Origin of the sequence: Streptomyces sp. NPDC006487 (assembly GCF_042870555.1) — a bacterium.
Classification (GTDB): Bacteria; Actinomycetota; Actinomycetes; order Streptomycetales; family Streptomycetaceae; genus Streptomyces.
The window spans coordinates 57531-112927 of the sequence record NZ_JBIAHN010000012.1; the positions used below are offsets into that span (position 1 = coordinate 57531).

Here is a 55397-nt window from a genome sequence, read left to right on the forward strand (position 1 = left end):
CGGGTCGGGCTGCGCGGCGGAGATTGGCTGGACCTCGTCTGGCAAGAGCGCTCCTCAGGGGGTCCCCCCGCACGGGGTGTGGGGGAGGATCCGGTGCCCGTGTCCGGTCCGGATAACCCATCGTAGCGAGGGTTGCGCCACCCCGTTCCCCGAGCCTGCGCGAATCAGCCCGTCCGGCGTTGGGGGACCGGGGTCCGGGCCGGAGCCCCGGGGAAAGGTGGAAGGGCGGGGTAGGGGACGGACGACCGCACAGCGGCCCGCACACGCCGAAGCGGGCGTGCTCCGGGATTTCCCGGTGCACGCCCGCTTCGTGGAACAGTGCGGTCAGACCACGATCAGCGCGTCGAGCGGAGCATCGCCCAGCGTCGGCGCCAGCCGCTCACGGCCCGGCAGGAACGAGAGTTCCATCAGGACCGCGACCCCGGCGACCTCCGCCCCGGCCCGCCGGATCAGCTCCAGCGAGGCGGCCGCGGTGCCACCGGTGGCCAGCACGTCGTCGATGACCATGACCCGGTCGTCGGCGCACAGCGCCTCCGCGTGGATCTCGATCTCCGCCGACCCGTACTCCAGGTCGTAGGACTGCAGGAGCGTCGCCCCGGGCAGCTTCCCGGCCTTGCGGACCGGCACGAAGCCGATGCCCGCCTGCACGGCCACCGGAGCCGCCAGGATGAATCCCCGCGCCTCCAGCCCGACGATCTTCGTCGCTCCGTACTGCCCGGCCAGGGCCACCAGCGCGTCCGTGAGGGCGCCGAACGCCTTCGGGTCGGCCAGCAGCGGGGTGATGTCCTTGAACATCACGCCCGGCTTCGGGTAGTCCGCCACGTCCGTGATCCGGCTGAGCAGCAGGTCCCGTACGCCGGAGGGAAGCTCCGCGGTCACCGGCGCCGTCCCGACCGGCCCTGCGCCACGACCTCGGGCGTACCTTCGGTCCCGGCGTCGTCGGGCGACTCGCCCCTGGCCTCCGCCGACGCCCGCTTGGCGAGCACCCGCTTCTTCAGGGCCTTCATCGCCGGCTCGCGCTCCTTCAGGTCCACGACCAGCGGGGTCGCGATGAAGATCGACGAGTAGGCGCCGGCCGCAAGGCCGACGAAGAGCGACAGCGAGATGTCGTTGAGCATGCCCGCGCCCAGGAAGCCGCCGCCGATGAAGAGCAGCGCCCCGACCGGGAGCAGCGCGACGACGGTGGTGTTGATGGAGCGGACCAGCGTGCCGTTGATGCTGCGGTTGGCGACCTCGCTGTACGTCCAGCGGGTCTGCTTGGTGATGTCCTTCGAACCCTCCTTGAGACCGTCGAAGACGACGACGGTGTCGTAGAGGGAGTAACCGAGGATGGTCAGCAGACCGATGACCGTGCCCGGGGTCACCTCGAAGCCGACCAGCGCGTACACGCCGACGGTGATGGTGAGGTCGTGGATCAGCGCGATCAGCGCCGCGATGGCCATCCGCCACTCGAAGGCGATGGCCAGGTAGATCACCACGAGGACCATGAAGACGCCGAGGCCCGTCCAGGCCTTGTTGGCGATCTGCTCGCCCCAGCTGGGGCCGACCAGGTCCGCGTTGATCTGACCCGCGTCAATCTTGAAGCCGTCGGCGAGCTTGGCCTTCACGTCGGCTGCGGCGTTGGTGTCCAGATCCGAGATCTGGATGCGCAGGCCACCGGTGCCGAGCTTCTGGACGACCGCGTCGTGGCCGGAGGCCTTCTCCGCGTCCTCGCGGGCCTGGGTCTCCGAGATGGAGGTCTTCGGGGTGGTGAAGACGGCACCACCCTTGAACTCGATGCCCATGTTGAGGCCCTGAACGGCCAGGGCCACGATCGCCGTGATGGTGATCAGGATGGAAACGCCGTACCAGACGAAGCGCTTGCCGACGAAGTCGTAGCCGACCTCACCTCGGTACAGCTTGGCGCCGAGATCTCCGAGCTTCGACATCTCTCACGCCTCCTTTGCGTCGACGGGAACGGAGACGGTCGCGGCGGCCGCGTCGGAGCCGGTACGACGCGAGCGTCGCAGCGGCGGCTTCGCGCCCAGTCGCTTCGGGTCCAGCCCGGACCACGGGTGACCGCTGGCGAAGAAGTTCGTACGGGCCAGCAGCGTCATGACGGGCTTGGTGAAGAGGAACACCACGACCACGTCGAGCAGGGTGGTCAGACCCAGGGTGAAGGCGAAGCCCTGCACCTTGCCGACGGTGACGATGAACAGCACCGCGGCCGCCAGGAACGACACGAAGTCGGAGACCAGGATGGTGCGACGGGCACGGGGCCAGGCGCGCTCGACGGCCGGACGCAGGGTGCGGCCCTCGCGGATCTCGTCCCGGATGCGTTCGAAGTACACGATGAACGAGTCCGCGGTGATGCCGATCGCGACGATCGCACCACAGACGGCCGGCAGGTTCAGCGCGAAGCCGATGCCCTTGCCCAGCAGCGCCATGATCGTGTACGTGAGGATGCCGGAGACGATGAGGCTGATGATGGCGACGAACGCCAGGCCCCGGTAGTACGCCAGCAGGTAGATCACGACGAGGGCGAGGCCGATGGCGCCGGCGATGAGACCGGCCTTCAGCTGCTCGCCGCCGAGCGCGGCGGAGACGGTGGTGACGCTGTCCTCCTGGAAGGACAGCGGCAGGGCGCCGTACGAGAGCATGTTGCCCAGGTCCTGCGCGGACTGCTGGTTGAAGCCGCCGGAGATCTCGGCGTTGCCGCCGGTCAGCGCCTGGCTGACGGACGGGTCGGAGATGACCTCGCCGTCGAGCACGATGGCGAACTGGTTCTGCGGGGCCTGCTTGGCCGCGAGCTCACCGGTGATCTTGGCGAACTTGTCGGCGCCCTTGTCGGTGAACTGCATCGTGACGATCCACATGCCGCGCTGCGGGTCGATGATGCCCTTGGCGTCCTTCACGTCCTGGCCGTTGACCTGCGCCGGGCCGAGCACCCACTTGTACCAGACGCCGTCGCGCTTGCCACAGGCGAGCGTCGGGTCCTCGGGCTTCACGTTCTTGGTGACCGCGGTGCGCTGTGCCTCGTCGCTGCAGTTCAGCGCGGCGAACTTCGCCTGCAGGTCCGCGGCCGCGGCCTGGTCGGCGCTCGGCGCGGACGGCGACGTGGACGGGGTGGCCTTGTCGTCTGCCTTCTTCGACCCGCTCGCCGAGGGCGAGGGAGAGGGCGCGTTCGGGGCCTTGAGGCCCTCACTGACCGCACGGCCCTGGGAAGTGGCGCTGGACGACGGGGTGGCCGCACTGGCGGACGGGCTGCCGGAGCCGCTCGGGGCGGCGCTCGGGGAGCCGCTCTGGTTGGCCTCGGGGGCTACCGGGGCACCCTCCGCCGTGGCGAGCACGGGGCGGAAGTACAGCTGGGCGGTGGTACCGACCTGGTCGCGCGCCTGCTGCTCGTTCGTCCCCTTGGGGATGTTCACGATGATGTGGTCGCGGCCCTGCTTCTGGACCTCGGCCTCGGAAACGCCGAGACCGTTGACGCGGCGTTCGATGATGCCGATCGCCGTGTTCATGTTGGTCTCGTTGATCGCGTCCGGCTTGCCGGGCTCGCTCTTGGCCTTGAGCGTGATGCTCGTACCGCCGGCGAGGTCGATGCCGAGTCGCGGCGTCGTCTGCTTCGTGAGGAACATCCCCGCGGTGAGCGCCACCATCGCGATCAGGATGATGGCCAGGGAACGCCCCGGCCTCCCCTGAGCCCCCGTGGGCCGCCGGCCCTTCTTCGGTGCTGCCACCTTGTCGTATCTCCCTGTCCAACCGTCCCGCGCCGGGTCAGCGCGTGGACGGCCACCGAAATGTGTGTGGGGACCCCTGCCCCCCGCAGAAGGGTCACTGGCGGGGTCCGCCGGGGCTGCCGGTCAGGCGCCCCGCACGGTCCCCGGCCCAGCGCTACTTCGCGCCGGCCTCGCCGTCGGTCTTGCCGTCCTTGGGCTCGTCGCCCTTGGGCTCCTCCGCCGCGGGCTCGTCGGCCTTGGGCTCGTCCTTCTTGCCCAGGTCGAGCTTGGGGGCCTCGTCCCCGGTCAGGGAGGACGCGTCGTCCGGGACGACCGGCGTGTCGATCGTCAGATCATCGGTGATGCCGTGGACGATGCGGTTGTACTCCTCGTCCTCCAGCACGGCGCCGATGGCGTTCTTCGCGTAGAGCGCGTAGACGCCGGGAGCCACCTCGAGCGTGACGGTGTCCTCGCCGATTTCCTTCACCGTGGCGTACATGCCGCCGATGGTGCGGACGCCGGTGCCGGCGGTCAGCTGGTCGCGCATCTGCACGGCCGCCTGCTGCTTCTTCTTCTGGCTGCGGGTCAGCAGGAACATCGCCCCGATGATCAGCACGAACGGAAGGAGGGACATGATATTCAAGGGACGCAGGTCCTTCGCATCGACCGCACAAGCGCACGGCCTTTGTACGGGGGGTGGGTACGCCGACCGTAAGGGTCGGCATCGGCGGAGTCTAGGCGAGTCCACACCGATGGAACAACGCCCAGCATGTCACCGCAGTTCCTGAGGGGGCGAACCTCCGCGCCGTCAGGTCCCGAAGAGGCCCTGTTGTCCGCTTGATCCGTTCCCGCCCTGCTGTGGCGGAACAAGTCCCAGGTGAGCCCATGCGGCCGGGGTCGCGACCCGCCCCCGCGGGGTCCTGGCCAGCAGCCCCTCCCTGACCAGGAACGGCTCGGCCACCTCTTCCACGGTCTCCCGCTCCTCGCCGACGGCGACGGCCAGCGTCGAGAGGCCGACGGGCCCCCCGCCGAAGAGCTTCAGGAGCGCCTCCAGGACGGCCCGGTCCAGCCGGTCGAGCCCGCGCTCGTCGACCTCGTAGACCTTCAGGGCGGTGCCGGCGACCTCGCGGTTGATCACGCCGTCCGCCCTGACCTGGGCGTAGTCACGGACGCGGCGCAACAGCCGGTTGGCGATGCGGGGGGTGCCGCGCGAGCGGCCGGCGATCTCGGCGGCGCCGGCGGTGTCGATCTCCACGTCGAGGAGCCGGGCGGAGCGGTGGATGACGCGCTCCAGCTCCTCGGGGGCGTAGAACTCCATGTGGCCGGTGAAGCCGAAGCGGTCGCGCAGCGGCGGCGGGAGCAGGCCGGCCCTCGTCGTGGCACCGACGAGGGTGAACGGGGGCAGCTCGAGCGGGATGGCGGTGGCCCCCGGCCCCTTGCCCACGATCACGTCGACGCGGAAGTCCTCCATGGCCATGTAGAGCATTTCCTCGGCCGGCCGGGACATGCGGTGGATCTCGTCGAGGAAGAGGACCTCGCCCTCCTGAAGGGAGGAGAGGATGGCGGCGAGATCGCCCGCGTGCTGGATGGCGGGGCCGGAGGTGATCCGGATGGGCGCGCCCATCTCGGCCGCGATGATCATGGACAGGGTGGTCTTCCCCAGGCCCGGGGCGCCCGACAGCAGCACGTGATCGGCAGTGGCGCCGCGCTGGCGGGCCGCCTTCAGGACCAGGTCCAGCTGCTGGCGGACCTTCTCCTGCCCGACGAACTCGCCGAGGTCCTTGGGCCTCAGTGCCGCCTCGACGGCGGTGTCCTCGCCGTCCGCCGCGGCTGCGACGATCCGGTCGTCGCTCTCGTCATCCCAGTTCACGGTGTCAGTCTGCCTTCTCGGGGTGGTGCGGTGGTCCGTCGTGTGCGGGCGGCCCTGCGGGGCATTCTCCCCGCCCCGCCCTTTCTCCGTTTCCCGGGCTCCGCCCAGACCCGCGACTCAATCGCCGGCGGGGCCGGATCGCCCTTCGGGGCAATCCCGGCCCTCCGGACTCCGGCCCTATTCAGCCCCTCCGGCGTTTGGGGAGCGGGGGTCCGGGGGCTGGTCCCCGGCAACGGCGCCGCACCTGTGTCAGCGGGCCCGGTTCAAGGACTGCAGGGCGGCGCGCAGCAGCTGCGGAACCGGAGCCGAGCCGCCTGCGGCGATCGCGGCCTCGGCCTGCGGGGTCACCGCGGAGACGGCATCGTCCGCGTCGCGGGGCGCGTAGCCCAGACCGATCAGCGCGGCGGACAGCTGTTCCGACCACGGCGCCGGGCCGGAGGCCACCGCCCGCTGCGCGCCGACCATCCCGCTCGACCCCAGCGGAGCGCCCAGCTTGTCCTTCAGGTCCAGCAGCAGCTTCTGCGCGCCCTTCTTGCCGATGCCGGAGACGGCCATCAGCGCCTTCTCGTCCCCCACAGAGACGGCGACGCGCAGGGCGTCCGGGCTGTGCACCCCGAGCATCGCCTGCGCGAGCTTCGGACCGACCCCGCTCGCGGTCTGCAGGAGCTCGAAGACCTGACGCTCGTCGTCGTCGGCGAAGCCGTACAGCGTCAGCGAGTCCTCCCGTACGACCAGGGACGTCGCCAGTCGCGCCGGCTCGCCGGTCCGCAGGCCCGCGATGGTGTTCGGCGTGCAGTGCACGGCCATGCCCACTCCCCCGACCTCGATGACGGCCAGGGTGGGAGCGAGCGCGGCGACCGTGCCGCTGACGAAGGCGATCATGTGGTGCGGCCTTTCAGGGCGCTGGCATGCCGGTTGACGGCCTGCTGGAGGCGGTTCTGCGCGGGGGCGCGCCAGATGTGACAGATGGCGAGGGCGAGGGCGTCCGCGGCGTCCGCGGGCTTGGGCGGGGCGGACAGCCGCAGCAGCCGGGTGACCATGGCTCCGACCTGCGCCTTGTCGGCGCGACCGCTGCCGGTGACGGCGGCCTTGACCTCGCTCGGGGTGTGCAGCGCGACCGGTATGCCGCGCCGCGCGGCGCACAGCATGGCGACGGCGCTGGCCTGGGCGGTGCCCATCACCGTGCTGACGTTGTGCTGGCTGAACACCCGCTCCACGGCCACGACTTCGGGACGGTACTCGTCGAGCCATTCCTCGATGCCCTGCTCGATCGCCACGAGCCGGTGGCCCAACTCGGCGTCCGCGGGCGTCCGTACGACTCCCACGCCCAGCATCGTCAGGGGGCGGCCCGCCACCCCCTCGACCACACCGACACCGCATCGGGTCAGGCCCGGGTCAACACCGAGTACGCGCACACCCGCCCCCCTTCTTCGATCTCCTGTGCGTGCCGCGAGGCACAGCTACGCAGGCTATCCGCTGGCACTGACAAAGCAGCGGGCCGACGGGGTGTGTCCCCGTCGGCCCGCTGCTCGAAGCCGTGAGCGGTGTGCCCGTCAGGCGTCGACCTTCTCCATGACCTCGTCCGAAACGTCGAAGTTGGCGAAGACGTTCTGCACGTCGTCGCTGTCCTCCAGCGCGTCGATCAGCTTGAAGATCTTGCGCGCGCCCTCCTCGTCCAGCTCGACCTGCATGGTCGGCAGGAAGTTGGAGTCGGCCGAGTCGTAGTCGATGCCGGCCTGCTGGAGCGCGGTACGGACCGCGACCATGTCGGTGGCCTCGCTGATGATCTCGAACTGCTCGCCGAGGTCGTTGACCTCTTCGGCGCCCGCCTCCAGCACCGTCTCCAGCACGTCGTCCTCGGACAGCTCGCCCTTGGGCAGCAGCACGACGCCCTTGCGGTTGAACAGGTACGAGACCGAGCCCGGGTCGGCCATCGAACCGCCGTTGCGGGTCATGGCGACACGCACGTCGGACGCGGCACGGTTGCGGTTGTCGGTGAGGCACTCGATGAGCACCGCGACGCCGTTCGGGCCGTAGCCTTCGTACATGATCGTCTCGTAGTCGGCGCCGCCGGCCTCGAGGCCGCCGCCGCGCTTGACCGCGGAGTCGATGTTCTTGTTCGGGACCGAGCTCTTCTTCGCCTTCTGGATGGCGTCGAAGAGGGTCGGGTTGCCATCGATGTCGGCGCCGCCCATACGGGCCGCGACCTCGATGTTCTTGATCAGCTTCGCGAAGAGCTTGCCGCGCTTGGCGTCAACCACGGCCTTCTTGTGCTTCGTCGTAGCCCATTTAGAGTGGCCGGACATCTGCCTGTCTCCTTCGCGTCACCAACAATGTTCGCCTCAGATCCTACCGGGACGCCGTTACAGCCCCGCGCGCACCATGTCGACGAAGTACGCGTGGACCCGGTCGTCACCCGTGAGCTCCGGGTGGAACGAGGTGGCGAGGACATTGCCCTGGCGCACGGCGACGGTGTGACCGTCGTACGTGGCGAGCACCTCGGCGGCGCCGCCGACGGACTCGACCCAGGGGGCGCGGATGAAGACGCCCTCGACGGGGCCGCCCTCGATGCCGGCGAAGTCGACCTGCGCCTCGAAGGACTCGTTCTGCCGGCCGAAGGCGTTGCGGCGCACGATCATGTCGATGCCGCCCAGGGTCTCCTGGTCCTCACGGCCGTCCAGCAGCTTGTCGGCGAGCATGATCATGCCGGCGCAGGTGCCGTAGACCGGCATCCCGGCCCGCACGCGCTCGCGCAGCGGCTCCAGCATGCCGAACAGCACGGCGAGCTTCGACATGGTCGTGGACTCGCCGCCGGGGATCACCAGGGCGTCGACCTCGGCGAGCTCCTCGGGACGCCGGACCGGCCTGGCCACGGCGTCAGCCGAGGCCAGGGCGATCAGGTGCTCCCGTACGTCGCCCTGGAGTGCCAGGACACCAATCACGGGGGTGGTCATGGTGATGACTACCAGCCGCGGTTGGCGTAGCGCTCGGACTCGGGGAGGGTGTCGCAGTTGATGCCGACCATGGCCTCGCCCAGGTTGCGGGAGGCGTCCGCGATGATCTTCGGGTCGTCGTAGAAGGTGGTGGCCTTCACGATGGCGGCGGCGCGCTTGGCCGGGTCGCCCGACTTGAAGATGCCGGAGCCTACGAAGACGCCCTCGGCACCGAGCTGGCGCATCAGCGCGGCGTCGGCCGGGGTGGCGACGCCACCGGCGGAGAACAGCACGACCGGGAGCTTGCCGAGCTCGGCGACCTCCTTGACCAGCTCGTACGGGGCGCGCAGCTCCTTGGCGGCGGCGAACAGCTCGTTGTTGTCGTAGCCGCGCAGGCGGGCGATCTCGTTCTTGATCTGACGCAGGTGGCGGACGGCCTCGACCACGTTGCCGGTGCCGGCCTCGCCCTTCGAGCGGATCATGGCCGCGCCCTCGGCGATGCGGCGCAGGGCCTCGCCCAGGTTGGTGGCGCCACAGACGAAGGGGGTGGTGAACGCCCACTTGTCGGAGTGGTTGACCTCGTCGGCCGGGGTCAGGACCTCGGACTCGTCGATGTAGTCGACGCCGAGGGACTGGAGGACCTGGGCCTCGACGAAGTGGCCGATGCGGGACTTCGCCATGACCGGGATGGAGACGGCCTCGATGATCTCTTCGATCATGTTCGGGTCGGACATCCGGGCGACGCCGCCGTCCTTGCGGATGTCGGCGGGAACCCGCTCCAGGGCCATGACGGCCACGGCGCCGGCGTCCTCGGCGATCTTCGCCTGCTCGGCGTTGACCACATCCATGATCACGCCGCCCTTGAGCTGCTCGGCCATGCCGCGCTTGACGCGGGAGGTGCCGATCGCCGACTCGGCGGACTGCGGGGTGGAGGGAAGCGTGCTCACGGATTGACCTCACTCGAAAGGAAGATTCAGGCGGTACTGGCGATCGCTCCTGGCGACCTGGTGGTACTCGACCGAGGAAACCTTCTCGACCAGTCCACGGCAAGGGCCAATGTGCAGCCGGTGGCTCCTTGCGATTTGGCCATTGGGTACAAGTTACGGCCGTTCCGCCAGATCCACCGGAGGCTCGTCGTCCATCTCGAAGGCCAGCGGAAAGGGTGCGTGGCCCGCGAGCCGGAACCAGCGGACCTTGCGGTGCCGGCGCAGGGCGCGGGCCGCGCGCACGGAATCGTTGAGGAACCGGCGGGCCATCGGTACCCGGCGGACCGCCGCCGCGAGCTCCTCGGCGGCCTCCGCGCCGCCCGGGGCGGCCTTGAGCGCGTCGACCTGCCCGACGTCGGAGAACACCGCGCGCAGTGCCTGGCTGAGCTCGCTCTCGGCGACCTCGCGGTGCTCCTCCTCCGCCTGGCGGGCGGCGTGCGCGGCCTCGTACAGGACGAGGGAGGAGGCGGGATCCAGCACTCCGGAGGTCGCGACCTCCAGCACCACGGAGGCCCGGCGGACCAGCTGCGCGTCGAGGGCGGCGCGGGCGGCGTCCATCCGGGAGTGCAGCCGGTCGAGGCGGCCCGCGGTCCAACTGAGGTAAACCCCGACGAGGCCGAGGCCGAGGGCAATCCAGACAAGGGTTTCGATCACGGGCCGCGACTCTACCTTTCGACGCGGAGCTCGCACCGCTCAGCGCCGGTGGGCGGGAGCGGGGGCTGCCCTGGTAGGGGACCGCGCCCCCGCGCAGCGGCACACCCGCAGCCGGGGTCCCGCGGGGACGGGCCGCCCCGCCCCGGAGGGGTTACGTGTCGCGGGAGAGGCCCAGGCGGGTGCGGAGCGGGACCCGCTCGTCCTCGGCCACCGCCGCCGCCCCGTCGGTCACCGTCTCGTAGACGGCCAGGATGTCCGCCGCCACCGTCGACCAGTCGAAGCGGCGTACGTGGGCCGAGCCCCGGCTGCTCAGTTCCGCGCGGCGGGCGGGGTCGCGCAGGAGGGCCACGGCCGAGGCGGCCAGCGAGTCGGGGTCCTCGTTCGAGAACAGCTCCCCCGCCGCCCCCTGGTCCAGGACCTGCGCGAAGGCGTCGAGGTCGGCCGCGAGGACGGCCGCCCCGGCCGAGAGGGCCTCGACGAGGATGATGCCGAAGCTCTCGCCGCCCGTGTTCGGGGCCACGTACACGTCGACGCTGCGCAGCAGCCGCGCCTTGTCCTCGTCCGAGACCATGCCGAGGAACTCGACCCGGGAGCGGAGCTCGGGCGGCAGGGAGGCGACCGCCTCCTCCTCGTCGCCGCGGCCCGCCACCAGGAGGCGTACGTCCGGGCACTGCTCCACGATGCGGGGGAAGGCCGCCATGAGGACCGGCAGGCCCTTGCGCGGTTCGTCGATCCGGCCGATGAAGCCGAGGGTCTGGCCCGACCAGGCCGGGTTCGGGTCGGCCTTGGCGAAGAAGTCCACGTCCACGCCGTTGGGGATGACCACCGCGTCCCCGCCGAGGTGCTCGACCAGCGTGCGCCGCGCGTACTCGCTCACCGCGATCCGGGCGCTGATCTTCTCCAGCGCCGGCTGCAGGATCGGGTACGCCGCGAGCATCGCGCGGGAGCGCGGGTTGGAGGTGTGGAAGGTGGCCACGATCGGGCCCTGTGCCGCCCAGCAGGTCAGCAGCCCCAGCGAGGGGGCGGTCGGCTCGTGGATGTGGACCACGTCGAAGACCCCGTCGTGCAGCCAGCGCCGTACGCGGGCCGCCGACAGGAAGCCGAAGTTGAGCCGGGCCACCGAGCCGTTGTACGGCACCGGCACCGCCCGCCCCGCCGACACCACGTAGGGGGGCAGCCCGGTCTCGTCGTCCGACGGGGCCAGGACCGATACCTCGTGACCGAGGCCGATCAGGTGTTCCGCCAGGTCCCGGATGTGGAACTGGACCCCGCCGGGCACGTCCCAGGAGTACGGGCAGACGATGCCGATCTTCACGCGGATCGCTCCTCGGGCGGGCCTGCGGTGCCGGTGGTGCCTGCGGTGCCGGTGGCCTGTCGCAGGTCCTCCAGGTCCTCCAGCCACAGCCGCTGGAGCATGTGCCAGTCCTGCGGGTGTTCGGCGATGCCCTGGGCGAAGGCGTCCGCGACCGCCTGCGTCATGACGGCCGTCTTCTCCTGCCGGGTGCCCTTGCCGGGCACCTCCACCGGGGGGTGGATGCGGCCGTACATCTTCGGCGCGTCCCCGTAGTACAGGGTGGCCGGGAGGAGGACGGCGCCCGTCTGCTGGGCCAGCAGGGCGGGCCCGGCGGGCATCCGTGCGGTCGAGCCGAAGAAGTCCACTTCCACCCCGGAGGCCGACAGGTCCCGGTCCGCGACCAGGCAGACCAGCCCGCCGGAGCGCAGCCGCCGCGCGAGCGTGCCGAAGGCGGCGCCGCCGTTGTGCGGGAGCACCTCCATGCCCAGGCTCTCGCGGTAGGCGACGAAGCGGTCGTAGAGCGTCTCCGGCTTGAGCCGCTCGGCGACGGTGGTGAAGGGGACTCCGATGTGGGTGACGGCCCAGGCACCGGCGAGGTCCCAGTTGGCCAGGTGCGGGAGGGCGACCACCACTCCGCGCCCGGAGGCCAGGGCCTCGCGCAGGATGTGGTCGTCCTTCATCTCCACGTCGGAGCTGAATCGTTCCTTGGCCATGGTCGGCAGACGGAAGGACTCCATCCAGTACCGCATGTAGGAGCGCATGCCCTCGTGCGACAGCTCGCGCAGCCGCTCGGGCGTCGCGTCGGGCACCACCCGGGCCAGGTTCGACTCCAGGCGCAGCACGCTCTTGCCGCGCCGCTTCCAGACGAAGTCCGCGATCCGCCGGCCGAGGGCCGCCGCGGCCGGCTCGGGCAGCTTCTTGACTCCGGCCCAGCCGAGCCCGTAGAGCCCGTCGACCAGCTTGTCCTGTGCCTTGCCCATCAGGGCGTACCGCCTTCGGAGGGGGCAACCGCGGCAGCGGCGGCATCGGCCTCGGCCGATTCGCGCCGTACGGTCACCACGCGCTGGATCAGGGTCACGAGCGAGCCCGCCGCGACCACCCACAGCGCGATCGGCAGGAGCAGGCCGATCCACGAGGGGACACCGAAGGTCTCCAGACCGGACAGACCGGCCGCGACGAGCGTGATCACCAGGCGTTCGGCGCGCTCGATGAGCCCGTTGACGGCCACCGGCAGTCCGATCGACTCGCCCCGGGCCTTGGTGTACGAGACCACCTGGCCGCTGGCCAGGCAGAAGATGGCGACCGCGCAGAGCGCGTTGTTGTTCCCGGTACCCGCGTACCAGAGCGCGAGTCCGCCGAAGATCGCCGCGTCCGCCACCCGGTCGAGGGTGGAGTCGAGGAACGCGCCCCACCGGCTGGAGACGCCGGCCTGGCGGGCCATGTTCCCGTCCACCAGGTCGGAGAAGACGAAGAGCGTGATGGTGATCGTGCCCCAGAAGAACTCGCCCATGGGGAAGAAAACCAGGGCTCCGGCCACCACTCCGGCCGTGCCGATGAGGGTGACCGCGTCGGGACTCACTCCCATCCGGAGCAGAAGAGCGGCGAATGGCGTGAGAACACGCGTGAAGAATGCACGCGCGTACTTGTTCAGCATGGCCTTCCCGGAGGGTCGCTGGGCCGCACGGCCACCACGGCCACCGGCTGGCCCATCGTAGCCAGGGCCCCGGGCCATCGGCGCCGCGCACCCACCGGTTCACACCAGGTGGGCCGTTCTCGGGCCGTTCGCCACGTCCCGGGCGCCCTTCCGTGGACCTTCCCGGGCGCGTTCCGGGGTACCGATCGAGCCATTTTCCCCGAGGTCTTCCCCGGCACCGCCAGGCGCCCGCGCGGGCCCGCTCCCCCGGCGCTTCCGGTACGACGTATGGACGGGGTGTGACGGCAGTGCAAAGCTCGAAGGAGGTCTTTTCCCCTCCATCCCCTCCAATCGGGAGGCACGAGCATCGTGGGAGCCGCATCACACCAATCCGGAGCCGCCGGCAGGGCGCCGACGGCCGACCGCCCGGCCTCCGTACGGAACGTCGTGCTGGTCGGCCACAGCGGATCCGGCAAGACCACTCTGGTCGAGGCCCTGGCCCTGACCGCCGGCGCCGTGAACCGGGCCGGGCGCGTCGAGGACGGTGCCACCGTCTCCGACTACGACGAGATCGAGCACCGCCGCCAGCGCTCCATCCAGCTCTCCCTGGTCCCCGTGGAGTGGGCCGGAATCAAGATCAACATCTTGGACACCCCCGGCTACGCCGACTTCGTCGGAGAACTCCGGGCCGGACTGCGCGCCGCCGACGCGGCCCTCTTCGTGGTCTCGGCCGCGGAGGACGGCGACGGGCTCTCCGGAGCCACCCGGATGGTCTGGGACGAATGCGCCGCCGTCGGCATGCCGCGCGCCATCGTCGTGACCCACCTGGAAGCCGCCCGCGCCGACTACACGCAGATGACCACGGTGTGCGGCGACGCTTTCGGAGCGGACGACCCCGATGCCGTGCGTCCGCTCTACCTGCCCCTGCACGGCCCCGCCGGCCCCGACGGCCACGCCCCGGTGGCCGGGCTGCTGGGGCTGCTCTCCCAGCGCGTCTACGACTACACCTCCGGCGACCGCGTCGAACGCGACCCGGACCCCGGCGAGCTCGCCCTGATCACCGACGCCCGCGCCCGGCTGATCGAGGGGATCATCGCCGAGAGCGAGGACGAGACCCTCATGGACCGCTACCTCGGCGGCGAGGACATCGACCTCAAGACCCTGGTCGACGACCTGGAACGCGCCGTGGCCCGCGGCACCTTCCACCCCGTCCTGATGGCAGCCCCCGCCGCCGACGGAGCCCGCAAGGGCCTGGGCACCGTAGAACTCCTGGAACTGATCACCGGCGGCTTCCCCACCCCGCTGGAGCGCGCGCCCGTCAGCGTCACCACCCCCGGCGGCGCGGCCCGCCCCGCGGTCACCTGCGATCCCGACGGGCCGCTGGTCGCCGAGGTGGTGAAGACCTCCTCCGACCCCTACGTCGGCCGCGTCTCGCTCGTCCGCGTCTTCTCCGGCACCCTGCGCCCCGACGAGACGGTCCACGTGAGCGGGCACGGGCTCACCGACCGCGGGCACGAGGATCACGACCTGGACGAGCGCGTCGGCGCGCTCACCTCCCCCTTCGGCAAACAGCAGCGCACCCTCACCCACTGCATCGCGGGCGATCTGGCCTGCGTGGCCAAACTCACCCGCGCCGAGACCGGCGACACCCTCTCCGCCAAGGACCAGCCCCTCCTGATGGAGGCCTGGTCCATGCCCGACCCGCTGCTCCCCCTCGCCATCGAGGCCCACAGCAAGGCCGACGAGGACAAGCTCTCCCAGGGCCTGGCCCGGCTGGTCGCCGAGGACCCGACCATGCGGCTCGAACAGAACCCGCACACCCGTCAGCTCGTCCTGTGGTGCCTCGGCGAAGCCCATCAGGACCTCGCCCTCGAACGGCTGCGCACCCGGTACGGGGTCCAGGTCGACCCGGTCCCGCACCGGGTCAGTCTCCGCGAGACCTTCGGCGCCAAGGCCGGCGGCCGCGGACGGCACGTCAAACAGTCCGGGGGCCACGGCCAGTTCGCCATCTGCGAGATCGAGGTCGAGCCGCTGCCGCCGGGCACCGGCATCGAGTTCGTCGACAAGGTGGTCGGCGGAGCCGTGCCGCGCCAGTTCATCCCGTCCGTGGAGAAGGGCGTCCGGGCGCAGGCGGCCCGGGGTCTCGCGGCGGGCTATCCGCTGGTCGACGTACGCATCACCCTGCTGGACGGCAAGGCCCACTCGGTGGACTCCTCCGACGCCGCCTTCCAGACCGCGGGCGCCCTGGCCCTGCGCGAAGCCGCCGCCGGGGCCTCGGTCCGGCTCCTCGAACCGGTCGCCGAACTCGCGGTGCTCGTTCCCGACGAGTACGTCGGCCCCGTCATGAGCGACCTGGCCGGCCGCCGGGGCCGCGTCGTCGGCACCGACGCGGCGGGCGCCGGCCGCACCCGGGTCCTCGCCGAGATCCCGGAGATCGAGATCGGCCGCTACGCCGTCGAGCTGCGCTCCGTATCGCACGGCACCGGACTGTTCAGCCGTACGTACGCGCGCCATGAGCCGATGCCTCCACAGATAGCGGACAAGCTGCGCGAACAGGCCGAGAAGGGAAGCCAGCTGACATAGCCTCACTCGAGCCGCCCACCCAACCCGCTTGCGGTGGGCGGTATTTGGCTGTCCCATGACCACGGGGAGGAATCGGCCGATAGGCTCGTCCGCGCGTGAGGCGGGCAGGCCGAAGGGGTAGACCAAGCGGGCAGGCCGAGCACGCAGGGCGGGAACGCCGCACCGGGAGCACCACTCGGGGCGGGCGGCATCGCGGGCAGGCCCGCACACGAGTACGACGCACAGCGATGGGGGCAGCGGTGGCGGACGACGGATTCGACTTCAGGCCCGGGGCACAGATCCCGCTCCAGGGCGGCGGCGGTCAGACCGCCGCGACCAACGCCCTCGCCTCGGCCGCCTACCGGGACGGCGGACGCGACACCAAACTGGAAGAGATACTCAAGGCCAACAACGAGTACCACGAGTCCGTCGTCAAACCCCCCAAGGTGTCCCTGCTGGCCCCCAACCTCGGCGAGGCCTTCTGCCGTGCCGTCGAGGCCCGCACCATCCCGCCGACCCGCAAGCCCCTCATCCAGTCCTTCGGCGCCGACCCGCAGACCGTCGTCGAGCACTGCCTGGCCGCCTCCCGCATCCGCAAGGAGCGCGACCGCAAGCTCCGCCTGATCATGCTCGCGTGCGGGGTCGTCTTCCTCCCCGGTCTGCTGCTGTGGCTCGGCCTGTTCTGGGCCCGCAAGGCCCTGGCGGCCTCCGACGCCAAGCGGGCCAGCTGGATGGGCACGGCGCTCCTCGTCGGCGTGGGCCTGGTGGTCGCCGTGCTCATGTTCCGGCTCCCGGTGACCGGCGTCCTGGGCATCTACGTCCGCGCCATGGTCATCGCCCCGGTCCTCGGCTGGTTCCTCGCCCGCCGGCTCTGCGAGGCCACCGCCGAGGACCTGCGCTCCCGCTGGGACGGGCTGCTCGCGGGCGGCGGCGGGGTGGCCGCCAAGATCCCGGAGGCCGTCCCCGGCAACCCCGACGAGAAGGCCCGTGAGGACCTGCGCCACTCCCTGGCCAAGCTCACCGCCGAGGACCGCAGCAACGCCGTGTTCTACGCCGGCCCCAAGGGCATACTCGGCATGGGCACCCGCTGGGGCAGCTGGCAGATGGCCGAGGAACTCGCCCCCAAGAACGAGGGCTCCGAGATCCACCCGTTCCGCAGCTGGGACGTCATACGCGCGATCGACGCCCAGTTGCGCAAGCTGGAGCGCGGCCCCCTGCACACCGGCGGCCTCCCGCCCGCCTCGATCCAGCACTGGATCGTCAGCCCGGTCGGCGAGGGCGCCAAGGAAGTGGCCCGCCCCGGCGGAGCGGACGTGGACACCTTCCTGGTCAAGCCGCACGAGATCACCCGGATCTGCAACGAGCAGCAGTTCAGCGCCGGCAACCGGCACTACCTCGGCATCCAGTACCCGCTCTGGGACGGCCAGCTCGTGATCACCATGCTGGTCACGGTCACCGTGCTCTACAAGACCCTGCGCGTGGAGGTCACCGGACACGCCCTCGGCCCGGTGCACGGCCTGTTCACCACCAAATCGGCGGCCCCGGTCGACGAGGTCGCCAAATCCGTGCGCTTCTGGGAGACCGTGGAGCTCAAGCGACCCGTGGTCGACACCAGCGAGGTCGTACGCCTCGCCGTGCGGGCCCCCTTCACCTGGTACCCGCCGCTCCTGGACTTCCTGGGCGGCAAGCTCGTCCTCCCCGAGCCCTTCGGCGTCCGCCACGTCTGGGCCGGCCAGCCGTGGCGTCACCGCTTCATGGCGGACGACGCGATGCGCGCCGCGACCCCGGTCCTGCGGGCGGTGCACACCGCCGCGATGCGGGTCCTGGAGGAGAACGGAGTCGACACCGAACGCTTCACCAACCGCTCGATGATCGTCAGCGGCATGGTCCAGGACGCCGCACCGCGCAAGGCGGACGTCTACGACGCGTGAGCCCGTACGGGCATCCGTACGGGCATCCGTACGGCGCCCTAGTCGTTGGGCCAGGCTCCGGCGAGCATCTGGCGGGTGTCCGCGAGGAGTTGGGGCAGCACCTTGGTGTGGCCCACGACCGGCATGAAGTTCGTGTCCCCGCCCCAGCGGGGCACGATGTGCTGGTGCAGGTGCGCGGCGATGCCGGCGCCTGCGGCCTGGCCCTGGTTCATCCCGATGTTGAACCCGTGCGCGCCGGAGGCCTTGCGCAGCGCGATCATCGCCCGCTTCGTGAGGTCGGCGAGCTCGAGGGTCTCGGCGGCGTCCAGGTCCGTGTAATCGGCGACGTGGCGGTACGGCACGACCATCAGGTGGCCACCGTTGTACGGGTAGAGGTTCAGCACGGCGTAGACGTGCTTGCCCCGGGCCACGACCAGTCCGTCCTGGTCCGACATGTCCGGAATCCCGCAGAAGGGACAGCCGTCCCCGGCCTCCGGCCCGGTCGGCTTGTTCTCCCCCTGGATGTAGGCCATCCGGTGGGGCGTCCACAGACGCTGGAACGCGTCCTGCGTGCCCACACCGATCTGCTGCTCCGGCTCAATCGTCATGGGATGCAGCATATGACCTTGGCCCCGAGCGGCGTGTCGCCGGGGCGAACACCGGTGTGCGGGACGCGATGCTGAGCCCATGAACGATGCACCCGAGACCGGTGACCAGGCCTGGGAACGCCGGACCGAGCTGCCGCTGTTCTACGCGTCCCTGCTCTTCCTCGCCGGCTACACGCTCTCCGTCGTGGCCTACCGGGCCCACCCGCTGTGGCGGGACATCGGCCTCGGCCTGGTCGTACTGACCTGGGCCTGCTTCATCGTGGACTACGTGGCCCGGCTGGTCCTGAGCCGCATGCGGCCGCTGCGCTTCGTCCGCGTGCACTGGCTGGACACCCTGATCGTGCTGCTGCCGCTGCTGCGGCCCCTGCGCATGGTCAAGGTCCACGACGCGATCCAGGCCCGCTACAACCGCCCGCGCCGGAACCTTTACGCGCGCGTGATGTCGTACGCGGGCCTGTCGGCCGGGCTGCTCGGCTTCGCGGGCGCCCTCGGCGTCCACCACTTCGAGCGCCAGGCCCCGGGAGCCTCGATCCTCACGCTCGGGGACGCGGTGTGGTGGGTGTGCGAGACGCTGACGACGGTGGGCTACGGGGACATGGCCCCGGTGACCCCGGGGGGCCGGATCATCGCGGCGTTCATGATGGCCGGCGGGCTGGCGCTGCTGGGTGCGGTGACGGGTTCGTTCTCGTCCTGGATGCTGCAGGCCTTCCGGCGGGAGGACGAGGAAGCCCCCGGGAAGTGAGACTTCCCGGGGGCCGACCCCATGGGCGCGGTGGGCGCGGTCACACCTGGACGCGGCGCTCCACGACGTCGACGAGCTTCGCCAGGGCCTGGTCGCGCGGGACGCCGTTCTCCTGCGAACCGTCGCGGTAGCGGAAGGAGACGGTGCCCGCGGCCATGTCCTCGTCACCGACGATGATCATGAAGGGGACCTTCAGCTTCTGCTGGTTGCGGATCTTCTTCTGCATCCGGTCGGACGAGGCGTCCACCTCGACGCGCAGGCCCTTCTTCTTCGCCTCGGCGGCGAACTCCTGCAGGTACTCGATGTGCGAGTCGCCGATCGGGATGCCGACCGCCTGGACCGGGGCGAGCCACGGCGGCATGACGCCCGCGTAGTGCTCCAGCAGGACGGCGAAGAAGCGCTCGATGGAACCGAACAGCGCACGGTGGATCATGACCGGGCGCTGCTTGGTGCCGTCCGGGCCGGTGTACTCCAGGTTGAAGCGCTCCGGCAGGTTGAAGTCGAGCTGCACGGTCGACATCTGCCAGGTGCGGCCGATCGCATCACGGCACTGGACCGAGATCTTCGGGCCGTAGAACGCGGCGCCGCCCGGGTCCGGGACCAGGGGCAGGCCCTGCTTCTCGGCGACCTGCTGGAGGGTGGCGGTGGCCTCCTCCCAGATCTCGTCCGAGCCGACGAACTTCTCCGGGTCCTTGGTCGACAGCTCCAGGTAGAAGTCGGTCAGACCGTAGTCACGGAGCAGGTTCAGCACGAAGGTCAGCGTGCGGTCGAGTTCCTCCGCCATCTGCTCCTTGGTGCAGTAGATGTGCGCGTCGTCCTGGGTGAAGCCGCGCGAGCGGGTCAGGCCGTGCACGACACCGGACTTCTCGTACCGGTACACGGTGCCGAACTCGAAGAGGCGCAGCGGCAGTTCGCGGTAGGAACGGCCGCGGGCATCGAAGATCAGGTTGTGCATCGGGCAGTTCATGGGCTTGAGGTAGTAGTCGGTACCACCGTCGAGCTGCATGGGGGGGTACATGCCCTCCGCGTACCAGTCCAGGTGGCCGCTCTTCTCGAAGAGGGTGCCCTTGGTGGCGTGCGGGGTGTAGACGAACTCGTAGCCCTCTTCCTCGTGCCGCTTGCGCGAGTAGTCCTCCATGGTGCGGCGGATGACGCCGCCGCGCGGGTGGAAGACGGCCAGGCCGGAGCCGATCTCGTCCTGTACGGAGAACAGGTCGAGCTCGGTGCCGAGCTTGCGGTGGTCGCGCTTCTCGGCCTCCACGAGGAAGTCGAGGTGGGCCTTCAGCTCCTCCTTCGACGGCCACGCGGTGCCGTAGATGCGCTGGAGCATCGGGTTCTTCTCGCTGCCGCGCCAGTAGGCGGCGGCGTTGCGCATGAGCTTGAACGCGGGGATGTTGCGGGTGGTCGGCAGGTGGGGACCGCGGCAGAGGTCCTTCCAGCACAGGTCGCCGGTCTTGGCGTCGAAGTTGTCGTAGATGGTCAGCTCGCCGCCGCCCACCTCGACGTTCGCGCCGTCGTCGGTCGAGGCCGAGCCCTTGATGCCGATGAGCTCGAGCTTGTACGGCTCGTTCGCGAGCTCCTCGCGGGCCGCCTCGTCGGTGACGACGCGGCGGGCGAAGCGCTGGCCGCGCTTCTGGATCTCCTGCATCTTCTTCTCGATGGCCTTGAGGTCATCGGGGGTGAAGGGCTTCGCGACGTCGAAGTCGTAGTAGAAGCCGTCCCGGACCGGCGGGCCGATGCCCAGCTTGGCCTCGGGGAACAGCTCCTGCACGGCCTGCGCCATGACGTGCGCGGTGGAGTGGCGCAGGATGTCCAGGCCGTCCGGGGAGGAGATCTCCACGGGCTCGACGGTCTCGCCGTCCTTCACCTCGTACGCGAGGTCCTTCAGCTCACCCGCGATGCGCGCGGCGACGATGGTGCGCTCGCCGGCGAAGAGCTCTGCCGCCGTAGTGCCCGTGGCCACCACGCGCTCGTCCCGCTCGGAATCGCGTTGGATGATCACACGGACGTCTGACACCGGTCTGCTCCTGACTCAGGGGGTGCGCGAGCGGATCACTGCGCGTCTGAATCGTACCGAGCGGATGGGCCGCGCCGCTAAACGGTTACCGCCCGGGCCCGTGGGAACCGCCGCCGGAGGTGGCTGCGTCCCCTGATGCACAAGATCGTTGGTGGGCGCAGAGGAGCATGTGATGACCGGCACGGCTACCCGTTACCTCTATCTCGTGCGGCACGGGGAGGCCGTGTCGGAGGAGGGCGGGCTGACGGAAGACGGCCGTCGGCAAGCCGTGCTCCTCGGCCGGCGCCTGCGCGACGTCCCTCTCGCGGCCGTGCACCACGGCCCGCTGCCCCGGGCGGAGCAGACCGCGCGCCTGATCGGCGAGCAGTTGGAGAACGTCCCCCTGCACGTCTCGGACGCTGCCGGTGACTACGTTCCCCACATGCCGGCGCGGGAGGAGCTTCCGGCGGATTCCGCGGACCTCTTCCTCCGCTTCCTCGCGGACGTCACCGAGGAGGAGCGGGCGCAGGGACCGGTGCTGGCCAGGCGGGCGCTGGAGCTGTTCACCGGGCCGGTGGACGGTGAGGAGGACCGGCACGAGCTGGTCGTGACCCACAACTTCCTGGTCGCCTGGCTCGTCCGGGACGCCATGGACGCGCCGCCGTGGCGCTGGCTCGGCCTCAGCCACGCCAACGCCGCTCTCACGGTCATCCGCTACGCGCCCGGCCGGCCCGCTTCCGTCCTCGTCTCCAACGACCTGCGGCACCTGCCCCCCGAGCTGCGCTGGACCGGCTTTCCCCCCGAGCTGCACGTCTAGGTCGTCTCGTTCGGATCCTGCCGGTCGGGCCCGCGCCGCCCGGCCGTCCTAGTCGTCCGAGGGCAGCACGTCCCCGGCGTCGAGGGACTCGTCCAGGGACTTCATCAGCCGGTCCCGCTCGACCTCGTCCAGGGGGACCGGACGGACGTCCGCCGCATCCGTCAGACGGCGGAACCCGCCCCGGCGCTGCAGGCGTCCGCTGACCCGGATCGGCAGGCCGACCAGGTGGGCGTGGCCCGCCACCCGGTACGACTCCTCGTCGAGCACCACCCGGACGTACGGGATCTCCGCCCCGGCGAGGACCCGCAGCCGGACCGTGCCCCCGCCGCCCGGGTCCGAGCGGCGCATCCGGACCACCGCGCCCGCCACCCGTACCGGGACCGCCGGCTCGTCCCTCGTGTAGCGCGCGGCCGCCTCCCGGAGCACGGGGAGGTCGCCGGGCGAGAACTCCACCGGCTCCGGCCGGGCCGCGCACCCCGCCGGGACCCCCGCCGCCGGTGCCCACGCTAGGGCCACCCGGGCCCCCTCCGAGCCGCGGACCAGCGAGATGAGCGCCTCGGCGAGCTCCCGGCTGACCCCGGCCTCGACCGCCGCGTCGAAGGCTTCCATGCCGCCGGTGGCCCGCCGGTAGTCCACGGCCTCGCGGGCGGCGTGCAGCGCGTGGTGCAGCCGGGTCACGGTGCCCCGGCCCCCGTCGACGGGGACGTACGCGGTCAGCCGCCGCCCGCCCGGCGCCGGCCCGACCAGGACCCCGTCCAGCGCCCGCTCCGCCTGGCCCCGGTGCCGGGCCCCGTAGTACCCGGCCCGCGCCCGGTCGGCCAGGGCCCCGGCGAGGAGCAGCTGGCGGGCGGCCGAGCGGAGCTGTTCCTGGACCGTCCAGTCGGCCTCGCCCTGGAGTCCGTACGCCCCTCGCGGAATCTCGCGGTCCCAGCGGATCTCGTCGCTCGGCACGCTGAGCCCGTACAGCACCTCGCGCGCCGACGGCAGCGCGCTGCGCGAGAGCGCGGTGAGCGCCTCTTCGAGCAGGTCGGCGCAGTCGGGGAAGGCCCGGCTCTCGGGCACGAGGAGGCTGGTGCCGCCGCTGCCCGTGGCGTACGGGGCGGGCGGCGTCCAGCGCCCGTACCGTCCCGCGGCGCCGCCGCGGCGCAGCCAGCCGTGCCGGTGGAGCAGTGCGCCGAGCACGAGCGGATCGATCTGCGCGGGATCGGGGGCGCCCGCGGCGAACTCCTGTGGGGAGAGCGGCTCCAGGTGCGGTGACTGCCAGTTCATCAAGGTGTCCCTCCCGACCCGACCCGGGTCATGATCTCGCAGAGCGCCCGGTCGTCGAAGATCCGCGTGGTCGGGATCCGTACGGTGGTCCGGCGCCGGCCGGTCACGGGGTGTCCGGCGAGATTGGTCCAGTAGCAGCAGTGCCGCAGGTCGAGCCCGTCGTGTCCGGCGCTCAGCCATTGGTCGCGTTCCCGCGGGACGAGCATCACGACGAGGATCTTGTGCACGGCGACCGGAGTGCGGGCCAGCTTCACCAGGTGCTCGTTGTCGAGGGTGAAGCCGAAGGTGGGCCCTGCCGGTCCGGCCGGTATCTGGTAGGTCGCCTTGAGCTGGACCTTGATGGTCACCTCGTCGTCGACGACGTGCTCGGGGGCTCCGTGACTGACGTGCCAGTCGATGCCGTTGTCGGGAAAGGGCTGGGACAGCGAGCAGCCGGCCGCGGCCACGACGGCGTGCAGGTATCCCACCTGGAGGGTCTCCATGCAGGCGGTGGTGGCGAGCGTGCCGCGCAGCGGTCCGCTCCGCGGGTCGGTCCGCGGATCGATCCGTCCCGCGAGCACCCCGCCCGGTTCGGGCTGCGCGAGCGCCATGGCCGGCTCCCCATGCCTTCCGGGCTGTCCCGTTTCAAGCGGCCGCGTCAGGCCGCGTCCGGTCCGATTCAGGTCCGTTTCAGGGTGTCGGGGTTGACGACCGGTCATGTGTGCGGTCCCCCAGTTGAGTTGTCTCCGCAGTCGGCGTGCCGCAAACGGCGTACGGGGCAAAGAGCCCGGGTATCACCGTTTCGGGCAAGGGTGGCGGACCTGGGGCGCGGTGCCCGGTGGGGCCATCTGCCGACGGGTGACGAGGAGTTCGCCATGACACGCTGGTACGAGGGCCCGCTGGCCGCATTCGACACGGAGACGACCGGGGTGGACGTGGAACGGGACCGGATCGTGTCCGCCGCGCTCATCGTGCAGGAGTGCGCGGGCGGCCGGATCCGTTCGACGCGCTGGCTGGTCAATCCCGGCATCCCGGTACCTCCGGGGGCCACGGAAGTGCACGGTCTGACCGACGATCACCTCCAGCGCAACGGGCGGTGGCCCGCGCCGGTGGTGGAGGAGATAGCCCGCGCGCTCGGGGAGCAGCAGGTGGCGGGGAGGCCGGTGGTGGTGATGAACGCGCCGTTCGACCTGACGCTGCTGGACCGGGAGTTGCGCCGGCACCGGGCGTCCTCACTCGCCCGGTACCTGGACAACCGACCGCTGACGGTGCTGGATCCGCGGGTGCTGGACAAGCATCTGGACCGCTACCGCAAGGGCCGCCGGACGCTGACGGATCTGTGCGCGCACTACGGGATAGAGCTGGAGGGGGCCCATGACGCGGGCGCGGACGCGCTGGCGTCACTGGAGCTCGTACGGGCCGTGGGGCGCCGGTTCGCGGGCCGGCTGGAGCGGCTGTCGCCCGCGGAGCTGCACACGCTCCAGCAGGTGTGGCACGCGGCTCAGGCGCGGGGACTGCAGGCGTGGTTCGCGCGGCAGGGCACACCGGAGTCGGTGGATCCGCACTGGCCGCTGCGGCCGGAGCTGCCCGCGGCGGCGTGAGGGACCGGCGCGGAGGGGCCGCGCGTGGGCCGCGCGCAATGCCCCGTACATGCGGAAGGCCGGTCCGTCACAAGACGGACCGGCCTGTCCCGGTGGGCGATACTGGGATCGAACCAGTGACCCCTTCGGTGTGAACGAAGTGCTCTCCCGCTGAGCTAATCGCCCGGGAACGGTGTGAACAATACAGAAGGCTCGGGGCTGGTTCAAACCGCTTCCGGCCGGGCCGCGAGATGTGCCGCGAGCCCGCGCCGCCCGGCCCGCATCATCAGGGTGTGGTTGAGCCGGAACACCGGCCGCCCCGGGAAGGCGAGCACGCGCATCAGGGGGCGGCGCACCTCGACCTCCTGCTCGTACAGGGCCCGCGTCCCGCCGGCCCGCGGTCGTACGGTCCAGCGCGCCCAGCCCTCCAGGTCGCCGAGCAGGGCGACCTCCAGGATCCCGCGCGCGGGGTCCCGCAGGAGTTCGGCCGCGCTCACGCGCAGGGTGTACGGGAGGGCGGAGCGGATCAAGGCGGTGCCGCTGCTCCCGTCACCGGCGGGGGCGACGGAGCGGATCTGGGGCCACCACAGGGGGTAGGACTCGGGGCGTTCCAGGGCGGCGTAGACCCGGGCGGGCGCCGCGTCGAGGTCCCACACGCTGCGGAAGCGGTAACGGGTCCACCGGCCACCGGGGTTGGCGGGGTCCACGCGGCTGCGGCCGGGCCTGCCGCTGCGGCTGCTTCGGTCCATGCCTCCAGTCTTGCGCGCGGCGGGGGCGCACACCGGGTACTCAGCCGGAACTCACCGGGAGATGAGTACGCGCACCCATGTCCTGACGGGGTGACGGGCACCACACTCCGAACCATGGACAACCCCCTGCCGCCGGCCGAGGAGCTCGTGCTCATCGACCGCGAACTGATCCAACTCGACGCCCGGCGCCACTTCCTGCTGAGTCGCCGCGCGTGGCTGCTGGCCGCTCAGACCCCCCACGCGTGGGGTGCGCCCGCCCGGCCGAAGGCGTCAGCCCAGGCCACGGAGGCCTCGGCCCCCAGTGCGCAGAACGTGCTGCTGGTCCTGGGCGCGGTACTGCTGGCGGTCGCGGCGCTGGCGTTCACGCTGGTCAGCTGGGGATCTCTCGGAATCGCCGGGCGCAGCGCGGTGCTCGCCGTGGTGACGGCGGCGGCGCTGGGCGCCCCGGTGGCGCTGCTGCGCCGCGGGCTGCGCTCGACCGCCGAGGCGGTGGCCGCCGTCGGCCTGCTGCTGACGGTGCTGGACGCGTACGCGCTCTACGCCGTCGGCATGCCGGAGGTGGACGGCACGGCCTACGCGGCGGGCGCGACCGCGGTACTGGCCGCGGGCTGGGCCGCGTACGGCCGGACGCCGGCCGTACGGGCCCTGCGGGCCCCCTTGCCCGCGGCGCTGCTGACCGCGCAGCTCCCGCTGCCGCTGGCCGCGCTGGCCGGCGGGGCGACGGGGCCGGAGCTGGGCTGGGCCCTGCTGGCGACGGCTGCCCTGGACGCGGGGCTCGCGCTGCTCCGGCCGGGGCGCTGGTCCTCCTGGGCGGGGGCCGCGGGCTCGGTGGCGGGCGGGGCCGCGCTGCTGACGGGTCTGGCGGATTCGGTGGCGGCGGAGTCGGCGGGCGGGGCCCTGGGCCCGTCGGCGCTGCTGGCTGCGGTCGCCGCACTGGCGGTGGTGGTGGCCTGGCGCAGCGCCCGGATGCCGGTGGCGTTCTCCGTGACGGGCGCCCTCGCGGCGGTGGCCGCCCTGGGCGGTCTCGCGGCGCCCGAGCTGCGCCCGCCCTGGGGTGCGGTCGGGTACCTGGTGGTGGCCCTGCCCCTGCTGGGGGCGCTGCGGGTCTCCGCACTCCCGGAGCCGGTCCGGCGCGGCCTCGCCCTGGCCGGTGCGGGGGTGGCCGTCCTGGAGGCGGCCACCGCCCTGGCCTGGGTGGCGACGGTGCTGATGGGCCGGCTGCAGGTGCTGGAGGAGGTCTGGTCGGTGACGACTCCCGCCCCGGCGGCCGGGAACGGCCCCGGGCTCGCTCCGCTGGTGGCGCTGCTGCTGACGGCCGGAGCCGCGTGGTGGCTGGTCCGGGTGCTCCCGGTGCGCCGGGAGCCGGGAGTCGCCGCGGTGGTCCTGGGCTGGGCGGCGCTGTTCACGGCGCCCGTGGTGTTCGACCCGGCGCCGGGTGCGGTCTTCGCGGCCCAGCTGGCGGTGACGCTGGCGGCGGGAGCGCTCGCACTGCGGTCCACGGCGGTGGCGGTCGCCGGCGGCGGCAGCCCCGCGGGCGCCGGGTCCGCGTCGGACGCCGGTTTCGGGCCGGCCGGGATCGCCGCGGGGGTGTGTGCGCTGGCGGGGGCCGGGAACGTGTCCGTGGCGGCCCTGGACGGCCGACTGGCCACCTTCGGGGTGCTCGGCCTGCTGGGGGCCGCCTGCGCGGCGGGGGCGGCGTACCGGCCCGCTCCGGCGTGGGCCCGCTCGGGGGCGGCGGCGCTCGCCGTCGGGTACGCGACGCTGCTCGTGGTGGCGCTGGGAGCACTGCTGGAGCGGCCGGTGGCCTGGTGGGCCCCGCCGCTGCTGGTGGTCCCGGCGGCGGTGGCGGCGCTCGGGCCCCGGCTGGGCCCCGTGCGGATCCCGGCGGAGGCCGCGGCGGCAGCGGCGGGCTTCCTCGCGGTCGCCCTGGCCACCGGGGACGCTCCGGTGCTCGCACTGGTCCTGGCGCTGGCCGGGGTGGTGTGCGCGGCGGCGGCGGTGCGGCCCGAGCGCCGGTCGGCGGCGGGCTGGCCTGCCGGGGCGCTGTTCCTCGCGGCGACCTGGGTACGGCTCGCGGCTTCGGAGGTGACGGTGCCCGAGGCGTACACCCTGCCGGTGACGGCGGCGGCGCTGGCGGTGGGGTTCCTGCGGCGGCGCCGTGATCCGCTGGCCGGGTCCTGGACGGCGTACGGACCGGGTCTGGCGGCCACCCTGCTGCCGAGCACCCTCGCGGTGTGGGGCGATCCGCACTGGCTGCGGCCGCTGCTGCTGGGGACGGCCGCGCTCGGGGTGACCCTGGCCGGTGCCCGCGGCCGGCTCCGGGCCCCGCTGCTGCTGGGCGGGGCGACGCTGGCGGCGGTGGCCCTGCACGAGCTGACCCCGTACGTCGTCCAGGTGGTGGACGCGCTGCCGCGCTGGATGCCGCCGGCCCTGGCGGGGGTGCTGCTGCTGGTGGTGGGGGCCACCTACGAGAAGCGGCTGCGCGACGCCCGCCGGCTTCGGGAGGCCATCGGCCGGCTGAGGTAGGCCCGGCGCAGCCGGAGCCTGGGCCGGAGCCTGGGCCGGAGCCTGGGCCGGAGCCTGGGCCGGAGCCTGGGCCGGAGCCTGGGCCGGGCCCGGAGCCTGGGCCGGACGGGTGAAAAAGCCAGCGGCCCGGAGACTGTGAAAGTCTCCGGGCCGCTGGTCCGGGTGGGCGATACTGGGTTCGAACCAGTGACCCCTTCGGTGTGAACGAAGTGCTCTCCCACTGAGCTAATCGCCCGGACGCACCGCAAACATTACCGCATGTCAGCGGTGCTCTCCGCCATGGTCGGGCGGGCTCACCCCACCTCGCGGTTCCAGGGCAGCACGAGCCCGTACTTCCACAGGTAGAAGCCGATCAGGACGCCCGCGATCACGAGCCCGACGCTGGTCAGGATGATGTTGCGCTGGCGGACCTTCGGATCCAGGGCCTTCTGGGCGGCTTCGCTGACCTTGCGCTTGGTCCAGCGGAGCGCGAGGTGGGCCCAGGCGAATTCGGTGGCCCAGATCGCGAGGCCCGCGAAGATCGCCACCCAGCCCGGTCCGGGCAGGACCAGCATGGCGACGCCCGCGCCGATGACGGCGAGGCCGACGATGAAGACGCCGACCTGCCAGCTCAGGTGCAGGCCCCGGCGGGCCTTGATGAAGGCCGGCGCCTTGGAGACGTGCGGCGCCTCCTCGGCGGCGGACCCCGCCGCGGATTCGTCCGCCGTCCCGGTGGCGGACTCGGCTGCGGATTCGGCGGCGGACTCGTTGGTCTCGCGGTCACTCCCCGTGTTCATGGGGTCGAATCTACCGGAGGTCCCAGCACACGTGAATGGTCGTTTGGATCCGCCGTCCGAGGGACCCAGAGGTCCGCAAAACGGTCAGAGGGGTTTACAACGGCACCGTAGGTGGCATGTCGATTTCGCCGACGTGCGAATCCCCGAGCGCACACTGAGCGAAAGGCCCTGGCGCTTATGAACACCACGGTCAGCTGCGAGCTGCACCTGCGCCTCGTTGTGTCGAGCGAGTCCTCACTGCCTGTTCCCGCGGGCCTGCGGTATGACACGGCCGATCCCTACGCCGTGCACGCCACCTTCCACACCGGCGCCGAGGAGACGGTCGAATGGGTATTCGCCCGCGACCTCCTCGCCGAGGGCCTTCACCGGCCCACCGGTACCGGCGACGTCCGTGTCTGGCCGTCCCGCAGCCACGGCCAGGGAGTCGTCTGCATCGCCCTGAGCTCACCGGAGGGAGAAGCGCTGCTCGAAGCACCCGCCCGAGCACTGGAGTCGTTCCTCAAGCGGACGGACGCCGCGGTTCCACCAGGAACCGAACACCGGCACTTCGACCTCGACAAGGAGCTCTCCCACATCCTGGCCGAATCCTGAGCCAGGCCTACAGAGGGAACCCTCCCCCGGCTGAGTCCGGGGGCCGTACGACACCGTCCGACTCGGGGCGACGGTGCACGGCGGACAACCACATACGGAAGTGCCGGCGCTGTTCACGCGGAAGCCACCCGCGCGGACGGCGCCGGTGCGCTTTGGGGACGACCCGCTAGAGTCGGCCAGCGGCGGCGGCAGCAGACCGTCACCGCAGGCCCGGCCCTCCAGGGAGACCCCGTGCAGATCCCCCACGACACCCGTCGCGCGCTCGACGTCGTCGTCGCGCTGGTGAACACCTCTGCCGAGACGGAGCAGCCCGACGCACTGGCGGACGTGAACGCGCTGCGCGCCTTCGTCCACGAGTACGCGATCAGCGACGTCGGCGAGCTCAGCGCCCGCGACCTCGCCGGCGTGCGCACGGTGCGCGGCAAATTCGCCCAGGTCTTCGCGGCGCCGAACTCCCGCATCGCCTCCGTGCTGATCAACGAGCTGGTCGCGACGGCCGGCACCACCCCGCAGCTGACCAACCACGACGGCTACGACTGGCACGTGCACTACTTCGCCCCCGGCGCCTCGGTGGGCGACCACCTGGCGGCCGACGGCGGCATGGCGCTGGCCTTCATCGTGGTCTCGGGCGAGCAGGAGCGGCTGCGCCGCTGCGAGGCCCCGGACTGCCGGCGGGCCTTCGTCGACCTCTCCCGCAACCGCTCCCGGCGCTACTGCGACAGCCGTACCTGCGGGAACCGGCTGCACGTGGCGGCGTACCGGGCCCGGCGCAAATCGGAGCTGGGCACGGAGCCGGGCTCAGAGCAGGAAGAGATCGTGCAGGGCGGCGAGGAGCAGCAAGCCGCCGATCACGCCTAGGAAGATCATCAGGGGCGGCTGGGAGAGCGCGAAGAGGCAGCCTCTCGGCTCCTCGGCGACGGGGACGGCGACGGGGACGGTGGCCGGCGCGGGAACGGCCGGCTCACCCGGTGATGTGTCGAGCATGTCGGGGCGATGATGGCGCAGCGAACCCGCGCGCACCGCTCAACACGCCAAACGCAACCCGCGAGTTCACCGGATCCCGTCAGATCAGGTGGTTCCCGGCCGGGACCGCCCCGACGCCCGGGGCCACGGCGACCGGGGTCATATGCCGTGCTTCTTGAGGATTGCCTCGATGTCGGAGAAGTCCTCGGCGGGGGCGGCCGCCGGAGCCGGCCGCGGGCGGGCACCGTCACCCAGCGAGGGCGCCGAAGCGGCCGGGGCGACGGCCTCCTGGGCCGGGCGGCCCTTGGCGGCCTTCGGCCTCTTCTGCTTCCCCTCGCCCTCCCCCGCGCCCAGTCCGCGCCGCTCTATCGCGCGGGTGGTCACGAAGAGCAGCCAGGCCAGTCCCAGCACGGCGAACCCGGCCCAGACGGTCGGCTTGAAGACGATTCCGGTCGCCCAGGCCACGACGCCCGTCATCACCAGGCCGACGGGCACCAGCGAGTACGCCGCGATCCGCGTGGCCGCGAGGAATCGCTTGCGGTAGGCGGTGAGCGCGGCGATGCCCAGGCCCGCCGCGGACACCGCGGAGCAAATGGTCTCGGCGAGCATGCGGGGCCTCCAGGGGCGGATCGGTCGGTCGCACCCGGCCGGCGGGCCGGGCGTTCTGTCCCCCTCCATCCTGCACCGGCGACCCTGGCCCTGGCCACGGCCGGAGCCCCCGGCGGGCGGATCTCCGGGACATCTCCGGGTCCCGCCTCCTCCCCAGGTCCCGGTCCGTGCCCGTCCCCGCGGGCTGGGAGACTGTCCGTATGACCGATTCCGTGATCCTCGACGTCTGGTGCGAACTCCAGTGCCCGGACTGCCACAGCGCTCTGGACGACGTGCGCGCCCTGCGGGCCCGCTACGGCGACCGGCTGGACATCCGGCTGCGCCACTTCCCGCTGGAGAAGCACAAGCACGCCTTCGCCGCCGCGCAGGCCGCGGAGGAGGCCGCCGAGCAGGGCCGGGGCTGGCCGTACGTGGAAGCCGTACTGGCCCGTACCGCGGAGCTCGGCAAGGCCGGCGAATCGGTGCTCGTCGAGGTCGCGCGTGAACTGGGCCTGGACGCCGAGGAGTTCGATACCGCCCTGATCGACGGCCGGCACATCCTGATCGTGGACGCCGACCAGGCCGAGGGCAAGGCGATCGGCGTGACCGGCACCCCGACGTACGTGATCGACGGAGAGCGCCTCGACGGCGGCAAGAGCCAGGACGGCCTGCGCGAGCGCATCGAGGAGATCGCCGACCGACTGCTCGCCGCGGACGCCTAGACCGTCTCTTTCGGATCCTGCCGGTCAGGCCTGAGGTTCCTAGATCAGGTCCTTGGCGTAGTTGAAGTCGGTCGTCCGGTAGCCGAGGGACTCGTAGAGCCGCACCGCCGGGACGTTGTCGCTGAAGACGTGCAGCCCGAGCACCCGGTGGCCGGCGGCGAGGGCGGTGCGTTCGGCGAGGAGCATCAGGTCCCGGCCGTAGCCGCGGCCGCGGTGCTCCTCGGCGACCGCGACGTCGTAGACGTAGGACCCCCCGCCGTTCGGCGCGACCCACACGGTGCCCACGGGGACGCCGGCCGCCTCCAGCACGGAGAAGCTGACGTCGGGGGTGCCCAGGCCCAGGGGCAGCATGGCCGCGTGGTCGTTCGCCGACTTCACGTGCGCGGCGGCGGCCGGCATGCCCCGGCTGATCCAGTTCTGCGCGTACTCCTCCAGTCCCGCCGCGTGCCAGGTCTCGAACTCGGCCTCCGTCATCGGGCGGCCGGCCACCCCTTCGGACAGCGCGGGCGGCTCGGCCGGGAGTTCCTTGGCCATGTTGCGGCTGTACTCGGCGTACCCGAGGGCGGCCGCAAGGCGCAGGCCGCCCGCCGAACCGGCCGGGACCGATACGCGGACCCGCCGGCAGCCCCAGCCGCGCAGTACCTCCTCGGCGGCGAGCGCGGCGACCGTGGCGCGGCCGCGCCGGCGGTCGGGCTCCTCGACGGCGAGCTCGCGGATCTCGGCGACCGTCGGCCCGAACGGGGTGTCGGCGGCGAGCAGCAGGGCGCCGACGCGCCTGCTGTTGACGCGGATCTCGTACGGGCGCGAGCGCGCCCCGCCGGTGCTCTGCTGAAGCGGCCCGCTCGGCCGCAGGGTGGTGGTCATCAATCGAGTTCTACCCGCCCTGCGGCCCGATGGACAGCGAATAGACCGCTCCCGGTCAGGAGCGGGGGTCGGCGTCCTCGGCGGAGCGGGCGTCGAAGATCCGCATGGCCTCCGCCGTGACGGGGCCGGGGGCGGAGCCCAGCTCGCGCCCGTCGATCCGTACGACGGCCTGGACGTCGCGCAGGGATGAGGTCAGGAAGACCTCCTCGGCCTGTTCCAGCGCTTCGAAGGGCAGGTCCGTCTCCTTGGCCCCGCACCATTCGGCGACGAGGGCCCGGGTGATGCCCGCGAGGCAGCCGGAGGTCACGGGCGGGGTGTGCAGCTGCCCGTCGAGGACGACGAACACATTGGAGCCGGTGCCCTCGCAGAGCCGCCCGACGGTGTTGGCGAAGAGGGCCTCGGAGGCGCCCTCCCGGTGCGCGGCGGCGAGCGCGACCACGTTCTCGGCGTACGAGGTGGTCTTCAGGCCCACCACGGCGGAGCGCTCGTTGCGCACCCAGGGCACGGTGACCACGGCAGTGGTGTCGGGGCGGCGGGTGGCCCCCGCGAGGGCGACGATCAGCGTCGGTCCGGCCTCGCCCCGGTCGGAGCCGAGCGGCGAGACGCCCCCGGTGTAGGTGACGCGCAGCCGGCCGAGGGGCAGCGGGTTGGCCGCCAGTACGGCGGCGCACGCGCGGCGCACCTCGTCCAGGTCGGGGTCCGGCAGGCCGAGGCCGCGGGCCGAGCGGGTCAGCCGCTCGAGGTGCCGGGTGAGCGCGAAGGTGGTCCCGCCCTCCGCCTTGAGCGTCTCGAAGACCCCGTCGCCGACGGTGAGGCCGTGGTCGAACACGGACACCTTCGCTTCGTCGGCGTCCCTCAGTGCTCCGTCGAGCCAGATCCTCACCGTACGGTCCTCCCGCTTTCGTCCGTCTCTGCATCGATCGCGCCGATCTCGCCGATCGCGCCGATCGCCCCGCCCGCGCCGGTCGCGGGCGCTTCGATCGCTCCCGACGCTACCCGCAGCAGCCGGGCGGCCTTCAGTTCGGTCTCCGCCCACTCGCGGTCGGGGTCGGATCCCCAGGTGATCCCGGCGCCGGTTCCGAAGAGCAGCCGGGGGCCGCCGGGGGCCGTGCGGTCGATCCAGAAGGTCCGGATGCCGACGGCGAGCTCGGCGGTACCCCGGTCCGCGTCGACCCAGCCGATGCCCCCGCAGTAGGGGCCGCGCGGGGCGGTCTCCAGGGCCTCGATGATCCGCAGGGCCGAGGATTTGGGGGCTCCGGTGACGGAGCCGGGCGGGAAGGTGGCGGCGAGCAGCTCGGGCCAGCCCGCGCCGTCGGCGAGTTCCCCGGCGACGGTGGAGACGAGGTGGACGAGGCCCGGGTGTTCTTCGAGCGCGCACAGTTCGGGGACGGTCACGGAACCGGTGGCGCAGACGCGGCCGAGGTCGTTGCGTACGAGGTCCACGATCATCACGTTCTCGGCGTGGTCCTTGGGCAGCAGATCGGCGGCGGTGCGGCCGGTGCCCTTGATCGGGCCGGACTCGACGCGGCGGCCGCTGCGGCGCAGGTAGAGCTCGGGGGACGCGGTGGCGATCTCGACGCCGCGCGCCGGCAGCCGAATCGTTCCTGCATACGGGGCCGGGTTGCCGCGCGCGAGCAGCGCCGTGAGGGCGTCGACATCGGCACCCGCCGGATCGGGAAGGGGCGCGGACATCACGCGGCAGAGGTTGGCCTGGTAGACCTCGCCCGCCTCGATGTGCTCGCGGATGCGGCGGACGCCCGCGGTGTACGCCGCCCGGTCGAGGGAGGAGGTCCACTCGTCCGCGTCGGGGCCGCGCCAGGCCCCGGGGACGGGGGCCGGCACCGGGTCGGGGCGTATGTCCCCGAAGCGCGCGCAGACGAGACGGCCTTCGAAATCGGCCGTCACCGCCCAGAAGCCGGTGGAGTCCAGGGCGGCGGGATCACTGGTGACATCTCGGAGATCGGTCGCGAGAAGGCCGCCGAAGCGGGCGAGAGGAGGCAGGTCGTGCACGGCTGCGAGTCTATGACCGGTGACGCCCGGGCGCCGGTGAGGCGTCCGCCGGGTGACCGGCGGTGATCGGGCGGCAGCACGCTGCGGAAACGCGTTTTTGAGCTGGCCCGGGAATCCGCTAGAGTTCAACACGTCGCCAGGGAGCGAAGGGGCAAAACCCCGGAGCGAACAAGGTGACCTGCGGACGTAGCTCAGTTGGTAGAGCACCACCTTGCCAAGGTGGATGTCGCGAGTTCGAGTCTCGTCGTCCGCTCTAAGGTGGGGGATCATCTTTCCCGAGGACCCCCTGCTTGCTCCATGGTGGAGTGGCCGAGAGGCGAGGCAACGGCCTGCAAAGCCGTCTACACGGGTTCAAATCCCGTCTCCACCTCCAAGGACGATTAGCTCAGCGGGAGAGCGCTTCCCTGACACGGAAGAGGTCACTGGTTCAATCCCAGTATCGTCCACTGGTCCGCAAGGATCCCCGCGCGATTAGCTCAGCGGGAGAGCGCTTCCCTGACACGGAAGAGGTCACTGGTTCAATCCCAGTATCGCGCACGCAGTACGCTTCACACCTACCACCTGCGGTGTTCGCACCGTGAACGTGGTCCCGCGCGATTAGCTCAGCGGGAGAGCGCTTCCCTGACACGGAAGAGGTCACTGGTTCAATCCCAGTATCGCGCACCGGTAGTCGACAAGCCCCGGCCGTTTCCACGGCCGGGGCTTTCGCGTGTTGCGCCGTATCGTGCGCGTGCGTCCTGCCTGGGGGCTCCGGGCCCCGGGCGGGAGGGTGGGTGCCGGTCGGTTCCGGTCCCCCACCCCACCCCCTCCGGCTCAGGAGGAGAAGAGCATCCGGCCGAAGCCGCCCTTGCGGTGGCCGTGACCGTGGCCGTAGCCGCCGTGCTGCGGGGCTCCCCACGCGGGCGCGGGCGCGGCGTGCGGCTGCGGGTACGCGGAAGGGGCCGGCGGGGCGGCCGGGGGCGGGACCTGGCCGTACTGGGAGGTGTACTGGGACTCCAGACGGGTCAGCGCCTCGAGCTCGCCGTAGTCGAGGAAGATGCCGCGGCAACCGCTGCACTGCTCTATCTGGACACCGTTGCGGTTGTAGGTGTGCATCATCGCGTGACACTTCGGACACTGCATGACCGGATCAACTCCTCGCCGTTCGCGTCGACACCGGATGCGTACCCGGTGGCGTGAGGCTCACCCTACGACGGAGCCTTCGGCTCCAAGTCGGGCGGGAGGGAGGCAATTCGGGCACAGGCCTCCACCATCAGCCGCTCCATGTCGTCGAGTCGGCGTCGCTCGCGGGCGGCCTTGGCGAGGGCCAGCGCGGCCGTCTGCACGGTGAGCGCACGGGCGGCGAGATCCAGTTCCGGCCAGGGATCACTGCCGGGCGCACCGGCCGCGGGACCGCCGGCGCCGCGGTAGGCGTCGAGGAAGCGCAGCCAGGTCTCCGTGTCCAGCAGTCCGGCGGCGTACCAGGCGGCGGGCCGGGCGAGGTCCCAGGCGGGCGTGCCGAGTCCCAGGTCGTCCACGTCGATCAGCAGCCAGCCCCCGGCCGGGCTCCGGACCAGCTGCCCGAGGTGCAGGTCACCGTGGCAGAGCGCCCCGCCCGACGGCGCCGGACCCTCCCCCCGGGCCCACCCGGGGAGCGTGGCCGCGGCGACCCGGACGAGACCCGCCATCCGCGCGGCGTCGGCGTCCACGTCCCCGGCCGGGCACCCCGGGATCCTGACCCCGGCCTGCCGGCCCCCGGGCCCCGCGCCGGCCGGCGGAGCAGGATCCACCGGGTCGCCCTGCCCGGCGGACGCACCTACGCGGGTGCGGGCACGGAGCGGGTGCGCCGCGTCGAGGCGGTGGAGGGCGCGGGCGAGCTTCGCCGGGCCGCGCATCGGGGGGACCGGGTACGGAAGGTGGTGGAGCGGGGTCCGGTGGAGGGCCGCCAAAAGCTCGGCGGCCGGCTCCCAGGGGGCTTCCTCGGGGCGGTCCGGAGCGACCGGAGCACCGTAGGGCCACAGGGAGACGGGCCGGGACCCGACCAGGCCGAGCCCGGTGTGCAGCGGGGGCAGCAGCACTCCGGCCAGCGCGGGGTCCCCGGCCATGCGGATGCGCACCGCCAGGGCGTCGGGATCGCTGTCGCCCGCGTGCGCCTTGGCCACGACGTCCCCGCAACGGACCACGGTGCCGTCGTCGCGGTCCGCGAGGAGTACGTACTCCGCCGCGCCCGCGTACGCGGCGAGCGCGGCCGCGCTCACTCGCTCCAGCCGAACCACGCCTCGGCTCTCCCCGTGCCCCGCACCCCGGGCGGGTGCTCCTCGGGACGAGAGTACGCAGCACGGGGCCGGGCGGCAGTGGCGGTACCGCCGGACGGATACCGCCGTACGGAGTCCGGCGCAGCGGTCCCGGGCCCGGGTGGCGCGCCGGCGCCGAAGGGCGCTGGGGGGCGCTCGGGGGCGGATCACGAAGGCGCGCGGAGCGGAGCGCGTCAGAAGGGTGTGCGCGGGCATGAGAAAGGGTGCTGCGCGTCCGGCTCCCCAGCCGTACGCGCAGCACCCTTCACCTGCCGTCCGTCGACCGCTCCCCCGTCCCCACGGGGTTCGGCCGGTGACAGTCCCGGCCCAGGCCGCTCTCCTGGGCCCGGGGCGCCGCTCAGCGCCCCAGCATCACGCTTACGGACGACGCCTGCGCCGCCACCTGGTCGAAGCCTCCGAAGAGGAAGAGCAGGAGGGCGGCCAGGGGGAGCACCATGGCCGCGGCCACCAGTGGGTGGCGACGACCGGACTCATGGCTGTTGAACGCGAATGCCTTGCGTCCCTGCCGTGCGATGTCCGCCATGGTCCTCTCCCTGTCGTTTGGCAGCGGCGGGCTTGTGACCTCGGGGGACGAGTGCTCTCCGCCCGCCGCTTGTCTTCAACACTAGGTGCGGGAAAGGCTCCTGGCCTCATGCCTTCGTACCCATTGCCTGGCCTCCAGGAGGATGACGAGTCCACCCCGCGCGTACTCCCCTGGGTGGAGACCGGTCCCGCGCTCTGAGGGTCATCCCGGAGGGGATCACCGGAGCGTAGTGACTTCGCTCACTTCCGTCACTCACCGCACACGTTCGGCCGCCGACCAGGCACTCCCAAGATCAACCGCATGGGACCGGCCGCCCCTGCGGCCGCCACTCCCCCTCCGCCCCGCCCCGGACCCCAATTCCCTTGCCTCCGGCCCGGCTTGACCGAACCACCCCGGTCCGTACATGCGTCCTACCGGTGGTCCGGTGATTCCCCAAGTGGACTGCCCCGTACTGACAATCGAATCCTCCGGCGAGGGCGCGGCCTCTGAGCGCGCATGCCGGATGGTCCGTAAGCTGTGCCACGTCAACAGGACGACCGGTCAGCGGGGTGGACATGGCGATGATGCGGCTCCGGCGCGAGGACCCGCGTGTCGTCGGCTCGTTCAGGCTGCACCGGCGCCTCGGCGCCGGCGGCATGGGCGTCGTCTATCTGGGCTCCGACCGGCGCGGACAGCGCGTCGCGCTCAAGGTGATCCGGCCGGACCTCGCCGAGGACCAGGAGTTCCGCTCGCGCTTCGCCCGAGAGGTCTCCGCCGCCCGGCGGATCCGCGGCGGATGCACCGCGCGGCTGGTGGCCGCGGACCTGGAGGCGGAGCGCCCCTGGTTCGCCACGCAGTACGTGCCCGGCCCCTCCCTGCACGACAAGGTGGCCGAGGAAGGCCCCCTGACGGCCGCGGCCATCGCCGCCGTCGGCGCCGCGCTCTCCGAGGGCCTGGTCGCCGTGCACGAGGCCGGGGTGGTCCACCGCGACCTCAAGCCCTCGAACATCCTGCTGTCGCCCAAGGGCCCCCGCATCATCGACTTCGGCATCGCCTGGGCCACCGGCGCCAGCACCCTCACCCACGTGGGAACGGCCGTCGGCTCCCCCGGCTTCCTGGCTCCCGAGCAGGTCCGCGGAGCCGCCGTCACGCCCGCCACCGACGTCTTCTCCCTCGGCGCCACCCTCGCCTACGCGGCCACCGCCGACTCGCCCTTCGGGCACGGCAGTTCCGAGGTCATGCTCTACCGCGTGGTGCACGAGGAGCCCCACCTCCAGGGCGTTCCGGACGCGCTCGCCCCCCTCGTACGGGCCTGCCTGGCGAAGGATCCCGACGAGCGGCCGACCACCCTCCAGCTGTCGATGCGGCTCAAGGAGATCGCGGCCCGCGAGGCGCACGGGATGGGCGAGAGCCGTCCGCCGGCGCAGCGGGCGCGGACCGAACGGCCGACGGGGCGCCTGCCCGAGGGCTACGTCGAGGACAGCGAGGGGTACGCCGAGCAGCCCACGGAGCGCCGTGGCGCCGGCACCCCCGTGCCGGGACGCGCGGGTGCGGGAACCGGAGCCGGTCAGGCGAGGACGCCGGCCAAGGGTCAGGGACCGCGCGGCGGGCCCGACTCGCGGCCCTCCTCGTCCCGGAGCACCGGCTCGCGGGGCACCGGCTCCACCGCCGGGCGTACGGGCGGCCGCCCTGCTCCCCGTACGACGGGCACGGGGCGGCGGCCGTCCCGGCCGGACCCCAGGCTGATGCGCCAGCGCCTGATCGTCTTCGTCGTGGTGACGTTGCTCGTGGCGCTGGGCATCGCGCTGGCCCAGAAGCTCTAGCCAGGAGGATCCGGGGCCCGCTGCGGGCCCCACCGCGGGTCTACGGGCGGCCGCTGGCCACCGCGTAGAAGGCGACGGCCGCGGCCGCGCCCACGTTCAGCGAGTCCACCCCGTGCGCCATCGGGATCCGTACCCACTCGTCGGCCGCGACCAGTGCCTGCGTCGACAGCCCGTCCCCCTCGGCGCCCAGCATCAGCGCCACCCGCTCCAGGTCCTGGGGAGCCGCCTCGTCGATCGGCGATGCCTTCTGGTGCGGGGTGAGGGCGAGCAGCTTGAAGCCCGCCTCGCGCACCGAGTCCAGGCCCTTGGGCCAGGCCTCGAGCCGGGCGTACGGGACGGAGAACACCGCGCCCATGGAGACCTTGACGGAGCGCCGGTACAGCGGGTCCGCGCAGTCGGGCGAGAGCAGTACCGCGTCCATGCCGAGGGCGGCCGCGCTGCGGAAGATGGCGCCGATGTTGGTGTGGTCGTTCACCGCTTCCATGATGACCACGCGCCGGGTGGTGGCGAGCAGTTCCTCGGCCGTGGGCAGCGGCTTGCGCTGCATGGAGGCGAGGGCGCCGCGGTGCACGTGGTAGCCGGTGACGCGCTCGGCGAGCTCCGGGCTGACGGCGTAGACCGGGGCCGGGAGCTCGTCGATGACGTCGCGCATGACGTCGACCCACTTCGCGGAGAGCAGCATCGAGCGCATCTCGTACCCGGCGTCCTTGGCGCGTCTGATCACCTTCTCGCCCTCGGCGATGAAGAGACCTTCCGCGGGCTCGCGCCTGCGCCGGAGTTCGACGTCGGTCAGGCCCGTGTAATCGCGCAGGCGCGGGTCGTCGGGGTCCTCGACGGTGATGAGATCAGCCACAGGGTGATACTGCCTTGTCCTGGGTGCGGTGCCAACGGCTCTGCGGGGTTGCGCGAACGCGGGGTGTCACTCGGCGGCGGGCCGGTGGACCTTCACCACGTCGCCGATCACGATGACGGCGGGGGGCCTGACCTCCTGCGCCTTGACGGTCTCCCCGACCGTGGCCAGGGTGGCGTCCACGCGGCGCTGGGAGGCGGTGGTGCCCTCCTGGATGACGGCGACGGCGGTGTCGGCGGGGCGGCCGTGGCGCACGAGCGCCTCGGCGATCAGGCCGATCTTGTCGACGCCCATGAGGATGACCAGGGTGCCGGTGAGCTTGGCAAGGGAGGCCCAGTCCACCAGGGAGCGCGGGTCGTCGGGGCCGACGTGGCCGCTGACCACGGTGAACTCGTGGGCCACGCCCCGGTGGGTGACCGGGATGCCGGCCGCGCCGGGCACGGAGATCGAGCTGGAGATGCCGGGCACGACCGTGCAGGGGATGCCTGCCTCCGCGAGGGCCTGGAGCTCCTCCATGCCGCGGCCGAAGACGTACGGGTCCCCGCCCTTGAGCCGGACCACGGCCTTGCCCGCCCTGGCGTGCGCGATGAGGGCGTCGTTGATGGCTTCCTGAGCCATGAAACGGCCGTACGGGATCTTCGCGGCGTCGATGACCTCGACGTGCGGCGGGAGCTCGTCGAGGAGGTCGCGGGGGCCCAGCCGGTCGGCGATGACCACATCGGCCTCGGCGAGCAGGCGGCGGCCGCGGACCGTGATCAGGTCCGGGTCGCCGGGGCCTCCGCCGACCAGGGAAACACCGGGGGTGTGCGGGCGGGCGGCGGTCAGGGAGCCGTCCCTCAGTCCCTCGACGACCGCGTCGCGGACGGCGGCGGAGCGGCGGGGGTCGTTGCCGCTCAGTACGGCGACCGTGACGCCCTCCACCCGGCCGGTGGCCGGGGTCCAGGCGCTCGCGGCCTCGGCGTCGTCGGCGCGGACGCACCAGACCCGCTCGCGCTCGGCTTCGGCGGAGGCGGTGTCGTTCGCGGCCCGGTCCCGGGTGGCGACCAGGGCGTACCAGGATCCGGCCAGGTCGCCGTCCTCGTAGCGGCGACGCTCCCAGCGGATCTCGCCGGTCTCCGCCATGGCGTCCACGGAGGGGGTGGCGGAGGGCGAGATCAGGACGATGTCGGCGCCGGCCGCGATGAGCGCGGGCAGTCGGCGCTGGGCGACCTGGCCACCGCCGATCACGACGACGCGGCGGCCCGTGAGGCGGAGTCCGACGGGGTAGGCGGGGTGTGCCGGGTGTCCCATGGCGGTTGCGGCTCCTGATGCGGCGGTGACGGCGGGCCGCTGCGTCGCTGGAGCGGCTGATCGGGCGGTGACGTGCGGTGGCCCGTCCGGGGTCCACGATACGACCCACCTGCGCGGCGGTCGCCCCGGGGGCCGCTCCCCTGGCCCTGCGGAGCCCCGGCTCCGCCCCAGGCCACGGGGCTCTCGCCCGGGGTGGCTGCGAGTCTGCGGCTCCGGGGCGGTGGGCCCTGCGGGGCTTTCCCCACCCCGCCCCTTCCCGAAACCGGGGCTCCGCCCCGCTCCTCAAACGCCGGAGGGGCTGAACATCGCCCGGAGGGACTTGATGAGGGGACGGGGACGGGGTGGGGTGTCGTCCGGGACGTAAAACGTGATTTGTTGGCGCGAAAGAAGGCCATCCGGGACACAGCGCGCACAGGGCGCCATAAATCATGAGTCCCGGACGACACCCCACCCCGTCCCCGGCACCGGCCCCCGGGCTACTTCTCCGTGACCCCGGCCGAGTCGAAGGTCGCCACCTCGTGCATCGCCCGCGCAGCACTCTGTACCAGCGGCAGCGCCAGCAGCGCCCCCGTGCCCTCGCCGAGGCGGAGGTCCAGGTCGACCAGCGGGCGCAGGCCGAGCTTGTTCAGGGCGGCCACGTGGCCCGGCTCCGCGCTGCGGTGTCCGGCGATGCACGCCGACAGCGACTCCGGCGCGATGGCCCGGGCCACCAGGGCGGCCGCGCCGGCGCTGACGCCGTCGAGGATCACCGGGGTGCGCAGGGAGGCTCCGCCGAGGAGGAGGCCCACGATCGCCGCGTGCTCCAGGCCGCCGATGGCGGCCAGGACGCCGATCGGGTCCGCCGGGTCCGGCTGGTGGAGCTCCAGCGCGCGCCGCACGACCTCGACCTTGCGGGCGTGCGTCTCGTCGTTGATGCCCGTGCCCCGGCCCGTGACCTCGCCCGGGTCCACCCCGGTGAAGACCGAGATCAGCGCCGCCGACACCGTGGTGTTGGCGATGCCCATCTCTCCCGTGAGGAGAGCCTTGTTCCCCGCCGCGACCAGGTCGCGGGCCGTCTCGATGCCCACCTCGATGGCTGCGACGGCCTCTTCGCGGGTCATCGCGGGCCCGACCGAGAGGTCGGCCGTCCCCGGGCGGACCTTGCGCGGCAGCAGCCCCGGCGTGGCCGGGAGGTCACCGGCGACGCCCACGTCGATCACGCAGACCTCGGCGCCCACCTGGTTGGCGAACGCGTTGCACACCGCGCCGCCGCCGAGGAAGTTGGCCACCATCTGCAGGGTGACCTCCTGGGGCCACGGGGTGACCCCCTGGGCGTGCACGCCGTGGTCGCCCGCGAAGATCGCCACCGCGGCGGGCTCCGGGATCGGCGGCGGGCAGACCCGCGAGAGGCCGGACAGCTGGGCGGAGATGATCTCGAGCATGCCCAGGGCCCCGGCGGGCTTGGTCATGCGCTTCTGCCGCTCCCACGCCTCGCCGAGCGCCTTCGCGTCGAGCGGGCGGATGCTGGCGACGGTCTCGGAGAGCAGGTCGTGCGGCTCCTCGCCGGGCAGCGCGCGGCGCCCGTACGTCTCCTCGTGCACGACCCAGGCGAGGGGCCGCCGCTGCGACCAGCCGGCCTGTGCGAGCTCGGGCTCGTCGGGGAATTCGTCCACGTACCCGATGCACAGGTAGGCGACGACCTCCAGGTGCTCCGGCAGGCCGAGCTCGCGGACCATCTCGCGCTCGTCGAAGAAGCTGACCCAGCCGACGCCGAGGCCTTCGGCGCGCGCGGCGAGCCAGAGGTTCTCCACCGCGAGGGCGGAGGAGTACGGAGCCATCTGCGGCTGGGTGTGCCGGCCCAGGGTGTGGCGGCCGCCGCGGGTGGGGTCGGCGGTGACCACGATGTTCACCGGGGTGTCGAGGATGGCCTCGATCTTGATTTCCTTGAACTGCTTGGCGCGGCCCTTGGGCAGCGACTTCGCGTAGGCCTCGCGCTGGCGCTCGGCGAGCTCGTGCATCGTCCGGCGGGTCTCGGCGGACTTGATGACGACGAAGTCCCACGGCTGGGAGTGGCCGACGCTGGGCGCGGTGTGGGCCGCCTCCAGGACGCGCAGCAGCACCTCGTGCGGGATGGGGTCGCGGCGGAAGCCCTTGCGGATGTCACGGCGCTCGCGCATGACGCGCAGGACGGCCTCGCGCTCGGCGTCGGCGTATCCGGGGGCCGCCTCGGTGACCGGGGCCTCGGGCTCGGCTTCCGGCTCGGGCTGCGGCTCGGTTCCGTCCTCGGGGGCCGGTCCGGACTCCAGCGGTGCCTCGTCCTGCGCGACGGCGACGGCGACCGGCTCGGGCTCGGGGAGCACGACCGCGGCGGGCTCGGGCAGGGGCTCCGGCTCCTCGGCCTGAACCACCGTTTCCGCGGGCTGCGGCTCAGGCTCCACGACCGGTGCGGCCGCGGCCTCAGCCTCGGGCTCGGCGACGGCGACCTCCTCGGCCGGGGCCCCGACCTCGGCCCCGGCCTCGGCCCCGGCCTGGGGCACCGCGACGGGCTCGGGTGCCGGCGCGGCGGCGGCCTCGGGCTCCGCGAAGACGACGGGCTCGGCGAGGGGCTCGGCGACGGGCTCCGGCGCCTGCTCCGCGAGGACGGGCTCGGCCACGGCGACCGGCAGCGGCCCGGGCTCCGCCACCGGTACGGACTCCGGCTCGGGCACGAGGGCCGCCTCGGGCTGGGCGAAGGCGGCGGGGGCCGCGACGGGGACCGCGACCGGCTCGGCCGAAGGCTCCGCGACGGGCTCGGCGACGGCCTCCACGACGGGCTGCGCCGGGGCTTGCGGAGCCGGCTCCGCGGTCCACGGCGTCCCGGCCTGGACCGGGATCTCGACCGGCTGCTGCGCCGGGCCCGGCACGTGCTCGGCCTCGGCCTGCGTGAAGTCCAGGTACTCGGGCCCGGTGGTCGGCGGGCCGGACTGCCGCACCGGGACGGGCGTGGCCGGGGTGCTCGGATCCGGCGACACGGGCTCGGGGAGGGAGGGCACGGAGGCGACCGGTACGGGAACGGGCGCGGCCGGCGTCAGCGGAGTCTGGGCCGGGGCCTGCACGGGGGCGGTGGCCGGCGCGGCGGCCGGGCCGCGGTCCGCGAGGGACCGTACGACTCCGCCGGTGGCCTCGGGGACGGGCGGGCCCATGTGCAGCGGCCGCCGCACCGGGGCCGGCGCGACGGGGGCCACCGGGGACTGGGGCTGGGACATGGTCTGCGGGGCCATGAGGCCGCCGAGGTCCAGGGCGCCGGAATCCCGGCCGCCGGCCTCGTGCACACCGGCGCCGTAAGAGACGTCGGCGAAGGAGGCGTCGGCGAAGGAAGGCTGCTCGGCGAACGCCTGCGCCTGCGCCTGCATCTGCGCCTGTGCCTCGAACGGCTGTCCCTCGAAGGGCTGCTGCGGGTACCCGGCGGGCTCGTAGCCGAGCGGCGCCCCGGTGACCGGGAGCTGGGGCGGGTGCGGCTGCTGGTACTCGGGGGCCCCGCCGAAATCGGCGTACGGGGCGTCCGTGTACGCGGAGGGCTCGGGGAAGTCGGAGAAGGCGGGCACCGGCGGGACGACCTGGGGGTCGCTCCAAGCGCCCTGGCTGCTCGGCATCAGCAGCAGTTCCTCGTCCTCCGGCTCGGCCGGGTTGTCCACGAGGTCCTGGAAGGCGTAGCTCCCGGTCGCCGGGGAAGACATGGGAACCGGGGCGGGGACGCCCTGCTGATCCACCATGCCCGTGCTGTCCGGGAGACCCTCGCCCGGAACCTGGCCGGTGTCAGTCATGCGTACCCCTCGCCCATCGGTGTTGCCTCTTCGACTGCCCGGTCGCCCACGAGGCCTCACGTACGGCCGCACGACAACCAGTAAGTATTGTCCTGCCCGTTCGTCACCGTGTCGGCCATAACCGCCACGGTCCTCTGTGGACTGCGCCACGTCGCGCGTCCAGCCGGAGCCGCGTGCCCGAATCGTCCGGGCGGTGCGACGATCGGCCAGCCTACCCCGGCCTTGCGGCTAGGGACGGTCCGGGCGGTTAACGGGGCGTTCGGCGGCCAGCAGGAACACCACGGAGCGCTGTTGTTCGGTCCAGGTACGGGTGTCCAGGGCGACGGACTGGAGCAGCGCGCACTCGACGGCGTACCCGCCCTCGGTCAGCACCCGGCCGATGGCCTCCGCCTCGTCGCGCGTGGCGGCGTGGCTGACGATCCGTTCGGGGCGCCGGTCGGCGACGGCGGCGACGACCGCGGCCCCGCCGCCGCCGACGCGGACGACGTCGGGTTCGGGCAGGGTCTCCAGGACGTGCGGGGCGCGGCCGTTGACGACTTGGAGCTGCACACCCCGGGCGCGGGCGGCGGCGGTTGTGCGTTCGCAAGCGTGTCGGTCGGCGTCGACGGCGATGACGGCGGCGCCGAGGGCGGCGGCGTCCACGGCGAGTGCTCCGGAGCCGGAGCCGATGTCCCAGACGAGGTCTCCGGTGCGCGGGCCGAGCCGGGCGAGCTGGGCCGCGCGCAGCTGCGTGGCCTCCCCTTCTCCCACGTCGATCTGCGGGCGGGCCCAGCCGCGTCCGGCGGCCGGTGCCGCGCTCCGGCCGAGCAGCCAGGCCGGTTCGGCGGCGGCCGCGGCGGGTCCCGTACCGCCGATGACGATGACCACGTTGGGGTCGCGCCAGCTGTGGTCGGCGGCCTTGTCGGAGGTGAGGACGGTGACTTGTTCCTTGTCGGTGCCGAGTTCCTCGCAGATGACGAAGGTCCGGTGGACGCCTTCGAGCAGCAGGGCGAGTTCGGCGGGGCCGGCGCCGGGCGAGGTGATGACGGCGACCTTGGAGTGGGCGCGGCAGACGTTGACGGCCCGGCGCAGGGTGCGGCTGTGGGCGACGACGACCTGGGCGTCGTCCCAAGGCATCCCGGCGCGGGCGAAGGCGGCCGCGACGGCGGAGACGGCCGGTACGACCTCCACCTCCAGGCCGTGTTCCGGGGCGCGCAGGGCCCGTACGACGCCGAAGAAGCCGGGGTCGCCGTCGGCGAGGACGACGGCGGTGCCGCGGTGTCCGGCGATCCGGGTGGCCGCGAGGGACAGGCTGCCCAGGCGCACGCGTTCGGCGGTGGGCGGGACTTCGGGGAGTGCGAGGTGGTGGGCGGCGCCGGCCACCAGGGTGGCGGCGGAGAGCGCGGACCGGGCTGCCGCGGTCAGGGGGGAGCCGTCCCAGCCGATCACCGTGACCCGGTCGGCCATCGTCGTCAGTCTCCTGATGTGGGAGGGGGCCCTTCCCGGCGGGGCCGGGGCAGGGCGAAGCTTCGTCGAGGGGCGGGCTTCGTGAGACTACCCGGTCATCCGGTCAGTTCCGGTCCGAGAAGACGGCGTAGCCGTGCGCGTCGTTCGCGCGGGCGGTGGGGATCCGGTAGCCGTCGGGGGCGTCGCCGCGGGGGTCCGCGTAACTGACGGAGTAGCCGTCGGAGTATCCGTCCCCATAGCCGTCGGAGTGGTCGGAGTATCCGTCTTCGTCCTCGTCCAGGTCCTCGGGGACCAGGCCCCAGACGATGAGGTCGCTGCGGGTGTCGGCCCAGGAGCCGTCGGGGTTCTGGGTGCGCACTATGCACGCGTTGCGCAGGACGCCTTCACTGATGCAACCGGTCTTCTGGGCCACCTGCTGGGAGGCGGTGTTGTCGGCGGCGGTGCGCAGTTCGAGGCGTTCGAAGCCCTGGTCGGTGAAGAGCCAGCGGGCGACGGCGAGGACGGACTCGCTGGCGTAGCCCTCGCCCCGGGCCCAGGGGGCGGTGACGTAGCCGACCTCGGTGGCCCGGGTCCGCCAGTCGGTGTCCTGCAGGTGGACGATGCCGACCAGCCGCTGGGTGAGGAACTCGGTGACGGCGAAGACGATGCCGCGGCCCTCGGTGCGCTCCGTGTGGGCGGTCCGCGTGGCCCAGGTGACGGCGTCGGCGTAGGTGTAGGGGTGCGGCACGGAGGTCCAGGCGGTGACGTGTTCGTCGTTCATCATCTCGGCGAGCGCGGTGACGTCTTCTTCCTCGAAGGGGCGCAGCACCAGCCGGTCCGTGCTGATGGTGACGTCCGGGAAGGTGGTAGTCATGCGCAGCTCCAAGCCTGAGACCGTGGTGCGACCGTGGTGCGAGGCGACCGTGGCGCGGGACGGCATACACGGGGCATGCGGTCCGCGGCCGCGGGTCTTAGGCCACAGCATGCAGCATCGGCCTGGTGATGTGCAGGGCCGGGCTGCCCGGAAGCGGGCAGCGGCCGGCCCCGTACACCGGTGGGGCGTACGGGGCCGGGCGGGCCGGCCGGATCGGGCCGGCCCGGTGCCACCGGCCGGATCTAGGCGGCCGGCTTGCCGAAGGCCGGGATGACCGAGCCCTGGTACTTGTCCTCGATGAACTTCTTGACCTCGTCGGTGTTCAGGAGCTTGGCGAGCTTCTGGATCCGCGGGTCGTCCTGGTTGCCGTTCTTGACCGCCAGGATGTTGGCGTACGGGTTGCCCTCGGCCTTCTCCAGGACGAGCGCGTCCTTGGCCGGGACGAGCTTGGCCTCGATGGCGTAGTTGCCGTTGATGACGGCGGCGTCCACGTCGCTCAGGGCGCGCGGGACCGTGGCGGCCTCCAGCTCCTTGAACTCGAGGCCCTTCTTGTCGGTGATGTCGGACAGCTTGGCGGCGGTGCCGACACCCTCCTTGAGGGTGATGAGGTTGTTCGCGGCGAGCAGCTGGAGCGCGCGGCCCTCGTTGGTGGGGTCGTTGGGGACGGCGATGGTCTGGCCGGCCTTGATGTCCGTGAGGGCCTTGGCCTTCTTGGAGTACAGCCCCAGGGGCTCCAGGTGCACGTTCACGACGGGCACGATGTCGGTGCCGTTCTTCTTGTTGAAGTCGTCGAGGTACGGCTTGTGCTGGAAGAAGTTGGCGTCGACCTGGCCCTGCTGGGTGGCGGTGTTCGGCAGGACGTAGTCCGTGAACTCCTTGACCTCCAGCTTGAGGCCTTCCTTGGCCGCCAGCTTGTCCTTCACGAAGTTCAGGATGTCTGCGTGCGGGGACGGGGACGCCGCGACGACCAGGGGCTTGCTCTCATCGGTCTTGCCGCCGTCGGCCTTGGTGGAGGACGGGTCCGAGGAGCTGCCGCAGGCGGTGAGGCCGAGGGCGAGCGCCGAGACGGTAGCGGCCAGGGCGGTGAGCTTGATGTTCTTGCGCACGAAGAGTGCCTTTCTTGCGTCTTGCTGTATGGATGACGGCCCAAGCACGACAAGTGCGGGCTTTCTGGGGAAAAGTTGACAAAGGGGCGGGCTCGGGCCCGGATCAGGCTGTCCGACCGCGCCGCGCGAGGAGGCGTACCACGCCGTCGCCGATGAGCTGGATCACCGTGACGAGCACGATCAGCACCACGACGGTGGCGATCATGAAGCCGGTCTCGAAGCGCTGGAAGCCGTACGTGATGGCCTTGGAGCCGAGGCCTTCGCCGCCGACGGCGCCGGCCATGGCCGAGTAGCCGATCAGGGTGATCACGGTGGTGGTGACGGCCGCGATCAGCGAGGGGAGCGCCTGCGGGAGGAGCACCTTGCCGACCAGGGTCGGGATGCCGCCGCCCATGGACTCGACGGCTTCGATCAGACCGTGGTCCACCTCGCGGACGGCGGTCTCGACGAGCCGGGCGAAGAAGGGGATGGCTCCGATGGCGAGTGGGACGATCATGGCGGTGGGGCCGATGAAGGTGCCGACGATCGCCGTGGTGACCGGGATCAGGAAGATCAGCAGGATGATGAACGGCAGCGAGCGGCCCATGTTCACGATCACGCCGAGAACCTTGTTGACCGCGCGGTTCTGGAGCAGGCCGCCCTTGTCCGTGAGGACGAGCAGGATGCCGATGGGCAGTCCGCCCAGGATGGTCACCAGGGCGGACCACAACACCATGTAGAGGGTGTCGAAGGTGCCCTGCGTGAGCAGCGGCTGCATTTCGGACCAGGTCACTTCGCACCGTCCTTGACCAGCTCGGCCAGTTCGCCGTCGACGTCCGTCTCCGCCTCTACGACATCCACCTGCAGACCCTGCTCGCGCAGGAAGCCGACGGGTACGACGTTGTCCTCGTAGCGGCCGGGCAGCTCGATGCGCATGCGGCCGATCTGCCGGCCGGCGACGGTGTCCATCGCGGCGCCGAGGATCGATATGTCGATGTTGTAGGTGCGGGCCAGCTGGGAGATGACCGGCTGGGTGGCCGTCTCGCCGTGGAAGGTGACGTCGATGACCGTGTGCTCCGCGGTGGTCGCGGACCCGGTCAGCGGGAACAGTTCGTGGGCGAGCTCGGAGCCGGGGGTGGCCAGCAGCTCGGTGACCTTGCCCGCCTCGACGATCCGGCCCTGCCGCATGAGGGCGGCCGAGTCGCAGACGGACTTGACCACGTCCATCTCGTGCGTGATGAGCAGGACGGTCAGGCCCAGCTGCCGGTTGAGGTCGCGCAGCAGCTGGAGGATCTGGCGGGTGGTCTCGGGGTCCAGGGCGCTGGTGGCCTCGTCGGAGAGCAGCACCTTGGGGTCTCCGGCCAGGGCGCGGGCGATGCCGACGCGCTGCTTCTGGCCGCCGGAGAGCTGACCGGGGTAGGACTTGGCCTTGTCGGCGAGGCCGACGAGGTCGAGCAGTTCGGCGGCCTTGCGGGAGCGCTCGCGGCCGGAGATCCCGAGGATCTCCAGGGGCAGTTCGATGTTGCCCTGCACGGTGCGCGAGGACAGCAGGTTGAAGTGCTGGAAGACCATGCCGATGCGGCTGCGGGCCTCGCGGAGCTCCTTGCCCGCGCGGCGGCCCCGGCCGGCGAGGGCGGTGAGGTCAACCCCGTCGACGGACACCGTGCCGGCGGTGGGGCGCTCCAGCAGGTTCACGCAGCGGATCAGGGAGGACTTCCCGGCGCCGCTCTGGCCGATGACTCCGTAGACCTCGCCCTGGCGGACGTGCAGGTCGACGCCGTCCAGGGCGGTGACCTCGCGGCCACGGGATGGGTAGACCTTCGTGAGGCCCGATGTGGTGATCACAGGATTTCCGTCGCTGTCGAGTGCGCGGCGCAGCGGGGTGCCGGGCACGGGGCAAACATCTGGGACGCGATACGGGTCGAACCATCGGAAATCGACGGCTTCGGCGCATGCGCGGGGCAGGAGCGGTCCGGGTTCACACGGGGGTGCCGGGAGCAGCTCGGCCGGTCTCGCTTCGGGGCGTGAGACCTGGGGCAGGGGCCCTCAGAAGGCGCGCATTCGACACATACAACGAGCACCGGGCGTCATCGTCGCCTCGGTCGCAAGGGTGCGGCTGCTCGTCGTGGTCATGCGCCCAGTAAACCAGACGTTCCCCGTCACCGATCAAAGCCGTCCGAATAGCGGACGGATTTCGGCCATATACCGGACAACACCGGTCAGGGTCGATCGTCCGTCTCGATCGTCACGCCATCGGCTCCGACCAGCACGGACACGGCCGAGAGGTCCCGTACGACCACGTCCGCGTCGAGTTCGGCGGCGGGGTGCGTTGTGGTCAAGGCCACGGTGGTCATGCCGGCGGCGCGGCCCGCGGCCAGGCCGGCGGGGGCGTCCTCGAAGACCGCGCAGCGGGCCGGGTCCACGCCGAGCCGGGCGGCCGCCAGCAGGAAGGGCTCCGGGTCGGGCTTGCCACGGGTGATGTCGTCGGCGGCCACCATCGCCGGACCCCCCTCCTCCCCGGCGGCGATGCCGACCTCCCGGAGCCGCGCCTCGGCCAGCCGGCGGGTCGCGGAGGTGACCACGGCCCAGCGGCCGGCGGGAAGGGCGCAGAGCAGCTCCTTGGTACCGGGGAGCAGGACCACTCCGCCCGCCACGTCCTCGGTCTCCAGCACCTCGATCCGGGCGAGCGCACCGGCCCGTACGTCCTCGGGCAGGAGGTCGGCGATGATCTCCGCGGCCGGGCGGCCGTGGAGTTCCACGGCCGCGAACGCCTCTTCGGTGATCCCGTACTCCCGGGCCCAGCGGGTCCAGCAGCGGTGCACCGATTCCATCGAGGAGACGAGCGTGCCGTCGTTGTCGAACAGCAGCGCGTCGAATTGCGGGCCGAGCTTCCCGTGCAGCAGCTTCATGCCTTCCAGGAAAGCCCCGCGGCAGGGGTGAGCGCATCGGGTCTTTCGGCCCGTAATACCCTCGCTGCATGCTCGACGCCCTGACGGTCGCCATCGGCGTGGCCGCACTCGCTCTCGCCGCCTGGTGCGGTTTCGCCGCCTGGCGGGACCAGCCGACCAAGGACTGGCACTTCATCGGCATGGCCGTGGTGACCGTACTGGTCCTGGCCCAGCTGGTGATCGGCCTGGTCCAGCTCGCCCGCGGCGAGAAGCCCGGCCAGGGCACGGTGCTCTTCCTCGCCTACCTGGTGGGAGCCTTCGCGACCATCCCGGCCGCGGGGCTGCTCTCGCTGAGCGAGCGGACCAAATGGGGTTCGGTGACGGTGGCCGCGGGAGCGGTCGTCCTCGCCGTGCTCGAAGTACGGCTCTACGACATCTGGGGAAACACCGGTGCCTGATACCGACACGGAAGCCACGGCAGGCGCCACCCCGGCGGGCGGGCGCAAGCGCCTGGTCACCGGGCCGGGGGTGCTTTTGGTCTGGTTCTACGGAGTGATCACCGTCGGCGCGGTCTCGCGCTCGATCTACCAGATCTCCACCGAGTTCGACCGGGCGCCGCTCGCGTACTCGCTGTCGGCCGTGGCCGCGCTGGTATACGCCTTCATCACGTACTCGCTGGTGCGCGGCGGGGAGACGGCCCGCAAGGCGGCGCGGATCTGCTGCGCCGCCGAGCTGGCCGGCGTGCTCGTCGTGGGCACCTGGACCCTGGCGCGGCCCGAGGCCTTCCCCGACGCGACCGTGTGGTCGGACTTCGGGATGGGCTACCTGTTCATCCCGGTGATCCTGCCGATCACCGGGATGCTCTGGCTCCGCGCGAAGCGCTAGGTGTCAGCCGTCAGCCGTCAGGCCCCGGGCGTCGGCCGTCAGGCGCTGACCGCGAAGTCGGTGGCCTCCTTGGCCTCCTTCTCCAGGATCACCAGGCGGACGCCGTCGGACGCGGTGCGTCCGCCGACCTGGGTGTAGCCGGCCTTGCGGTAGAGCCGCAGGTTCGACTCGCTCTTGTGGCCGGTGTGCAGCCGGAAGCGGGTGGTCGCGTCGTCTCCGGACAGGGCCGCCTCGACCGCGCTCAGCAGCCGGGCGCCGAGGCCGTGGCCCTGGAGCCGGGGGTGCACGCAGAGCTTGGCGATCTTGCCGGTGCCCTCCTCGTCGACGGTGCCGCGCACGGCTCCGACGATCTCCTCGCCGAGCCGGGCCACCAGGACGGTGTCCGAGGCCAGTTCGGCCTTGAGGGAGTCCAGGGACTGGGTGAGCGGCTGGATGCGGTAGTTGCCGTACAGCTCGGCCTCGCTCTGGAACGCCAGATACTGCAGCTTGATGATCTGCTCGGCATCCTCGGCGTCTGCCGCCGAAATCGTCACGCTCATGCCCATGTGCGCATGCCTCCCGCTCACCTGGTGGCCTGTTGGTCTACCGCTCCATTCCCCGCAGGGCGGGAGCCGCAACCTCTACGGCCAGCATTCTGCGCAGACATCCCAGGCAACGGGAACGGACGGGCCCCAAACTTCCTTGTGAGATACCCAACTCTCCTGCGATTTCACGGTAAGTGAGGTCCCTGGGCGAAAGAAGTGCCCTCATGAGCTCCGGACACCTTCCGGGCAATCGGGCGACCGCCGATCGGAGGGCCCGGTTCTCCTCGCCGTGCAGCAGGGCGTCTTCCGGTTCTGCGCCCGCACTGGTACGGGCCCCCGCGCCGGAGCCGCCGTCCGCCGAGTGCTGGCGGTGGCCGTACGGGACTTCGTGCCGGGCCCGGCGCCGCGCCCGGCGGGCCTCCCCGCGCACCGCCCGGCGCAGCCAGTCGGCTGGTTCGGCGGGGATGCGGCGGTGCTCCAGCAGCCTGACCCAGACGGCTTGTTCCAGGTCGGCGGCGTCCACCCCGGTGCCCGCGGTCTCGGCGGCCGCTTCGGCCGCGAGCAGCGGGCGGAGCGTTTCGAACAGGTCGGGGAGATCAGCCTTCAGCAGGTCCATGCCGGGCGTGACGCGAAGGCCGTGCCGGGCGGTTTCCCCGCCGGGCACGGCCCACTCGTACGAGAAGCTCCGGTCAGGCGTTGACGCCGCGGCCCGGGCGGAAGGCCTCCGCCGCGAGCAGTCCGGTGTCGGGATGGTCGGTGAAGATGCCGTCGATGCCCTGTTCGAAGTAGGTCTTGAAGGCGCCGAAGGCGTCCCCGTAGGCCGTCGGGTCGGTGCCCTTGCGGTAGTCGGCCGGCAGGAAGTTGTTCTCGTTCCGCGCGGTGTAGGGGTGCAGGATCAGCCCCTGCGCGTGGGCGTCCGCGACCAGGGTGGTCGGGGCGCCGAGCTTGCCGGCGGCGTCGCGCGGCAGGATCAGGTCCATGGTCGGTCCGATGCCCTGGGCGAAGCCGGCGATCCACCGCAGCCCGTCGGGCCTGACCAGATCGGCGACCGTCCGGGGATCCTTGGCCAGCTCGAAGTCCCACGGGCGGGTGCCCGCCGCCGAGAGGAGCACCACGCGCGGGCTGGAGACCAGCCGGGAGAGCCGCTGGATGCTGGAGGGTTCGAAGGACTGCAGGAAGAGCGGGGCACCCCGGCCGTCGCGCCCGTAGCGGCGCAGCAGCCTGGCGAGGGGCTCCTCCAGGCCGAGGCCCAGGCCTCGGAAGTAGCTGGGGTGCTTGGTCTCCACGTGCAGCCACACGCGCTTCCCGCGACGCCGGCCCTCGCGGTCGGCCCAGCGGAGCACCTCTTCGAAGGTGGGGACGTCCCAGCGGCCGTCGTAGAGCGTGTTGCGCTGCCTGAGGGCGGGGATGCGTTCCTTCGCGCGCAGGGTCTTCAGCTCGGCGAGGGTGAAGTCCTCGGTGAACCAGCCCGTGACGGCGACCCCGTCGATCGTCTTGGTCGTCTTGCGGGAGGCGAACCCGGGGTGGTCGGCGACGTCCGTCGTGCCGCCGATCTCGTTCTCGTGGCGGCACACCAGGTGGCCGTCCTTGGTGGGCACGAGGTCCTGTTCGACGACGTCGGCGCCGAGGTCGAGCGCGAGCTGGTAGGACCCCAGCGTGTGCTCGGGCCGGTAGCCGCTGGCACCGCGGTGCCCGATGACCGTCGGCACCGGCAGGTCCCGGTAGCCGCCGCCCCGGCCGCCTTCCGCGCCTCCCCCGCGGCCGCCCTCCGCGGCCGCGGCCGGACCGCCGCCCGCCACGAGTCCGCCGAAGGCTCCGCCCGCCGCGACGACGGCCGCGCCCAGTACCGTGCGCCGCGCTGCCCCACCCTGTGTCATCAGTGCCACTCCCCATCGGACAAGGGGCGGGCGTCCCGGGATCTCCGGGGCCTACGGCCCGAATCCGCGTGCCGATGGTAGGCAACCGAGGGTGGCGGGCGGGGGTGCGCGGGCGGAACACGGCGGAAACGTGCGTCAACACTGCGTATCCACCTCGTGAACCCGATGTGCGATCAGACCGGACCCGCGAGTATCGTCCTCACCTGCACTACCGCCGCGTGGTGGGTGCGAGAACCCTAGCTTTTCGATGCCGGAGGGCCCACGTTGTTCCGTACGCGCCTGATCAAAGCCACTGTCGGACCCGTCATGCGCCTGATGTTCCGCACCCGCGTCGAGGGCATCGAGAACATTCCGGGCACCGGGCCGGTGATCCTGGCGGGCAACCACCTCACCTTCATCGACTCGATGATCCTGCCGCTGGTGTGCGACCGCACGGTCCACTTCATCGGCAAGGACGAGTACGTGACCGGCAAGGGCCTCAAGGGCCGGGCCATGGCCTGGTTCTTCACCGGCGCCGGCATGATCCCCGTGGACCGCGACGGGGCCAACGGCGGAGTCGCCGCCCTGATGACCGGCCGGCGGATCCTCGAAGAGGGCAAGATCTTCGGCATCTACCCCGAGGGCACCCGCTCCCCCGACGGCCGCCTCTACCGGGGCCGCACGGGCATCGCCCGTCTGACCCTGATGACCGGCGCTCCCGTCGTCCCCTTCGCGATGATCGGCACCGACAAGCTCCAGCCCGGCGGCGCCGGCATGCCGCGCCCGGGCCGGGTCACCGTCCGGTTCGGCGAGCCGATGGAGTTCTCCCGGTACGAGGGCATGGACCGCGACCGCTACGTGCTGCGCGCCGTCACCGACTCGGTGATGGCCGAGGTCATGCGGCTCTCCGGGCAGGAGTACGTGGACATGTACGCGACCAAGGCCAAGGCGGCCTGACGGCCGGGCTACTGCCGTTGCAGTGACCGGCTGACGCCCGCC

The 55397-nt window shown here is 72.2% G+C and carries 55 protein-coding genes and 7 tRNA genes (2 of these 62 cut by a window edge); 18 read left to right on the forward strand and 44 right to left on the reverse strand.

Annotation, left to right across the window (positions count from 1 at the left end):
- The 15 genes from ACFYM0_RS21770 to pgsA form a co-directional block, all read right to left on the reverse strand.
- A protein-coding gene (locus tag ACFYM0_RS21770; RefSeq protein WP_388503731.1) for a RelA/SpoT family protein crosses the window boundary here: on the reverse strand, window positions 1–45 show its 5' portion. Its footprint begins 2391 nt before the window's first position; only the first 45 of its 2436 coding nucleotides appear in the window; it begins with the start codon at window positions 43–45; its stop codon lies beyond the left edge, outside the window.
- A gap of 279 nt (window positions 46–324) precedes the next feature.
- Window positions 325–879, reverse strand: a complete 555-nt coding sequence (locus ACFYM0_RS21775; protein ID WP_243334256.1) for an adenine phosphoribosyltransferase — start codon at window positions 877–879, stop codon at window positions 325–327.
- Window positions 876–1928, reverse strand: a complete 1053-nt coding sequence (secF, locus tag ACFYM0_RS21780; protein WP_388503734.1) for a protein translocase subunit SecF — start codon at window positions 1926–1928, stop codon at window positions 876–878. Before secF ends, ACFYM0_RS21775 begins: the two co-directional genes overlap by 4 nt.
- Before the next feature lie 3 nt (window positions 1929–1931).
- Window positions 1932–3719 carry a protein translocase subunit SecD gene (gene secD, locus ACFYM0_RS21785; protein WP_388503737.1) on the reverse strand — a complete coding sequence of 596 codons (1788 nt, stop codon included), beginning with the start codon at window positions 3717–3719 and terminating at the stop codon, window positions 1932–1934.
- 154 nt (window positions 3720–3873) lie between these two features.
- A complete protein-coding gene (yajC, locus tag ACFYM0_RS21790) occupies window positions 3874–4341 on the reverse strand; it encodes a preprotein translocase subunit YajC (protein ID WP_388503740.1) in 468 nt (155 codons plus the stop codon).
- Between the two features lie 165 nt (window positions 4342–4506).
- On the reverse strand, window positions 4507–5568 hold the full coding sequence (gene ruvB, locus ACFYM0_RS21795) for a Holliday junction branch migration DNA helicase RuvB (protein WP_327251803.1): 1062 nt from the start codon (window positions 5566–5568) through the stop codon (window positions 4507–4509).
- A gap of 249 nt (window positions 5569–5817) precedes the next feature.
- Window positions 5818–6450 (reverse strand): Holliday junction branch migration protein RuvA, encoded by a 633-nt coding sequence (ruvA, locus tag ACFYM0_RS21800; protein ID WP_388503742.1) that lies wholly within the window; start codon window positions 6448–6450, stop codon window positions 5818–5820.
- Window positions 6447–6983, reverse strand: coding sequence for a crossover junction endodeoxyribonuclease RuvC (ruvC, locus tag ACFYM0_RS21805; protein ID WP_388503745.1), 537 nt, complete (start codon window positions 6981–6983; stop codon window positions 6447–6449). The genes ruvA and ruvC overlap by 4 nt, the downstream gene beginning before the upstream one ends.
- Before the next feature lie 138 nt (window positions 6984–7121).
- Complete coding sequence (locus ACFYM0_RS21810; protein WP_243334244.1) at window positions 7122–7874, reverse strand: YebC/PmpR family DNA-binding transcriptional regulator; 753 nt, start codon at window positions 7872–7874, stop codon at window positions 7122–7124.
- Window positions 7875–7931: 57 nt separating this feature from the next.
- The gene (pdxT, locus tag ACFYM0_RS21815) at window positions 7932–8522 is read right to left on the reverse strand and encodes a pyridoxal 5'-phosphate synthase glutaminase subunit PdxT (protein WP_250744713.1); all 591 of its coding nucleotides are present in this window, start codon (window positions 8520–8522) and stop codon (window positions 7932–7934) included.
- A gap of 8 nt (window positions 8523–8530) precedes the next feature.
- Entirely contained in the window at window positions 8531–9448 is a 918-nt protein-coding gene (pdxS, locus tag ACFYM0_RS21820; RefSeq protein WP_030294529.1) for a pyridoxal 5'-phosphate synthase lyase subunit PdxS, read from the reverse strand.
- Between the two features lie 153 nt (window positions 9449–9601).
- Window positions 9602–10141 carry a hypothetical protein gene (locus ACFYM0_RS21825; RefSeq protein WP_388503748.1) on the reverse strand — a complete coding sequence of 180 codons (540 nt, stop codon included), beginning with the start codon at window positions 10139–10141 and terminating at the stop codon, window positions 9602–9604.
- Window positions 10142–10292: 151 nt separating this feature from the next.
- The gene (locus ACFYM0_RS21830; protein ID WP_388503750.1) at window positions 10293–11456 is read right to left on the reverse strand and encodes a glycosyltransferase family 4 protein; all 1164 of its coding nucleotides are present in this window, start codon (window positions 11454–11456) and stop codon (window positions 10293–10295) included.
- Window positions 11453–12415 (reverse strand): phosphatidylinositol mannoside acyltransferase, encoded by a 963-nt coding sequence (locus ACFYM0_RS21835; protein ID WP_388503752.1) that lies wholly within the window; start codon window positions 12413–12415, stop codon window positions 11453–11455. Before ACFYM0_RS21835 ends, ACFYM0_RS21830 begins: the two co-directional genes overlap by 4 nt.
- Window positions 12415–13089 carry a phosphatidylinositol phosphate synthase gene (pgsA, locus tag ACFYM0_RS21840; RefSeq protein ID WP_388503754.1) on the reverse strand — a complete coding sequence of 225 codons (675 nt, stop codon included), beginning with the start codon at window positions 13087–13089 and terminating at the stop codon, window positions 12415–12417. Before pgsA ends, ACFYM0_RS21835 begins: the two co-directional genes overlap by 1 nt.
- A 348-nt stretch (window positions 13090–13437) precedes the next feature.
- On the opposite strand from pgsA, the gene ACFYM0_RS21845 reads away from it, so the two are divergent.
- Entirely contained in the window at window positions 13438–15651 is a 2214-nt protein-coding gene (locus ACFYM0_RS21845) for an elongation factor G-like protein EF-G2 (RefSeq protein ID WP_388503757.1), read from the forward strand.
- A 239-nt stretch (window positions 15652–15890) separates the two neighbouring features.
- Window positions 15891–17561 carry a hypothetical protein gene (locus ACFYM0_RS21850; protein WP_388503759.1) on the forward strand — a complete coding sequence of 557 codons (1671 nt, stop codon included), beginning with the start codon at window positions 15891–15893 and terminating at the stop codon, window positions 17559–17561.
- Window positions 17562–17599: 38 nt separating this feature from the next.
- Here ACFYM0_RS21850 and ACFYM0_RS21855 read toward each other — a convergent pair whose 3' ends face one another.
- Window positions 17600–18160, reverse strand: a complete 561-nt coding sequence (locus ACFYM0_RS21855) for an HIT family protein (RefSeq protein WP_388503760.1) — start codon at window positions 18158–18160, stop codon at window positions 17600–17602.
- Between the two features lie 67 nt (window positions 18161–18227).
- On the opposite strand from ACFYM0_RS21855, the gene ACFYM0_RS21860 reads away from it, so the two are divergent.
- Window positions 18228–18890 (forward strand): potassium channel family protein, encoded by a 663-nt coding sequence (locus tag ACFYM0_RS21860; protein ID WP_388503762.1) that lies wholly within the window; start codon window positions 18228–18230, stop codon window positions 18888–18890.
- Window positions 18891–18930: 40 nt separating this feature from the next.
- Here ACFYM0_RS21860 and thrS read toward each other — a convergent pair whose 3' ends face one another.
- On the reverse strand, window positions 18931–20907 hold the full coding sequence (gene thrS / locus ACFYM0_RS21865) for a threonine--tRNA ligase (protein WP_388503764.1): 1977 nt from the start codon (window positions 20905–20907) through the stop codon (window positions 18931–18933).
- 172 nt (window positions 20908–21079) lie between these two features.
- Between thrS and ACFYM0_RS21870 the strand changes: the two genes are divergently transcribed.
- Entirely contained in the window at window positions 21080–21703 is a 624-nt protein-coding gene (locus ACFYM0_RS21870) for a histidine phosphatase family protein (RefSeq protein WP_388503766.1), read from the forward strand.
- A 48-nt stretch (window positions 21704–21751) separates the two neighbouring features.
- On the opposite strand, the gene ACFYM0_RS21875 is transcribed toward ACFYM0_RS21870, so the two are convergent.
- Complete coding sequence (locus ACFYM0_RS21875; RefSeq protein WP_388503768.1) at window positions 21752–22972, reverse strand: hypothetical protein; 1221 nt, start codon at window positions 22970–22972, stop codon at window positions 21752–21754.
- Complete coding sequence (locus ACFYM0_RS21880; protein WP_388503769.1) at window positions 22972–23562, reverse strand: DUF4365 domain-containing protein; 591 nt, start codon at window positions 23560–23562, stop codon at window positions 22972–22974. Before ACFYM0_RS21880 ends, ACFYM0_RS21875 begins: the two co-directional genes overlap by 1 nt.
- Window positions 23563–23826: 264 nt before the next feature.
- Here ACFYM0_RS21880 and ACFYM0_RS21885 point away from each other — a divergent pair, with 264 nt between their 5' ends.
- Window positions 23827–24552: a 3'-5' exonuclease gene (locus tag ACFYM0_RS21885; RefSeq protein ID WP_243334222.1), complete on the forward strand. Its 726-nt coding sequence runs from the start codon at window positions 23827–23829 to the stop codon at window positions 24550–24552.
- Window positions 24553–24645: 93 nt separating this feature from the next.
- On the opposite strand, the gene ACFYM0_RS21890 is transcribed toward ACFYM0_RS21885, so the two are convergent.
- Window positions 24646–24717, reverse strand: a tRNA-Val gene (locus tag ACFYM0_RS21890).
- 38 nt (window positions 24718–24755) lie between these two features.
- A complete protein-coding gene (locus ACFYM0_RS21895) occupies window positions 24756–25280 on the reverse strand; it encodes an SRPBCC family protein (RefSeq protein WP_388503771.1) in 525 nt (174 codons plus the stop codon).
- 114 nt (window positions 25281–25394) lie between these two features.
- Here ACFYM0_RS21895 and ACFYM0_RS21900 point away from each other — a divergent pair, with 114 nt between their 5' ends.
- The gene (locus ACFYM0_RS21900) at window positions 25395–27806 is read left to right on the forward strand and encodes an SCO7613 C-terminal domain-containing membrane protein (RefSeq protein WP_388503773.1); all 2412 of its coding nucleotides are present in this window, start codon (window positions 25395–25397) and stop codon (window positions 27804–27806) included.
- A gap of 163 nt (window positions 27807–27969) precedes the next feature.
- Here the strand turns inward: ACFYM0_RS21900 and ACFYM0_RS21905 are convergent.
- Window positions 27970–28041: transfer RNA gene (locus ACFYM0_RS21905), tRNA-Val, on the reverse strand.
- 58 nt (window positions 28042–28099) lie between these two features.
- Window positions 28100–28582, reverse strand: coding sequence for a TIGR02611 family protein (locus ACFYM0_RS21910; protein WP_388503775.1), 483 nt, complete (start codon window positions 28580–28582; stop codon window positions 28100–28102).
- A 177-nt stretch (window positions 28583–28759) separates the two neighbouring features.
- Here ACFYM0_RS21910 and ACFYM0_RS21915 point away from each other — a divergent pair, with 177 nt between their 5' ends.
- Both ACFYM0_RS21915 and ACFYM0_RS21920 read left to right on the forward strand, forming a co-directional pair.
- Window positions 28760–29173 (forward strand): SsgA family sporulation/cell division regulator, encoded by a 414-nt coding sequence (locus ACFYM0_RS21915; protein WP_030011909.1) that lies wholly within the window; start codon window positions 28760–28762, stop codon window positions 29171–29173.
- 231 nt (window positions 29174–29404) lie between these two features.
- Window positions 29405–30031, forward strand: coding sequence for a CGNR zinc finger domain-containing protein (locus ACFYM0_RS21920; RefSeq protein ID WP_388503778.1), 627 nt, complete (start codon window positions 29405–29407; stop codon window positions 30029–30031).
- Here the strand turns inward: ACFYM0_RS21920 and ACFYM0_RS21925 are convergent.
- Both ACFYM0_RS21925 and ACFYM0_RS21930 read right to left on the reverse strand, forming a co-directional pair.
- Window positions 29972–30157 (reverse strand): hypothetical protein, encoded by a 186-nt coding sequence (locus tag ACFYM0_RS21925; RefSeq protein ID WP_388503780.1) that lies wholly within the window; start codon window positions 30155–30157, stop codon window positions 29972–29974. The genes ACFYM0_RS21920 and ACFYM0_RS21925 overlap by 60 nt on opposite strands.
- A gap of 138 nt (window positions 30158–30295) precedes the next feature.
- Window positions 30296–30745 carry a hypothetical protein gene (locus ACFYM0_RS21930; protein ID WP_388503782.1) on the reverse strand — a complete coding sequence of 150 codons (450 nt, stop codon included), beginning with the start codon at window positions 30743–30745 and terminating at the stop codon, window positions 30296–30298.
- A gap of 200 nt (window positions 30746–30945) precedes the next feature.
- Between ACFYM0_RS21930 and ACFYM0_RS21935 the strand changes: the two genes are divergently transcribed.
- Window positions 30946–31446 (forward strand): DsbA family protein, encoded by a 501-nt coding sequence (locus ACFYM0_RS21935; protein WP_388503785.1) that lies wholly within the window; start codon window positions 30946–30948, stop codon window positions 31444–31446.
- Window positions 31447–31485: 39 nt separating this feature from the next.
- Here ACFYM0_RS21935 and ACFYM0_RS21940 read toward each other — a convergent pair whose 3' ends face one another.
- Genes ACFYM0_RS21940 through ACFYM0_RS21950 form a run of 3 tightly spaced genes read right to left on the reverse strand, consistent with a single transcriptional unit; the run spans window position 31486 to window position 34320 of the window.
- On the reverse strand, window positions 31486–32310 hold the full coding sequence (locus ACFYM0_RS21940) for a GNAT family N-acetyltransferase (RefSeq protein ID WP_388503786.1): 825 nt from the start codon (window positions 32308–32310) through the stop codon (window positions 31486–31488).
- A gap of 55 nt (window positions 32311–32365) precedes the next feature.
- Window positions 32366–33193 carry an aminotransferase class IV gene (locus ACFYM0_RS21945; protein WP_388503789.1) on the reverse strand — a complete coding sequence of 276 codons (828 nt, stop codon included), beginning with the start codon at window positions 33191–33193 and terminating at the stop codon, window positions 32366–32368.
- Window positions 33190–34320, reverse strand: a complete 1131-nt coding sequence (locus ACFYM0_RS21950) for a chorismate-binding protein (RefSeq protein WP_388503792.1) — start codon at window positions 34318–34320, stop codon at window positions 33190–33192. Before ACFYM0_RS21950 ends, ACFYM0_RS21945 begins: the two co-directional genes overlap by 4 nt.
- A 180-nt stretch (window positions 34321–34500) precedes the next feature.
- Here ACFYM0_RS21950 and ACFYM0_RS21955 point away from each other — a divergent pair.
- The 5 genes from ACFYM0_RS21955 (at window position 34501) to ACFYM0_RS21975 (ending at window position 34983) form a co-directional block, all read left to right on the forward strand.
- A tRNA-Gly gene (locus tag ACFYM0_RS21955) sits at window positions 34501–34573 on the forward strand.
- A gap of 46 nt (window positions 34574–34619) precedes the next feature.
- Window positions 34620–34693, forward strand: a tRNA-Cys gene (locus tag ACFYM0_RS21960).
- Between the two features lies 1 nt (window position 34694).
- A tRNA-Val gene (locus ACFYM0_RS21965) sits at window positions 34695–34766 on the forward strand.
- 19 nt (window positions 34767–34785) lie between these two features.
- A tRNA-Val gene (locus ACFYM0_RS21970) sits at window positions 34786–34857 on the forward strand.
- 54 nt (window positions 34858–34911) lie between these two features.
- A tRNA-Val gene (locus tag ACFYM0_RS21975) sits at window positions 34912–34983 on the forward strand.
- Between the two features lie 150 nt (window positions 34984–35133).
- Here ACFYM0_RS21975 and ACFYM0_RS21980 read toward each other — a convergent pair.
- The 3 genes from ACFYM0_RS21980 to ACFYM0_RS21990 all read right to left on the reverse strand — a co-directional run bounded on the left by ACFYM0_RS21980 (window position 35134) and on the right by ACFYM0_RS21990 (window position 37137).
- Complete coding sequence (locus ACFYM0_RS21980; protein ID WP_388503794.1) at window positions 35134–35442, reverse strand: zf-TFIIB domain-containing protein; 309 nt, start codon at window positions 35440–35442, stop codon at window positions 35134–35136.
- 65 nt (window positions 35443–35507) lie between these two features.
- Window positions 35508–36482: a phosphotransferase family protein gene (locus tag ACFYM0_RS21985; protein WP_388504241.1), complete on the reverse strand. Its 975-nt coding sequence runs from the start codon at window positions 36480–36482 to the stop codon at window positions 35508–35510.
- A 469-nt stretch (window positions 36483–36951) separates the two neighbouring features.
- Window positions 36952–37137 carry a hypothetical protein gene (locus tag ACFYM0_RS21990; RefSeq protein WP_215034445.1) on the reverse strand — a complete coding sequence of 62 codons (186 nt, stop codon included), beginning with the start codon at window positions 37135–37137 and terminating at the stop codon, window positions 36952–36954.
- Window positions 37138–37691: 554 nt separating this feature from the next.
- Between ACFYM0_RS21990 and ACFYM0_RS21995 the strand changes: the two genes are divergently transcribed.
- A complete protein-coding gene (locus tag ACFYM0_RS21995) occupies window positions 37692–38939 on the forward strand; it encodes a serine/threonine-protein kinase (protein ID WP_388503797.1) in 1248 nt (415 codons plus the stop codon).
- 40 nt (window positions 38940–38979) lie between these two features.
- Here the strand turns inward: ACFYM0_RS21995 and ACFYM0_RS22000 are convergent, their stop codons facing one another.
- The 9 genes from ACFYM0_RS22000 to ACFYM0_RS22040 form a co-directional block, all read right to left on the reverse strand.
- A complete protein-coding gene (locus ACFYM0_RS22000) occupies window positions 38980–39792 on the reverse strand; it encodes an RNA methyltransferase (protein WP_327251832.1) in 813 nt (270 codons plus the stop codon).
- A 66-nt stretch (window positions 39793–39858) separates the two neighbouring features.
- On the reverse strand, window positions 39859–41079 hold the full coding sequence (gene cobA, locus ACFYM0_RS22005; RefSeq protein ID WP_388503801.1) for a uroporphyrinogen-III C-methyltransferase: 1221 nt from the start codon (window positions 41077–41079) through the stop codon (window positions 39859–39861).
- 476 nt (window positions 41080–41555) lie between these two features.
- Window positions 41556–44861, reverse strand: a complete 3306-nt coding sequence (gene cobT, locus ACFYM0_RS22010; RefSeq protein ID WP_388503802.1) for a nicotinate-nucleotide--dimethylbenzimidazole phosphoribosyltransferase — start codon at window positions 44859–44861, stop codon at window positions 41556–41558.
- A gap of 228 nt (window positions 44862–45089) precedes the next feature.
- Window positions 45090–46307: a precorrin-6y C5,15-methyltransferase (decarboxylating) subunit CbiE gene (gene cbiE, locus ACFYM0_RS22015; protein WP_388503805.1), complete on the reverse strand. Its 1218-nt coding sequence runs from the start codon at window positions 46305–46307 to the stop codon at window positions 45090–45092.
- A gap of 103 nt (window positions 46308–46410) precedes the next feature.
- Entirely contained in the window at window positions 46411–47160 is a 750-nt protein-coding gene (locus ACFYM0_RS22020) for a GNAT family N-acetyltransferase (protein ID WP_388503807.1), read from the reverse strand.
- Between the two features lie 242 nt (window positions 47161–47402).
- Window positions 47403–48266 carry a MetQ/NlpA family ABC transporter substrate-binding protein gene (locus ACFYM0_RS22025; RefSeq protein ID WP_388503810.1) on the reverse strand — a complete coding sequence of 288 codons (864 nt, stop codon included), beginning with the start codon at window positions 48264–48266 and terminating at the stop codon, window positions 47403–47405.
- Between the two features lie 103 nt (window positions 48267–48369).
- Window positions 48370–49038, reverse strand: coding sequence for a methionine ABC transporter permease (locus tag ACFYM0_RS22030; protein ID WP_327251838.1), 669 nt, complete (start codon window positions 49036–49038; stop codon window positions 48370–48372).
- The gene (locus tag ACFYM0_RS22035; RefSeq protein ID WP_327257399.1) at window positions 49035–50090 is read right to left on the reverse strand and encodes an ATP-binding cassette domain-containing protein; all 1056 of its coding nucleotides are present in this window, start codon (window positions 50088–50090) and stop codon (window positions 49035–49037) included. The genes ACFYM0_RS22030 and ACFYM0_RS22035 overlap by 4 nt, the downstream gene beginning before the upstream one ends.
- Window positions 50091–50464: 374 nt before the next feature.
- A complete protein-coding gene (locus tag ACFYM0_RS22040; protein ID WP_388503812.1) occupies window positions 50465–51154 on the reverse strand; it encodes an HAD-IA family hydrolase in 690 nt (229 codons plus the stop codon).
- A gap of 68 nt (window positions 51155–51222) precedes the next feature.
- On the opposite strand from ACFYM0_RS22040, the gene ACFYM0_RS22045 reads away from it, so the two are divergent.
- Complete coding sequence (locus ACFYM0_RS22045; RefSeq protein ID WP_327251839.1) at window positions 51223–51591, forward strand: hypothetical protein; 369 nt, start codon at window positions 51223–51225, stop codon at window positions 51589–51591.
- On the forward strand, window positions 51584–52018 hold the full coding sequence (locus ACFYM0_RS22050) for a hypothetical protein (RefSeq protein ID WP_388503815.1): 435 nt from the start codon (window positions 51584–51586) through the stop codon (window positions 52016–52018). Before ACFYM0_RS22045 ends, ACFYM0_RS22050 begins: the two co-directional genes overlap by 8 nt.
- Window positions 52019–52056: 38 nt before the next feature.
- Here the strand turns inward: ACFYM0_RS22050 and ACFYM0_RS22055 are convergent, their stop codons facing one another.
- From ACFYM0_RS22055 to ACFYM0_RS22065, 3 genes are all read right to left on the reverse strand, one after another.
- On the reverse strand, window positions 52057–52563 hold the full coding sequence (locus ACFYM0_RS22055) for a GNAT family N-acetyltransferase (protein ID WP_327251841.1): 507 nt from the start codon (window positions 52561–52563) through the stop codon (window positions 52057–52059).
- Between the two features lie 37 nt (window positions 52564–52600).
- A complete protein-coding gene (locus ACFYM0_RS22060; protein WP_388504244.1) occupies window positions 52601–53158 on the reverse strand; it encodes a sigma-70 family RNA polymerase sigma factor in 558 nt (185 codons plus the stop codon).
- Window positions 53159–53231: 73 nt separating this feature from the next.
- A complete protein-coding gene (locus ACFYM0_RS22065; RefSeq protein WP_388503818.1) occupies window positions 53232–54419 on the reverse strand; it encodes a glycerophosphodiester phosphodiesterase in 1188 nt (395 codons plus the stop codon).
- Window positions 54420–54734: 315 nt separating this feature from the next.
- Here ACFYM0_RS22065 and ACFYM0_RS22070 point away from each other — a divergent pair, with 315 nt between their 5' ends.
- Window positions 54735–55355 carry a lysophospholipid acyltransferase family protein gene (locus ACFYM0_RS22070; protein ID WP_388503821.1) on the forward strand — a complete coding sequence of 207 codons (621 nt, stop codon included), beginning with the start codon at window positions 54735–54737 and terminating at the stop codon, window positions 55353–55355.
- 8 nt (window positions 55356–55363) lie between these two features.
- On the opposite strand, the gene ACFYM0_RS22075 is transcribed toward ACFYM0_RS22070, so the two are convergent.
- Window positions 55364–55397, reverse strand: the final stretch of a protein-coding gene (locus ACFYM0_RS22075; RefSeq protein WP_388503824.1) for a membrane-associated oxidoreductase. Its footprint extends 1445 nt past the window's final position; only the last 34 of its 1479 coding nucleotides appear in the window; its start codon lies beyond the right edge, outside the window — the gene reads right to left on this strand; it ends in the stop codon at window positions 55364–55366.

Coding starts and splice junctions, on each gene's coding strand:
- ACFYM0_RS21935 (WP_388503785.1), top strand. CDS start 30,946: ATGACCGATTCCGTGATCCTCGACGTCTGGTGCGAACTCCAGTGCCCG.
- ACFYM0_RS22045 (WP_327251839.1), top strand. CDS start 51,223: ATGCTCGACGCCCTGACGGTCGCCATCGGCGTGGCCGCACTCGCTCTC.
- ACFYM0_RS22065 (WP_388503818.1), bottom strand. CDS start 54,419: ATGACACAGGGTGGGGCAGCGCGGCGCACGGTACTGGGCGCGGCCGTC.
- secF (WP_388503734.1), bottom strand. CDS start 1,928: ATGTCGAAGCTCGGAGATCTCGGCGCCAAGCTGTACCGAGGTGAGGTC.
- ACFYM0_RS21835 (WP_388503752.1), bottom strand. CDS start 12,415: ATGGGCAAGGCACAGGACAAGCTGGTCGACGGGCTCTACGGGCTCGGC.
- ACFYM0_RS21940 (WP_388503786.1), bottom strand. CDS start 32,310: ATGACCACCACCCTGCGGCCGAGCGGGCCGCTTCAGCAGAGCACCGGC.
- ACFYM0_RS21895 (WP_388503771.1), bottom strand. CDS start 25,280: ATGGACCGAAGCAGCCGCAGCGGCAGGCCCGGCCGCAGCCGCGTGGAC.
- ACFYM0_RS21870 (WP_388503766.1), top strand. CDS start 21,080: ATGACCGGCACGGCTACCCGTTACCTCTATCTCGTGCGGCACGGGGAG.
- ACFYM0_RS21915 (WP_030011909.1), top strand. CDS start 28,760: ATGAACACCACGGTCAGCTGCGAGCTGCACCTGCGCCTCGTTGTGTCG.
- ACFYM0_RS22060 (WP_388504244.1), bottom strand. CDS start 53,158: ATGGACCTGCTGAAGGCTGATCTCCCCGACCTGTTCGAAACGCTCCGC.
- ACFYM0_RS21980 (WP_388503794.1), bottom strand. CDS start 35,442: ATGCAGTGTCCGAAGTGTCACGCGATGATGCACACCTACAACCGCAAC.
- ACFYM0_RS21925 (WP_388503780.1), bottom strand. CDS start 30,157: ATGCTCGACACATCACCGGGTGAGCCGGCCGTTCCCGCGCCGGCCACC.
- ACFYM0_RS22070 (WP_388503821.1), top strand. CDS start 54,735: ATGTTCCGCACCCGCGTCGAGGGCATCGAGAACATTCCGGGCACCGGG.
- ACFYM0_RS22020 (WP_388503807.1), bottom strand. CDS start 47,160: ATGACTACCACCTTCCCGGACGTCACCATCAGCACGGACCGGCTGGTG.
- cobT (WP_388503802.1), bottom strand. CDS start 44,861: ATGACTGACACCGGCCAGGTTCCGGGCGAGGGTCTCCCGGACAGCACG.
- ACFYM0_RS21900 (WP_388503773.1), top strand. CDS start 25,395: ATGGACAACCCCCTGCCGCCGGCCGAGGAGCTCGTGCTCATCGACCGC.
- pdxT (WP_250744713.1), bottom strand. CDS start 8,522: ATGACCACCCCCGTGATTGGTGTCCTGGCACTCCAGGGCGACGTACGG.
- ACFYM0_RS21930 (WP_388503782.1), bottom strand. CDS start 30,745: ATGCTCGCCGAGACCATTTGCTCCGCGGTGTCCGCGGCGGGCCTGGGC.
- ACFYM0_RS22040 (WP_388503812.1), bottom strand. CDS start 51,154: ATGAAGCTGCTGCACGGGAAGCTCGGCCCGCAATTCGACGCGCTGCTG.
- ACFYM0_RS21910 (WP_388503775.1), bottom strand. CDS start 28,582: ATGAACACGGGGAGTGACCGCGAGACCAACGAGTCCGCCGCCGAATCC.
- ACFYM0_RS21855 (WP_388503760.1), bottom strand. CDS start 18,160: ATGCTGCATCCCATGACGATTGAGCCGGAGCAGCAGATCGGTGTGGGC.
- ruvA (WP_388503742.1), bottom strand. CDS start 6,450: ATGATCGCCTTCGTCAGCGGCACGGTCGCCGCGCTCGCTCCCACCCTG.
- ACFYM0_RS21990 (WP_215034445.1), bottom strand. CDS start 37,137: ATGGCGGACATCGCACGGCAGGGACGCAAGGCATTCGCGTTCAACAGC.
- ACFYM0_RS22055 (WP_327251841.1), bottom strand. CDS start 52,563: ATGGGCATGAGCGTGACGATTTCGGCGGCAGACGCCGAGGATGCCGAG.
- ACFYM0_RS21810 (WP_243334244.1), bottom strand. CDS start 7,874: ATGTCCGGCCACTCTAAATGGGCTACGACGAAGCACAAGAAGGCCGTG.
- ACFYM0_RS21995 (WP_388503797.1), top strand. CDS start 37,692: ATGGCGATGATGCGGCTCCGGCGCGAGGACCCGCGTGTCGTCGGCTCG.
- ACFYM0_RS21880 (WP_388503769.1), bottom strand. CDS start 23,562: ATGGCGCTCGCGCAGCCCGAACCGGGCGGGGTGCTCGCGGGACGGATC.
- ACFYM0_RS21875 (WP_388503768.1), bottom strand. CDS start 22,972: ATGAACTGGCAGTCACCGCACCTGGAGCCGCTCTCCCCACAGGAGTTC.
- cobA (WP_388503801.1), bottom strand. CDS start 41,079: ATGGGACACCCGGCACACCCCGCCTACCCCGTCGGACTCCGCCTCACG.
- pgsA (WP_388503754.1), bottom strand. CDS start 13,089: ATGCTGAACAAGTACGCGCGTGCATTCTTCACGCGTGTTCTCACGCCA.
- cbiE (WP_388503805.1), bottom strand. CDS start 46,307: ATGGCCGACCGGGTCACGGTGATCGGCTGGGACGGCTCCCCCCTGACC.
- ACFYM0_RS21860 (WP_388503762.1), top strand. CDS start 18,228: ATGAACGATGCACCCGAGACCGGTGACCAGGCCTGGGAACGCCGGACC.
- ACFYM0_RS21885 (WP_243334222.1), top strand. CDS start 23,827: ATGACACGCTGGTACGAGGGCCCGCTGGCCGCATTCGACACGGAGACG.